Raw genomic sequence first — 57,671 nt, 5'->3', positions numbered from 1 at the left:
CGGCTACCTCGTCCAGCTCTGCCGCGAGTGCTCCATCGTGCACGTCGACGTCGGACCCGTGACCCTGCGCCTGCGCCCGGGCGCCCTCGACTCCCTCGCGCAGGTCCTGACCCGCGCCAGCCACGAGCTGCACCGCGCCGAGGCCAACGAAGAGACGGTGCGCATCGAGCTCGAGAAGCTCACCGCACCTTCGCTGGTGAACTAGCTTTGATGGAGGGGCTTCGCAGCCCCTCCCCCCGGCGGTCGGGCAGGCGCCCTCCGAGTCCTCCGGACTAGCTATGCATGCGCGGCGGGTCGTCGCTGGCCCGCACGACCTCGGCCTCGTGCGCGGCCAGCTCGTCCAGGCGCGCGCGCAGGCTGTCCTCGTCGATGTCGAGGCAGCTCCGGGCCAGGTCGACGTAGGTCGCGTGGTGCCGGGCCTCGCTGGCCAGCAGCCCGTCGTAGAGCTCGAACAGCGCGTGCTCGGGGTGCTCCTTCGCCTCGGCCCCGCGCGCGGCGAAGGCCCGGGCGAGGAGCTGCATGCGCTCGCAGCTGCGGGCCTCGATGAGCGAGCAGCACAGCAGCAGATCGAGCAGGCGCTCGTGCGGCTCCTTGCGCACCGCGGTCATCAAGCGCGCCGCGTAGGTGCTCGGCTCTTGCCTGGCGAACTCTCCGCCCCGCTCGCGGATCAGACCCACGACCAGCTCGAAGTGCTCGAGCTCCTCCCGCGCCAGCTCCGACATCGGCACGGCCAGCTGGGGGTACTCGGGGTAGCGAAAGATCATGCTCAGGGCCGTGGACGCGGCCTTTTTCTCGCAGTGCGCGTGGTCGAGGAGCACCTCGTCGATGTGTTCGAGGGCGCCCTCGACCCACGCCGGATCGCTGGTCGAAGCGAGGTGGAGCACGGTCGGAGTGTATGCTCCAGCCGTGCCCGTGGCGAAGCGCTCGCACTCTCGTGCCCCCGCGGGCTCGCTCACGATGGTGGTGATCCTCGCCCTCGGTCTGCTGGCAGTCGGCTGCCCCGCGCCCGTGAACTACGCGACCCGCGATCGCTACCCCCAGCCCGAGGCCCAGGACGCCGCGCCCGCGGGACCCGCCTTGCTCTCGGCGCAGATCAGCCGCTACGGCGACGAGGACGACCCCGCGAGCGCCGAGGACACGACCTGGCCGCCACAGGAGCCGGCCAACGATCGCCTCGTGCTCGTGTTCAGCGTCGAGCTCGACGCCCTGAGCGTCGACCCCAGGAGCTTCGGCGTGCTGCGCAGCGACGGCGTGCGCGTGTCCCCCCGCCGCGCCTTCCTCGCCCCGGCCGACGAGGGCGACGAGAACCGCAGCCTGACCCTCCTGGGCGAGTTTGGCGGACCCGAGCGAGCCCCCGTGACCGTGCACGTGCTCGGGCCCGTGTTCGCGGAGAGCGGCGTGCCCCTCCGAGGCCTCGACGCCAAGATCGCCGGGCCCGAGCAGGCCGACCGCCCCATCCTCGTCGAGCGCCTGGGTAGCGACGAGGGCCGCTGTCCCGGGGCCACGCGACTGCTGCGCGTGCACTGGAGCGACGGCCTGGCGGGGGTGGCCGACGACGACCGCGGCCGGGTCACCCTCGAGCTCGGCTCCGGCGAGCGGCGTCACCCCGTGGCCTTCGACGACCAGGCCCACCTCGAGGTCGCGGCCGCCAACACAGACGCAGAGGCAAGCACAGACGCAGAAGCTGCCGCGGTGCCCCCCCAGCTGCCCAGCCCGGGCGCAGAAGACGACAACGTCCTCGATCTGTGCCTGGACTTCGACGACACCGTGCGCACCCTGGACTTTGCCGCCGGTGTGTTCACGGACCTCCAAGGCCACCCCACGGCCGCCGCCCACATCTCGATGTGAGCCCCCGCCCCCCTCGTCATGGTCACCCCCAAGATCCGCTCGATCAGCCTGCCGATCATCCTGTCCTCGATCGCGGTGATGCTGACCATCGCCCTGCTCGTGGGCTGGATCGGGGTGATCGTCCAAAACATGGAGATGGTCCAGGCCAACCTCGCGGGCAACATGTGGCTGCTGGTCGGGGGCATCGTGTCCTACGTCCTGGTGCTCAGCGTCATCGTGCTGTTCACGGTCTTCCTGATCCGCGAGATCCGCGAGGTCCGGCGCCAGACCAGCTTCATCGACTCGGTCACCCACGAGCTCAAGACCCCCCTGGCCTCCCTGCGCCTGGCCGCCGAGACCCTCGCCCGGCCGCAGCTGGCCCCCGACCGCCGCGAGCAGCTGCGCGTGATGATGCTCGAGGACGTCTCGCGCCTCGTGGCCCTCGTCGACGGCATCCTCGACGCCAGCCGCATCGCCGGCGGTGACGTCGAGCCTGGCGAGGTCGACGAGGTCTCGCTCCACGAGCTGAGCTCCGAGATCGTCCGCGAGCTGACCACCCGCCACAAGATCCCGACGGGCAGCGTCGAGCTGGATCTCGAGCCCGAGCTGAGCCTCTTCGTCGACCCCCACGCCCTGCGGACCGTGCTCAGCAACCTCGTCGACAACGCGATCAAATACTCCCAGGGCGAGCCGTGGGTGCGCGTGCGGGCCCACCGACGCACCAGCGACAAGCAGGTCGAGATCGCCGTCAGCGACCGCGGCATCGGCATCGACAAGGCCGATCTCAACCGCGTGTTCGACCGCTTCTACCGCGCCCCCGCCGAGGCCGTCCGCTCCCGCCACGGCACGGGGTTGGGGCTGTTCGTAGTCTCGGCCATGGTCCGGGGCATGGGCGGCCGGGTCGAGGTCAGCTCCCCCGGCCCGGGGCAGGGGACGACTTTCCGGGTGCTGTTGCCGATCCGTTACGCCAGTTGAAGGCCCAGCGGACGCCCGGTGTACAATGCCGGCGCCTTTGACGGCGCCCGCGCCCCATGCAGTTCGGCCCCTACCAACTCGTCAGACGAATCGGCGCCGGGGGCATGGGCGAGGTCTGGCTGGCCCGCCAGTTCCTGGCTTCGGGGGTCAGCCGCGCGGTCGCGCTCAAGCGCTTGCCGAGGAGGCTGGCCCGCAAGGAGCGCTACCGGCGGATCCTCCTCGGGGAGGCGCGCCTGGCCATGATGCTGCGCCACTCGAACATCATCGACGTGTTCGACGCGGGCGAGCTCGCGGGCGAGGCCTACATCGCCATGGAGTTCGTCGACGGCGAGGATCTGTCGCGGGTGCTCAAGCGCCTGCGGGCCCTCGACCAGACCGAGCTCGACCCGCGCCTGGTCGCCCACATCATCGCCGAGATCCTGCGCGCGCTGTGCTACGCCCACGAGTTCGTCGACGAGTCCGGGCGCCCGCAGTGCATCGTCCACCGCGACGTCTCCCCGCACAACGTGATGCTGTCCCTCGCCGGTGAGGTCAAGCTCGCCGACTTCGGCGTCGCGCGGCTGGCCAGCGAGGAGACCTCGGGGACCCACGTCAAGGGCAAGATCCGCTACATGCCGCCGGAGCAGCTGCGCGGCGAGTCCAAGCGCCCCACCGTCGACCTGTTCGCCGTCGGGGCCGTGCTCCACGAGCTCCTCGACGGCGCGGTGTTCCGGGGCGAGGACATCGAGGACGCGACCTTGCTCGGGCTGGTCATGGACGGGGTCGTGCCCGAGCTGACGGACCCCTCGAACGTCCCGCCCCACATCGAGACCCTGCGCCGCCGGCTGCTGCACACCAACCCGAGCAAGCGCTTCGCCTCGGCCCGCGAGGCCCTCGAGTTCATCTACGCCTGGGACCGCTTCCGCAACGCCGAGGCCGGGGTCACCGACCTGGTCAAGCGCGTCCGGGCGACGCCGACCAACTGGGAGCCCGAGCCCGCCGCCGACCTCGACGAGCAGAGCGCGGTCCGCCCGCTGACCGACACCCTCGACCCCGTGGGCGACACCGGCGTGGGCTTCGGCGTCGCCGAGACCCTGCTCCACGACGACGACGGCAAGCCCTACCACTCGGGCAGCTTCGAGGATCTGGCCGTCATCGATCCGCTCGCGGCCATCGACCCCCTCGCCGAGCCCCGCGTCGACGACGATCAGCTCATGGCCCAGCTCGAGGGGCTGAGCACCACGCCCAAGACCAAGGCGAAGATCGACGACTTCCCGGCGCCCCCGCCCGAGGCCCCGCCCAAGGGCCGCGTCAAGCGGCGGGCGCCCTCGGAGCCCGTCGCTCGCGGCGGCGGCGAGGGCCCGAGCTGGACCTCGACCAGGACCCGCGACCCCGACGACCCCCTGCCCCTGACCGCGCACCCCGAGTTCGACCTCGGCCCGGCCCTGTCCGTCGCGCCCGTGCCCCCGGCCTCTCGCCCCTCGACGGGCAGCCACGCCCCCGTGCCCCGACCCCCGCGGCGCTGGCCCAAGCGCCTGCTCGGCCTGGTGCTGGTCGCGGGCCTCGGCGTCGGGGGCTACTTCGCCGCCGATCACTACGGCGTCCTCGACGGCCTGCTCGCCGGTGAGCTCGAGCTCATCCCCAAGCCGCCGCCGGAGCGCCGCCGGGCCCGGGTGCTGCACGACGGGCGCCCTGCCCTGGTCGGCTTCGGGCGCATCGACCCCGCCCCCCTCGAAGAGACCGGCATCGCCTACGACTTCTCCCTCAGCCACGGCCTCGCTCAGCCCCTCGACGCCCTCGACAACGGCCAGGCCGAGTTCGTGCTGACCACCCTCGACGCCTTCCTGGCGACGCGGCCCAAGGGCAAGGTCGTCGCTCTGGTCCAGGTGTCCACCGGCGCCGAGGGCCTGGTCCTCGACACCGAGGAGTTCGCCAAGCTCACCAGCCTCGACGCCCTGCGCTCGCTCGACGAGGGGAGCACCCTGGCCATGCCCCGCTCCGGCCCCGCGGCGAGCCTGGGCAACGCCGCCTGGTCCTACTTCCCCGCCCTCACGACGTTGACCCCCGACGCGAGCTACGACGACAGCGGCGCGGCCTGGGAGGCGCTCTCGGCCAAGGCCAACGGCGTGGTCGGGGCCGTGCTCAGCGAGCCCGAGCTCAGCAAGGCCCGCGCCGCCGGCATGCGCGTGGTCCTGTCCAGCCGGGACCTGCCGCGCGCCGTCGTCGACGTGCTCGTCGCCAGCGAGCGCGTGCTCGCCGAGGACCCCGAGCTCGTGACCAAGGTCGTCGACGCCTACGCCGAGGTCGCGACCACGCTCACCGACGACGCCGCCCTGAGCCAGGCCATCGCCGAGCAGCGCGGCGGCGACCAAAATGATCAAGAGCTCGCCGCCCTCGTCGCCGGCACCTGCCTCGTCGACGCCGCCGGCTCGACCGTGCTCGCCAGCGCCATCGCCGAGACCTGGGCCGGCCTGCGCCTCGACGGCAAACAAAGCGACGCCCTCCCGGCCCTCGACGCCCTCACCCACGGCCTCGAGCTCGGGGAGCTCGGCGGCGCGACCCTACCCGCGAGCGTCCAGCGCTGCCTCGACCGCGAGCTCCCCGAGGACCGCCGCCCGAGCGGCGACCTGGGCACCATGCGCCTGCCCCCGGCCCCCAGCACCTGGTTCGAGGCCGAGAGCGAGGCCCTGCGCCCCGACGCCCCCGTGGCCGTGCTCGCTGGACTCATCCGCCAGCTCGACGACGCCGGCGTGAAGATCCAGCTCACCGCCTACGGCGAGGCCAAGGGCAGCAAGGCCAAGAAGCTCGGCCAGCGCCGGGCCGAGACGCTGGCCAAGGCCATCGGGGTCTACGGCGTCGAGGCCACTGGCGCCGCGAAGTCCAGCGACGGCGCCCAGCTCGAGCTCCGACTCTCGCGCTGAGGCCCCGCCCAGCGAAGGCGGCTCAACCACGACGCGTTGTCGAGGCGGCGACGCCTACAGACAGGGCGGCGCGTTCAGCCCCGGGTAGGGGAACAGGTCGACCTCGCAGTCCGCCTTCTTCCCGTGGAGGAACAGCTCGCCGGGGCTGGCCGCGAAGGTGCCCCGCGTCGTGTCCACGACGTAGCCGTTGTTGAACACCTCGAGCGGCGGCTGCAAGGCACGAAAGCCCATGTCCGCGTCTCCGTCGAGGAGCGCCGCGAGCTCGGCGTTGCGGTAGTAGGTGTTCGCCCGCGCCCAGGTCAGGAAGTGCTGGAGGTAGCGCCGGCCGGGGCCGCCCGTGTCACCGTTGATCAGCTGCCCTTGCTTGTGGCGCCCCTCGTAGCCCTGGGGCCGGTTGAGCTTGGCCGAGATCAACAGCGCGGTGAGCAAGCTCTTGGGACCCCCGACGGTGCTCGACTCGGGCAGCTGCGGATGGTTGGAGCCCTCGGAGGTCGAGTACTCGTAGAGCGAAGGATCGCCGTGACGAGCGAACAGATCGGCGATCTCCACGAGGTGGCCGAGCTGACCGGTCACGTAGTGCTGCCCCGTCTCGCCGTTGTTGCCCCCCCGGTAGTAGTCGCCCAGGCTGCCGTCGGGGCGGATGTTGTAGCGAATGACCTCCTCGAAGAACAGCTTGCAGTCCCGGATCAGCAGCTCGTCCTCGAGCATCCAGCCGATCACGCACACCGACATCGCCGAGTCCGTGATGCGGTTTTGGTAGAGGAGCTGCCCGTAGGTCGCGGTCGGTCCGCCGTCCCACAAGCTGAAGTCGTCGTAGGGGGGGTTGTCGATGTTCGCGTTCGGCGTCCCGGCCACGCGCGCGTCGACGCTGTCGAAGATCGAGACCTCCTCGAGCAGCAGCTGCTCGATCGCGTCGCGGAAGTACAGCCCCGCCTCGAACAACCAGGCCTCGATCTGCGCGCGCTCGTCCGCCGTGTACACCGGGTTGTCGATCACTTGCCCCTCGACCGCGCGGCGGCGCGTGTAGTCGTAGGCCTTGGCGATCTTGACGACCCACAGCGAGGTGAAGAAGAAGGGGTTGGTGCTGGACACCTGCTGGCCGCCGCCGAGCCCCTGCCCCTGGTGCCCGATCCCCCACCGGTCTCGGTTCGAGAAGTCGACGCCCGGGGCCCGGGCGACGTCCGTCTGGCGCAGCAGCACGCGGCGCACGTCGTCCATCAGGGCTTCGTCCTCCTCGACGGCCGCGACGAGGGCCGCCGACAGCAGGTCGTCGCCGTACTTGAAGGCGTCCTGGCAGGTCCAGTAGTTGTCGTCGGGGGTGCAGGGCACGAAGCCGTTCCCCGTGCTCTTCTTCGTCGCCGGGGCCCAGGTCGGGATCGCGCCCGTGCCGTCCCAGTATGGGGGGTCCTGCGACACGGTGCGCCAGCCCGCGATCGGCCCGTTCCAATAGTTGTAGTGGTCGGGGGTCACCAGATCATCCCAGGCGTCGAGGACCGGCATCTCCACGAAGCTCTCCATGGACGCCTCGAAGGCGGCCGCCGACCCGAGGATCCGCTCCCACTCCCCCGGCGAGTTCGGGGTCACGTCGCCCAGGCTCACGAAGTTGAAGGTCGCGGATCCGGCGGCGCGCTCTTGCAACAAGTGCAGCTCGGAGACAGTGAAGTCCTCTGAAACCAGGGGATCCCCTGGCTCCCCCCCAGTGCCACCATCGGTGCTGTCATCGTCGCCATCACTGCCATCACTGCCGTCACTGCCGTCGCTGCCGTCGCTGCCGTCGCTGCCGTCGCTGCCGCTGCTTTCCATGCTGGCGCCCCCGTCGCTGTCCGACTCGCTCGTACTCTCGGTGTCTCCGACGCTGTCTGACTCGCCGGCTTCGGCGGCCTCATCGGGCACACACCCGCTGGAGAAAGACGAGGCCAGCAAGATGGCACAGGGAAGGAGGGATAATTTTGTCGTGTTCATATCTATGCATTGACGACACCTCGACCGAAACTTTTGACACACCATTCCCCATGAGGGAACGCCAACCCAATGAGTTCTCGACCGAACTAACCCATCACACCGAAGCTGACTATTAGCATTTCCGAGATTTAAAGCACGTTCACTTGGTGCACTCGCATCACCGCGTTCGACCCATGCGACTCGACTTGATCATCGCTACGGCGAGCTTACAGGTCGAGCATGGGCGGTCGCGTCGCAAGTAGCACTCACCAAATCGTGCGCTCGACAACACGAACAATCCTACCTGGACACCACGTGCACACGGGTCGAGCCCTACGTTCGCGTAGGGACGTGCGTTTGGTCCGGGCGACCTCGCTGCCTGGCACCCCGACACGTGCGCGCTCGTGTCCCGAGACTGTCTGTCCGGACACTGCCGCTTGCTCCGTGAAGCCGCGACGGACGAGAACGGGCGAGGCGCCCGTCAGATGGCCTTGGGCAGGCTGTGCGGCCCCTCGTCGAAGAGCACGCCGTAGAAGTAGGTCCGCACCGCCGCGTCGGCCTTGCCCTCCTTGACCACCTTGGACATCACGATCTGGTCCGGCCCGTAGCCGAGCTCTGCCGAGAACTTCCCGGTCTGGGTGCCGATCTCGAAGTTCAAGTTGGTGATGATCGGGTCGGTGCAGCGGGTCTTGTCGCCCACGCGCTGGCAGACGATCACGCCCTCGGCGTCGATCACGTCCTCCTCGATGGGCTCGTCGCCGAGCTCGTCGTCCCACAGCCGCTCGTAGAGGTGCTCGGCGTAGCCGATGACCAGGAAGGGGCCGCCCTCGGCCTCGACGACCTTGAGCTCGAGGCGATCGACGCTCTGGTGGACCTCCTCGCCGCGGGCGTCCATCAGCGCCGAGGCGTAGACGTGCCAGTCGGACTCGCCGGTGCGCACGGCCGGGTGGTAGCAGTTGGTCGAGCCGTCGCCGACCTCGAACACGCCCCAGCTCCCGTCCCCGGGGGCGATGAAGTTGCACTCCTCGGGGACGCACAGCCCGTCCTTGGGGTACTGGGCGCACACGTCCTCGGCGGTGCCGGACAGCAGGCTGATCAGGTGCAGGCTGTCGACGCTCCCGGGCGGGCCGTCGGGCGGGTCGAGCTCGGGCGCGACGTCGCCGAGGGCGTCGAGGCGGCCCTGGATCTCGGCGCGCAGGCCCTCGTCCGGCTTCAGCGCGAGGGCCTCGCGGTAGTAGTGGGCCGCGTCGTTGTTCTTGCCCTCCTTCTCGGCGTACTGGCCCACGCGGTCGAGGAGGGTGACCTTCATGGCGTCGTCGTCAGCCGTCAGCTTGGCCGCGAGCTTGGTGTGGTGCACGGCCGCGACCCAGTCCCCGGCCTTGGCCTCGAGCTCGCCGGCCTCGATGAGCGCCGGGCGGTAGTGGGGGTCGAGCTTCAGCAGCGCCTCGTACTTGGCCACGGCCGCCTCGGTGTCCCCCGCCTCCCCGAGCTTCCGAGCCTCGGCCAGCAGCGCGACCATCTCGTCGTGGGTCTTCTTGACCGCCGCCGGATCGTGCTCGAGCTGATCCTTGCTGCGCCGGTCGGCGAGCTCCTGGTCGTCGGGGTGGAGCGCGGCCGCCTTGGCGTCGCCGCCCTTTTTGGCCGCGCTGCCCTCCCCGTCTTTGGTCTCGGCCTTGGCCGCGTCGGTCTTCGCGGCGTCGGTCTTCGCCTCGGCGTCCTTGGTCTCGGCCTCGCCCTTGTCACAAGCGGCGAGCAGCGAGAGTGCGAGCAGTGCGGTCGGGATGGAGCGAGAGCGGAGCACGGCGGCATTGTCGAGCCCCGCTCGCCCTCAATGCAAGGGCAGAGGTGCTCGAGACGGCACCTTCCGACAAACGACCGCTCGCGGGCGGCTCGGCTACCCCGTCTCCGTCGTCCCGCCAGTGTCTGTCGTCTCCGTCGTCCCCTCGGTCTCCGTCGTGTCCGTCGACCCTTCAGTCTCCGTCGTCCCTTCGGTCTCCGTTCCGGCCGTGTCCGTCGTCCCCTCGGTCTCCGTCGTCCCCTCAGTCTCCGTCGTCCCCTCGGTCTCCGTCGTCCCCTCGGTCTCCGTCTCCGTTCCGGCCGTCTCCGTCGAGCCGCTCTCGTTCCCATCTCCGTCCACGACGGCGCACCCCGAGAGCAGCGCGAGCAACACACTCATTGAAAGTCGCTTCATGTCGTCCTACCCGCGAATCAAGGTCAAGAGGTCGAGGTTTCCGCCCAGACCCAGCACGAAGCTCACCACGAGCTCGTCGTCATTGTCGCCCGAGACGTTGGCCAGGCCAAAGCCGACCCCCAGCAAGATCGACACGTAGGCGTTGGGCGTGATGCCCAGCCCGAGCGCGGTCACCCCGGTGACCCCGAGGCGGGTGCGCTCGAGATCGCCCGGGCTGCTCTCGACGGGCAGCGTCGACTTGAAGGTGAGCGGATAGCCCACCCACATCCCGAAGGTCCGGCTCATACAGTTCGCCGGGAGGTCTTCGTACCAGCCCACCACCGTCGACTGCATGCTCCCCGCCAGCATCTCCTCGGCGTCGTCGATGGCGTAGCTGATCGGCTCACCGTCCACCTCGAGCTCGACCTTGGACTCGCCCTTGGCCTTGGCCGCGGCGATGCGCTTGGCCGTCTCGAGCTGATCGAGGGTGAGGCCATCGAGCTCGTCGTAGGTGTTTGGCGAGGGGCTGAGCAGCCCCCCCGCGCGCACGAGCATGGCTTCGACCGTGCTCTCCGTCCGCAGCCGCCCGAGCGCGCTCGCAAGCGGGTCACTGATCAGGAGCTTGCGATCCTTCGGGGACGGTCCGCGCATCCTCCTGCCGTCCCCGTGCCTGAGCACCCCGTTGCGCTTGGCCTCGAGCTTCTCGTCGATTTCCGCGAGCAGCTTCGCCGCTTTCTTCCAAGGGTCTTCGCACTCGCAATCCGCTGGCGGGTCCTCTCCCCACACAGTCACCTCAGCTGCGACCTTGGCCACCTCCGCAGCCTTGGCGGCCTTCTCCGCCTCCTCCTTCGCCGTCTTCGCCGTCGCGGCCGCCCGCTCCGCTGTCCGCTTCGCCTCCGCTGCCTTCTTCTCCGCGGCCGGCTTGCCCGCTGCGTCCGCCGCCTGCAGGGCCGCGCTCGCGTCCTCCGCCAGCTCGTCCGCCGCGTCCTTCGCTGCCGCTGCCTTCGTTGCCAGCGTCGCCTTGTCCGCTGCGTCCTGCTCGGCCTGCTTCGCCGCTCTGACCCGCTTTGGCCGCGTACCCTCGACCGCGTTCGAGATCGCCAGCAACTCGTCGTAGAGCTTCTCGATCTTCTGCAAGGTCTGGCGATCCGCCCGAATGTTCAGCGACGTCGGCGGGCTCCACCCCGGATCGGCCACGACCACCTCCAGCAGCCGGACCATGCGACGCTTGGCTCGCGCCTTGGCCGACTCGTCGGCGGCGATCTGAGCCGCGGCGATGGACGAGGGTCCGGCGTACTTGTTCGCGCAGTAGATGTTGACCTGCGGCTTCTCGGTCCAGTACGCCGGGTTGAACATGATGTAGGGCATCGCCCCGACCCCTGGCGTCGAGTAAAAGCGAGGCCCCTCGTCGCCCTGCTCCATGTGCAAGGGGAAGTAGGTCGTCAGCGCCGTCCCTCCGGTCACACCGTAGCGAATCAGCTTGCCCGCCCTGGCCGACTCGAGCGCCTGCTTGGCCTGCTTGGCCTCCGCCTCCGCGTCGTCGGCCCGCTCCTTCGCCGCCTCGGCCTCCGCCTTGGCAGCCTCGGCCTCGCCCTCGGCGACGAGGGTCTTCTTTTGCTCCTCCAGGACCTCCCGAGACGGTGAATCCAGAGTCTCAGTCGGCTCCGAGTTCACCGTCGCAGGGTCACTCGCCTCCGCGTTCGAGTCGGCGCCACCGCTGGGCTCTGGGGCCGCCCACGCGGACGTACCCATGGTCATGAGTCCAAGCACCGCCACCGCTGGCGACAACCCCCTCTTCGAATATCTCGATCCCACCCTTCGATCTTGCCAACACCACCTCGGACCCGCAATTGCGATTCCTGAATCCACGCACGAACATCCTGCGGGGCCGAGCGCTCAAGCGTCGCCATTTCGGCGCGCCCGCCTGGCCGCGCGCCTGCGTTCGCCCTTGCGCCGGATCACGTAGAGCGAGGGCACCAGCACCAAGGTGATCGAGGTCGCGAAGATCAGCCCGTAGCCCAGCGCCAGGGACATCGGCGAGAGCAGGGCGTCCCGCCCCCCCAGGCCGTAGGCCGTGGGCATGACCCCGGCGACGGTCGTCAGCGTGGTCAAGAGCACGGGCCGCAGGCGCTCCGAGGCGATCTGCGCGACCTCGCGGATCAACTCCCCGACCTCGCCCTCGCCCAGCCCCGTGCGGTTGAGGGAGGTGACCATCACGATGGAGTCGTTGACGACCACGCCCGAGAGCCCGGTGACGCCGAGCAGCGCGAACAAGGAGATGGGGATGCCGTGGGTGGCGTAGGCCCAGACCACGCCGATGAGGCCCAGGGGCACGGCCGAGACCACGAACAGGGCCTGGGTCAGGGAGCCGGTCAGCAGCATCACGACCATGACGATGCCGATCAGCGCCAGGCCCAGGACCATGGGCATCTCGCCGAGGGTCTCGTCGGTCTTGGTCGCCTCGCCGCCCACATAGACGCGCAGGCTCGGGCTCGAGCGCTCGCCGCCCTCGTAGAGCGGGATCAGCTCGGCCCCGACCGTCGCCGCGATGGACTTCGAGGTCTCCCCCGAGCTCGGCTCGATGCTGCCGACGATGGTCGTGGTCCGCACGCCGTCGCGGTGGTGGTAGGCCGCGAGGGCGTCGACCTCGACGGGCTCGACGAACTTGCGCAGGGCGTGGAGGCGCCCGTCGGCCCCGCGCACGGGCGTGGCCAGGAGCATGTCGAGGTCCGCCCGCGCGTCGGCCGAAAAGCGCACGCGGATGTCCACGTTCTCGTCGAGGTTCTGGAGCTCGGTGACCGGGAGGCCGAAGAAGGCCGCCTTGACCGTGCGCGAGACCGTGTCGACGCCGACCTGCTCGAGGGCCATGCGCTGGTGATCGAGGCGCAGGTCGATCTGCCGGATGCCCGGGCGCTGGTCGCTCTCGAGGTCGATGATCCCGCGTCCGCCCTCGAGGTAGTTTTGGACCTCCAGCGCGACCCGGCGCCGCTCGGCGTCGTCGTTGCTCGACACGTGGATCTGCACCGGCCTGCCCAGCGGCGGCCCGATGACCTTGGCCTCGTAGACCAGCTCGAGCTCCTCGGGGACGTGCAGCTCCTGCTTGACCCGGGCGATCCAGGCCTGGGCCGAGTAGCCGCGCTCGTTCTCCAGGTAGACGCTGATGTGGGCCTCGTGGTCGGCCGAGCCCACGGCCCGGGCGATCAGTCGGGTCTCTTGATGGCCGACCCGCGCGGTCATGCCCTCGAGGTCCTCGCCGATGATCTGCGGCAGCTGCTGCTCGAGGTTGCGGACCAGCGCCTCGGTGCGCTCGATGGGCGTGCCCAGGGGCGCGCGGATCTTGATGTAGAAGGCGTCCGAGTCGTCCTGGGGGAACAGCGCCACCGGCATGGACGTGGCCATGTAGTAGACGGTGCCGATGAACAGGCCCACGAAGGCCAGGGCGATCACCCCGCCCCGGGGCAGGACCCGCTCGAGCACCCCGGCGTAGGCCTGCTCGAGGGCGACGACGAAGCGCGCCTTGGGCCGGGGCTTCTTGGGCTTCTCGCCATGCCCCACGATGTGGCTGGGCAGGATGAAGAAGCACTCGAACAGCGAGACGATCAGGGTCAGGATGACGATCGCCGGGATCGCCCAGGAGAACTTGCCCGGGATGCCGCCGAGCAGGAACAGGGGCGAGAAGGCCAGGATGGTCGTCAGCGAGGAGCCGATCACCGGGATGGCCATCTCCCGGGTGCCGAGCACCGCGGCCTCGTGGGGGTCGACGCCGGCCTCGAGGTGGAAGGCGATGCGCTCGGCGATGATGATCGCGTCGTCGACGACGATGCCGATCACGAGCACGAAGCCCGCCAGCGAGATCATGTTGATCGAGATGCCGATCGCCGGCAAGAACGCGGCCACACCGAGCAGGGCGAAGGGCAGGCCGAAGGCGACCCAAAAGGCCACCCGCCCGCTCAGGAACAGCAAGAGCACCGCCAGGACCAGGACCACGCCGCCCACGCCGTTGGTGATGACCACGTCGAGGCGGTTGCGGGTCAGCCGCGAAGCGTCGTTGTAGGTGCGGACGGTGACCGACTCGGGCAGCGCGGTCTGCTCGAGCACGGCGTAGACCGCGTCGACGGTGTCGAGGATGTCGGCGCTCTCGCGCTTGCGGATGATGAGGTTGGCGCTGCGCTCCCCCTCGGCGTGGACGCGCATGCCGATGTCCTCGCGGGTCACCCGGACCTCGGCGACGTCGCGGATCCGCAGCGCTCCGCCGGTGCCCGGGGGCGCGCCAGGAGCGAGGGTGCTGCGGTCCTGAAAGCGCAGGATCGTGTCGCCGACCTCGCCCGCGTCGCGGTACTCGCCCGACAGCACGACCTGGCGCTGGACCGGGTAGGCGGTCAGCTTGCCCCCGGTGCTCGCCAGGTTGCGGCGCTGGAGCGCGGCCATGACCTCGTCGAGGGTGACCTGCTGGGCCCGGGCGCGGACGGGGTCGAGGAGCACCTCGATCTCCGGGTCGCCCATGCCGATCTCCTCGACGGAGCCGATCCCCGGGATGGCCTCGATGCGCGGCGTGAGCGTGTCGAGGGCCTCGCGCAGCGCCGCGTCCGGGCCGCTGACCGCGACCTCGAGCACGGCGCGCTTGGCCGGGTTGAAGCGCGAGAGCACCGGCGGGATCTCGAGGTCCGGCGGCAGGTCGGGGATGGCGTCGACGGCCTTTTGCAGCTCGCGCTCGACCTCCTGCACCTCGCTGGCGTCGAGGTCCTCGTAGAGGCTGACGACGATGCGCGAGACCCCCTCGCTCGACACCGAGGTGTACTCGTCGACGCCGTCGACCTTGCTGATCTGCTCCTCGAGGGGCTGGGTGAGCTTGGCCTCGACGTCGGCCGGCGACGCGCCCGGCAGGAAGGTCGTGACGATCACCTCGTTGATGGTCACGGCCGGGAAGCCCTCGCGCTGGCTGCGACCGATGATCAGCAGGCCGATCGCGAGCACCGCGATGGTGATCACGTGGACCAGCGTCGGGCGATCGAGGAAGAAGCGGATCATGGGGTAGGGGCTGGGGCCGGGTCGGGAGTCTGCCCGGGAGCGTTGGCGAGGGGCATGGGCGCCGCTGCTTTGGGGTCGCCAGACTCGACGATCACGCCGTCGGCGAGGGCATGGAGCGCAGAGGTGACGACGCGCTCGCCTCCTTCGAGGCCGCCGAGGATCTCGACGACCGCGTCGCCGTAGGCCCCCACGCGCACGGGGACGAGGCGCGCGACGCCGCGGTCGAGCTGTGCCTCGCCGCCCGGCGTCGACTCGTCCCCGCCCTCGAACACGAACACGGCGAGCTGACCTCCCCGCCGCGTCAGCGACGAGCGCGGCACCAGGACCTGCTCCCGAGCCTTGCGCAGGGGCAGCTCGACCGTCGCCACCATGCCGCCGCGGATGCGCGCGTCGGCGTTGTCGACGTGGTACTCGACCGTGAACAGGCCGGTCATCGGATCGGCGGACGGAGCCAGCGCGGCGAAGCGGGCCGCGACGGCCTCTCCGCCCAGGTCTTCGATGCGCGCCTGGGCCTCGGCCTCCTGATCCAGGCGCCCGATCTCGCTGCCCGCCAGGCCGACCTGCACGCGGACCTTCGACAGATCGACGACGTCGAGGAGCGGCGTGCCCGGGCCGATGACGTCGCCCTGGTCGACGACCCGGCGCGCGACGATGCCAGCGATGGGAGCGGTGATGCGCGTGTCTCGGGTCGAGCGTCGGGCCGAGCCGAGGTTGGCCTTGGCCCCCGCGAGCGCGGCCTCGGCCCGCTCGAGGCGGTTGTCCGCGGCCTCGAGCTGCGCCGCGGGCAGGCTGCCCTTTTGGGCCAGGGCGCGCTTGCGCTCCGCGTCGCTGCGGGCGAGTTCGACGTCCCGCTCGAGGGCGTCGACCTGGGCCGAGGCCCCGGACACCGCCAGGCGCTGGCGCGAGCCATCGATCTTCAACAGCGCGTCCCCGACCTCGACCACGTCGCCGTTGTCTACGGACACGGACAGCACCCTCCCGCCCGCCTCGGCGCGCAGGTTGGTCTCCTGCCAGGGGCTCGTGATCCCGGTCGCCGTGACCTCACGCTCGAGCCGACCGACCCTCGCCTGGGAGGTGTCGACGCGGATCGCTGCCTCCCCCGGATCACGCACGGGCTGGTCCGGCGCGGGCGCCTCCCCCTTGCCCGTGCAGCCGACCACCGCGGCGGCCACGACCAGGAGCCGAGCCCGCTCGAATAGCGCTCGGAACGTTGATCCGTGGCGAGCGAGCTCCATCGGAGAGTTGATGGCACGGGTCGCGAGGCCGGTCAACACGGCGCCGGCAGTCAGGGCCAAAAACCGCGCTCTCACCCACCTCCCACCAATTTGAAATGAAGGCTCGACGGTGGAGCCAGTCCATTGGATCGTCATGCGGTCCGCCGTGCGCCCTCTGCCCCCTTCAGCCCCTCGTCCCGCCTCGCGCCTCGCCCCCCTCGCAGCGGGTGCGGCCATGGCATGCTTGCTGCTCCCAGCGACCGCCCACGCAGGCAAAAAGCGCAGCAAGCCCAAGCGCCGCGGCGGCCAGGCCGAGGTCCTCGCCGGCGCCTCCGCGTGCCTCCCCGGCCCCGGAGATTGCAAGGACGACTCCCTGGGCAAGACCGCCCCCTCGGTCGGCATGGCCTTCGACATCGGCTACCGGGCCCACCCCGGCTTCTTCATCGGCGCGGGCTACCAGGTCGGCTGGTTCAACCCCACCTGGTCCCTCGAGGACGACCAGCCCGAGTTCAGCAACGCCTACCAGCAAGGGATCTTCGGCGTGCTCCGGGGCTACTGGTCGCTGTGGCGCTTCGACATCGGCTTCGAGCTCGCCCCGGGCTGGTCGCGCCAGACCTTCGTGCGCAGCGAGGGCGACACCCGCCACTACTCCCAGGGCTTCGCCCTGCGCCCCGGCCTGTCTCTGGACATCTTCGTCAGCCGGCACGTATTCCTGGGCGCCAAGGCGGACGTGATCTTCAACCTCCACCGGCAGATCTGCGAACGCACCGGCAACGACACGATCTGCGAGGGCGGCCTGGACATTCGCCAGGCTCGGGTCCACCAGTTGATCGGTGGCGTCCACGTGGGCGGGGTATTTTAGGGGTCGATGGGGCCCGCTCGTCACCATTGGCAGCAGCAATTGACGGTCTTGCCGAAGGTGTTCAGCTCGTCGTCGCAGCCGATCTCCAGCGGAGTGGCCGCGTCCTTGATCGCGGCATCGCACAGCGCGTCGGCTTCTTCCTGCAGGGCGTAGTCCCAGGCAAAAGCGGTCGCTCCTTCGCAGTCGAGCGGCGCACACACGCCGCCATCGTTGGCACAAATCTCCGCGCAGGTCCCCGCGGCCAGATGGCAGAAGGTCAATCTCCCTTGGCACTCGCCGTCGACGCACTCACCAATGCCCAGGGGCCCGATACACTTGAGGTCCTCCTCGCCGCAGTGCCAGGGGTCGTCCATCGAATGCTCGGCCCCAGCATCAGCGCCGGGGCTCTCGACTTGGGTGTCGAGGCCTTCGTCTGGGATACCCGGGGGACTGCGGGCGAGAACGACCAACATCGCGGCGAGCAGGCTTGGGTTGAGCTTCATCAGAACGTCCAGGGTCGAGAAGGAAAGGCACGGGCAGGCATCAAGCTCGCGCCGAAGCGGTCGCTGGGGCAAACACCGAGCAGATGATCTGGCGAGACCTGGATCCACAAACTCCCGTCACAGCCCAAGCTCAACAGCCCTCACAGCTAGGCTTTCACTTTACCAGGCGCCGGAGCAAGAGCTCCCGAACCGCCTCACTCGGCGCGCTCGCCAACGCGGCCGCCCGCCACCGCGCGGCCTCGTTGGCCTCCCCCGCGCGGCGACACAGATCCGCCAGCGTCGCCGACCACAGCACCGAGCCCTCCAGCCAGGTCGGCGGAGCCCGGTCCCGCACGAGCTCCAGCCCCGCCTCGGCCCCGCGCCACTGGGCGAGCGCGAGGGCCCGGTTCAAGCGATGCAAGGGCGAGCGCGACACCACCTCGAGCTGCTCGTAGAGCGTGGCGATGCGCTCCCAGTCGGTCGCCTCGAAGGACGGCGCCATCGCGTGCTCGGCCGCGATCCCGGCCTCGAGGTGGTAGCGCGTGAGCGCATCGCCAGACGCCGACGCGGCCAGCCAACACATCCCCTCTGCGATGTCGTCTGGGTTCCAGGCGCTCCGATCCTGCTCGGACAAGAGCAACAGGCCGCCGCCCTCCCCGGTGCGCGCCGACAGTCGAGCGCGGTGCAGAAACATCAGAGCCACGAGCGCCGACGAGGCAGGATCGCCGACCTCGTGGCGCGCCAGCATCACCCCCAAGCGGATGGCCTCGGAGCACAGCTCGCGGCGGATGGCGAGCTCGGGATGGGTCGAGAGGTGCCCCTCGGTGAACAGCAGGTAGAGGGTCGCCTGCACGGCCGGCCTGCGACGGCGCAAGCTCTCGAGCCCGGCCTCGAAGATGCGCTCGCGCCCCTGCGCGTTCAGCTGCTTCCGGGCCCGCGCCAGCCGCTTGTAGACGGCCGCCTCGCCGCTAAAGGTCCGCTGCGCGATCTCGGCGACGCTCAGGCCACACAGCGTCTTGAGGGCGAGGGCCAGCTGGGCCTCGATGGCCAGCGCAGGGTCGCAGCAGACAAAGAGCATGCGCAGCTGATCGTCGTCGATCTCCGAGCCGAGCCGCACCCGGGGTGACGGCTCCAAAGAGGGCTCCGTCCCAGCCTGGCTCGCCAGCAGCCGGGCCCGATTCCCCCGGGTCCGCAGCTCCCCCGTCAGCGCGTTGTGGGCGACCGTCCACAGCCACGCCGAGGGGTTGCGCGGCTCGCCGCTGCGCGGCCAGGTCTCGACCGCCCGGAGCAGCGCGGTCGAGGCCGCGTCCTCCGCCAGCTCGAGGACCTCGACCCCAAAGCGGCGGCTCAGTCCGGCCACGAGCCTGGCGTACTCGCGGCGAAAGAAGGTTGGGCTGACGCTGCTCACGCGCCCGGGACGTGGATCTCGATGACCTCGACGCCAGAGCCCGGGCGCACCAGGCCTGGGCACGCGCCGGCGATCGTCGCCGCCGCCTCGAGGTCCTCGGCCTCGACGATCATGTAGCCGCCGACGAGCTCCTTGACCTCCACGAAGGGGCCGTCAGCGCTCTCGGCCGAGACGACCTTGCCAGAGCCGAGCTTGCCCCCGAGGTCGACGAGGCTCGCGGCGTGGCGCTCCCGCCAGGCGTTGAATTGGGCGTACATGTCGGCCATCTGCGCCGGGGACGGCTTGGCCGAGTTGGCGCTGTCGGGGGACGGGAGCTTGCGCTGGAGACACAGGAACTTGGGCATGGTGATGGGTCCTTTCGTGCCGGAATTCGAAGGCACGACCCTTGACGCGTGACCCGGGCGGTCTTGGACATCTCGGCGGATTTTTTGGGCAGATTTTTTGGCCGGTCGCCTGCGCCTCGTCGCGCTACTGCGCGCAGGCGCGGCGGTAGGTGTGGGTCCAGTAGCGCCCATGGACAACCACGCCGTCCTCGGCGGGGATGATCTGGTGGATCCAAGAAGCGTCGAGCACCGCGGGCTCCGTCCCCCAGCCCTCGCTCGCCGCCCCCTCTGGACCGTGGCGGTGGAGCTGGTGCGGCTCGCCGGGTTCTTGGGACTGGACGACGCCCCAAGCGTAGCCCTGCCCGTCTCCGGCCAGCGGGTCGAAGTCCGGGATGTCGTCGGTGATCGAGGTCCAGTTCGCTCCGTCGAAGCGGTGGGTCTCGTAGACGATCTCCGGGAAGTCCCAGCCCTCGGGGTAGCTGACCCGGGCCACGGCCTCGTCGCCTGCTTGGACGAAGGCGACCACGCTCATGTCCTCCACGTCGCCGAGCAAGGGCTCACCGAGGGTCGTCCACTCCGCCCCCTGCCAGCGCCGCACGAGGCCGTCCGTCCCGATGATGTGCGTGGCCGAGCCGTCGTGGATCGAGCCCGCGACCGCGGGCACCCCCTCGTCGGCGCCGAGGACCTCGGTCCAGCTCTGCCCGTCGTAGCGCCACGCCCGAGCCACGCCCGCGTCGCTCTCGAAGGCCCACACGTCCTCGGGCCCGCTCCCGCGCAGCTGCGAGGGGTTGCCGTCGGGCTGCCAGCTGGCCTTGTCGAGGGCGCCGCCCTGCCAGCGCCACAGCTCGACGACGCCCGTGTCGCTGTCGGAGCCGATCAGCACCCAGCCCTGGTCCGCGCCCTCGGGGAAGAGGTCGACGACCTCGGGCTCGCCTCCGTCGATGGCGGGCGCCACGAAGCTCTCGACCCAGCGACCCGTGGACGCGCCCTCGGGCACGAAGCCCGCGATGTCGGGAACGGGCGCGTCGAGCTCCCAGCGAAGCACCCGATCGCCGACGACCTCGAAGGCCGCGTCGACCCCCGCCGCCTGGCCGCGGCTCGGGAACGCGGACTCGAAGGCCGCGCGGACCTCAACAGTCACGGGGTCGGCGGCCTCGAGGTCGACGACGAACAGCTCCGGGCCGCCCGCGAGCATCATCAGGGCGCCAGCCGGGCCGTCGCCGCCCTCGGTGCGCGCGTAGCCCAGCTCCTCGCCGGTCGCCCGCAGGGTCGGGAGCTCGGCGCCGCCGGTCCACGTGTAGAGCGACGCTTCCCCGTAGTCGCCCTGGGCGTAGACCGCGATGCCCTCGCTCGCTGGGGAGATGTGCGCGCGGTAGGCCGAGGCGCCCGCGGGCGCGACGGTCCAGGTCCCGCCAGCGTCGCGGCGCGCGAACACCATGTTCGCCTGGGCCCCGACCAGCCACAGCGCGCCCTCGTCGTCGAGCCACAGCTCGTCGGGCTCGAGGCCGTCGACGTCGAGGAGCTCGACCGCCCACTCCCCGTCGGCGCTGGGCAGGTGAGCGACCGCGCCGTCGAGACCCGCCGCCCACAGCTCGCCGTCGGGGCCCACGGCCAGGGCGTTGGCCTCGGCGACCTCGCTGGGGACCGCGCCGTGCTGAATCCAGGAGTCGCCGTCGTACTCGAACACGTAGCTGTCGGCGATCGCCCACGGGCCCGGGCCGGTGCCGGGCTGATCGGGCAGCACGATCTGGCCCGGGGTGACGCTCAGGCTCAGGCTCAGGCTCTCGCCGTCCCAGTGCCGCAAACCACCGGAGCCGGCGAGCCACGCGTCGTCGACACTGCGCGCCTCGAGCAGCCAGCCGTTGAGGTCTTCGAGGCCATGGACGAAGCGCAGGCTCTGCCCGTCGTCGACGAGCATGCTGCCCTCGCCGTAGGCCAGGGTCTGCACGCCGTCGGACCACAGCACGCGCATGTCGGGGTAGGCCGTGCGCGTCGAGGTCCAGCCCTTGGCCTCGAGCTCTTCGTCGGAGCACGGCGGCCCGCCGTCTTCGCCGACCTCGTCCCCCGCCTCGTCGTCGCCATCGACCCCGCCGCCCCCCGGGCCGCAACCGAGCGACGCAGACACGGCGAGGACTCCCAGTCCGACCAAGACCGAGCGCGCTCCGTGCTCTCTCAAAAAGACCATGGGCCGATTCTACTCTCTGGCCCTGACGGATTCCCTCGGTAGGACCCGGTTTTGGGGACGGGGCGAGCCCACTCCTTCTTTGTCGCCGAAGCCAAGCCCAGAGAACCCCGAGCCTCGCGGGCGAGCGAGGGCCGAGTGGTGTAAGTCGTCTCGAGCGCTCCGGTTGGCTCCCGGAGGTAGCCAATGTCGATTCGTCGCGGACTCCAAACCAGGCCCCGGGTTTCCACTTTCAGACTCAGCAGCGCGGCGCTGGGTACCGTGATCGTCAGCGCCGTTCCCTTGACGGGCTGCCTGTCCGACAGCGACTGCGGCGTTTGTGATCCCAACAAGCTGGTGCTCGAGAGCATCACCGCGGTCAACTACGAGAACCGCAAGGTCCACCGCCTGACCCCCGACGTATCCGAGGGCCAGTACTTCATCGACTCGATCACCGACTGCCTCGAGACCGAGGAGGCCCTCGCCAACCCGCGCGGCGAGGACGAATACTGCAAGCTCTCGCCCCTGATCACCGGCAGCGGCCTCGAGTTCGTGTTCAACAACCTGCTCGAGGCGACCTCCGTCGAGCTCGTGCGCCGGGACCCGAGCAACCCGCAGCTGTTCGAGGTCTACGACTGGAAGAGCCGGATCGCCGCCATCGAGGGCCCGATCACCCGCTTCAACGGCGACTACGTCGAGCAGCCCGGGGAAGACCCGGACACGGTCGCGCGCGCGATCAACCTCAGCTGCGTCGAGAACCTCCGCGCCATGGGTCAGGACTTCGACCACGAGGTGCTCGACGACGACCCGCTGATCTGCGAGGGCTTCTACACGGCCAGCGACGGCCGGCGCCTGCCCCTGCGCATGCAAGAGTCCGGCGAGACCAAGTCCTACGCCGGCGAGACGGACTGGCGCGTGGCCAGCTGCTCGGCCCCCAGCGAAGGCCCGGACACCTGCTGCTCGGCCTGCGACTACGAGCTCTCGGTCAACGTCGCCAAGTACGGCGCGACCGCCAGCGGCGGGCGCCGGGACCCCTTCGCCGCCGACGCCAACGCCCAGCCCATCGCCTGCGACCCGACCGGCGACGTCTACACCGAGTGCGCCGACTTCGTGGCCTCCGTCGACCGCGAGTTCGAGACCAACCGCTACCTCTACGAGTGGTTGGGCGAGACCCGGGAGTGGCGGCTGCCGCTGTCGGACAAGCTGCGGGAGACCCACCCAGCGCTGCGGCCCGCGGGCGCCGAGCCGGTCGGCGCGCCCTGCCAGACCGACGCCGACTGCGACGAGGCCCTCGGCGGAGACGCGGGCGCGGCCTGCATCGGCACCGACCCCGAGGGCCAGCTGTGCGCCGCCGAGACCGAAGGCTGCGCCGACGCCCACTGCAAGGCCGAGTGGTTCGCGACCTGCTCCAGCCAGGCCGACACCACCGGCGGGGCCTTCTGCGTGGATCGCCGCTTCCGCGAGCGCGGGGCCGGGGGCTGCTACGTCGCCACCGAAGAATTCCAGTCCTGCGAGACCGACGGGACCTGCACCACCTGGGAGGCCGGCCGGCGCCTCGCCTACTGCGACTCTGGCGAGTTCCCCAACGGCGTGCTCGCGGCCAGCGAGTGCTGCCAGGCCAACCTGGGCGCGGCCGAGGACGGGGGCGCCTGCGACCCCCTGTTCCAGCCCAACCTGCGCCCGGTGCAGCGCTTCGATCGCGACCAGACCCTGCCGGCCGAGACCCGCTCGTGCTTTTGCGGCGACCCCAGCCAGCAGCCCGACTACTGCGCCCGGCAGATCGAACAATTTTGCACGGCGCCGTGGGGCTCGCTCGAGCGCCACGACGGGGCGAGCAACGAGGACGCCTACGTCACCCGCTTCGTGACCAAGGTCGGCGGCGTGGTCTACGACCCGGCCCTCAAGGGCGTGCTCTTCCTGCCCGGCGATCTCGGCAACCAGCCGCGCTCGGCGGTCGAGTCCTGCGCCGAGGTCACGACCACGCCCTCGGACATGATCGGCGGGCGCAACCCCCAAGACGGGTGGCGCATGCACGACAACGCCTTCTTCGAGACCTACGAGAACTTCGACCGCGGGATGTGCTCGGGCTCGAAGTACACCGTCCGCTTCTCGAGCGAGGGGCAGTTCATCCGCGACAAGGTCGGCAACGTGCTGAGCACCGACGAGCTCAGCTACGCCTTCGAGACCCCGGAATTCCACGTCGTCCCCGACACCGGCTACCCCACGGACAACCTGCGCATCGGGGCGTGCTCGGACTTCGGCATCCGGCTGTCCAACAAGTACGACCTGTCGCCGAACAACACCAAGAAGATCGAGCTGGTCCAGCTCAGCCGCGTCGCCGATCCCAACGCCACGGACGAGTTCGGCGAGAGCTGCAGCACGAGCAACGAGCCCGAGTGCTGGGCGGAGGACTTCGTCGTCGCCGGCGGCCCGCGCTGCACCCTCGACAAGGACGAGGTCGTCGCCGACCAGCTCGGGGCCGGCGATGATCTCAGCGCCGTCCCCCCCTGCCTGATCGTCGACGTGAGCGGGCAAAACGAGGGCCGCCTCGGCGTGTTCCTCGACAACGTCAACTTCCTCAAGCAGCTGTTCCACTTCGACGAGGACGACCCCAGCAAGAACGTCGACTCCTGGGGCCGCGACGTGACCGGGCGCTACCGCCTGCGCGTGCCGGGCCTCGAGGGCGTCGAGCGCTTCGCCGACCTCGACCTCGACGACCCCGAGGACCGCGCGGCCTACGACGCGGCCTTCCACGACGTGTGCGGGATGCCGCTGATCACCACCGGCGGCCAGGGCTACGAGGACTTCTACTACGACTTCACCATCGACGAGCCCAAGTGCAAGGAGGACCCGGACGGCGACGGGGTCGAGCTGTCCTGCGACAACGCGCGCCAGCACACCAACCCCTTCCAGTTCGACGAGGACCTCGACGGCTACGGCGACATCGTCGACAAGTGCCAGCTGACCCCGGGCACCACGAACACCGCCGACTCGGACCGCGACGGCATCGGCAACGACTGCGACCGCTGCCAGTCCACCGCCGACAGCTACAACATCGACGGCCTGGCCATGGACCCGGCGTTCATGGTCCGCAACATCCCGGACCAGACCGACACGGACCGCGACGGCATCGGCGACGTGTGTGACAACTGCATCTGGACGCCGAACTGCAGCGTGTTCGGCGAGGACAACCCGCACACCGTCGGCACCCCCGTGCCCGCCGACAGCTCGGTCTGCCAGGCCGACGAGAACGCCAACATGATCGGCGAGGCCTGCGAGGACCCGGACACCAACCTGGGCCTGCAGATCAACGCCTGGGCCGCGGGGCCCATCGGCTTCGGCAACGACGACGACTTCGATCAGGACGGCCTGAGCAACGTCGACGACGCCTGCCCGCGCCAGCCCGTCGCCCCGGGCGAGCCGATCAGCTGCGCTTCGGACACGGACTGCCCGACCTACAGCACCTGCGAGGACACCGGCTACTGCGACCACGTCGACTCCGACGACGACGAAGTCGGCGACATCTGCGACACCTGCCCGGCCAAGAGCAACCCGCTGCAGATCGTCGAAGGCGGCGCGCAGGAGGACGACAAGGACGGCGACTTCATCGGCGCCGACTGTGAGGCCGGCGACACCTGCCGCGGCGCCCGGGACCCCCGCCCCTACGCCTTCATGGAGGTCTCCGTCAACGGCCTGTGCTGCACCACGCAGTGGCCTGGCGACGGGGCCTACGGCGAGCAGCGCCCCGACGGCTCGTGGGAGTGCGAGGGCCCCTGCGACCCCGACGGCTTCCCGATCAAGGCCGACTGCGAGGACGAGGCCGACCTCGCCTTCGACGTCCCCGACGGGATCAAGTGCCGCTCGATCCCCGCCCCGGTGCTCTCGGTCCCCGGCATGGTCAACCTGCCCGAGGGTTGCCAGGAGGCCCTCGACGCCGCGGGCCTGTGCGACCCGGGCAAGGATCCGAACTGCCCCGACGACCCCGACTCGACCGCGTCCAACCGACGCCTGCGCCTCGACGACGTCCCCGACCCCGACCAGCTGTGGGACAAGATGTGCTGGCTGCCGCAGTGGGACCAGGACTTCGACGGCCTCGGCGACACCTGCGACCTGTGCCCCTTCGCCTTCGACCCCTTCAACGAGACCTTCACCTCTGAGGCCACCGGGGTCGTCATCGACAACGTCGGCAAGTACTGCGCCGGCGAGTACAGCCCCGACGCCCTGTGTGCCGACCAGGCCGATGACGAGGCGGAGACCGAGACGGGCACGGAGGGCGACACCACCGAAGGCTGAGCGACGAGGGTCGTGGGTCAACGTTCGTCGGGCGCGAGGTGCTCGACGCTCGCCACGACCTGCTCGATCTCCGGCGCCGAAAAGGGCGTGTGCACCCGGCGAGTGCTCGCCGGGTGCACCCCCAGCCCGAGGCGCCTGTCCGGATTCCACGACCGCCGCGGTCGCACCGGTCGCCGCTCGAAGCCGCCGCCGCACTTGGGGCACACGTTTCGCAAGGTGCCGGTCGCACAGTCCGCGCAGTAGGTGCACTCGTAGGTGCAGATTCGGGCCTCCGCGCTCTCGGGCGGGAGGTCCTTGTCGCACAGCTCGCAGTTGGGCCGTAGTTCGAGCATGGACGGAACGCTAGCGGCCCTCCCCGCTGGCGGGTACGTCTTTCCCATGTCCAAACTCGCCAAGCCCACGCGGGGCCCTCAGCGCGCGACGCCGAAGCTCTCCCGGTAGCGCCCGGGCGAGGTCCCAAAGCGCTCCCGGAAGGCCTTGGAGAAGGCCTCGGGGGAGGCGAAGCCAGCGGTCCCCGCGATCACCTTCAGCTCCAGCTGCGTGTCGTGCAGCAGCTCGCGGGCGCGCTCGAGCCTCACGGTCCGCAGCAGCCGCGCCGGGCTCATGGCGAAGGTCTCGTGGCAGCGCCGGTGCAGGGTGCGGACCGACATCTTCATCCGGGCGGCCATGGCCTCGACCGAGATCGCGCCCTCGCTGTCGTTCTCGAGCCACGCGAGCAGGTCCAGCATCTCGCCCCCGGCCGCCCGCGTCTGCAGGTCCATCACCCCAGAGAACTGGGACTGCCCGCCGTGGCGAACCATGAACACCACGAGCTGACGGGCCACGCGGAGGGCGAGGGCCGACCCGAGGTCGCGGCTGACGATGGCCAGGCTCATGTCGACGCCGGACAAGACCCCCGCGGAAGACCAGTGCTTGCCGTCCTCGACGTAGAGGGCGTCCTCGGCGACGTGGGTGTCCGGGTGGCGCTCGCGGAGCTCTTCGACAGCGGCCCAGTGGGTCGTCGCCTCGCGCCCGTCGAGGAGCCCGAGGGCGCCCGAGAAGAACGCCCCGGAGCACACCGAGGCGGTCCGTCGCGCCCGCTTGGACGCCTTGCGCAGCCACGCCATGAAGCGCGCGTCGTTCAGCGCAGCGGCGCGCGCCTGCTTGCAGCCGCCGGGCAGGATCAAGGTGTCGATCGTCCTCGGGGCGTCGCGCACCGGGTCCGCCTGCAGCGGGAGGCCCACGCTGGTCTGGACCCGCGCTCGCGCCGTACTCGAGACGTAGTGGAGCGCGTAGAAGGTCCGCCCCAGCTGCCGGTTGGCCTCCGCCAGGACCTCTGCTGGGCCGGCCACGTCGAGGAGCAACACGCCGTCGTAGAGCGCGAAGACGACGCGATGCCGCTTGGCAGCTTTGGACATGGCATCATCATAGCTGACGAGGCCGTCCACGTCCGTCGAGTCCGCAGGCGCCGACGCGCGCGCGGTGGGCAATGTCGATTGCGGGGGCCGGATTCGAACCGGCGTGCTCGGGATTATGAGCCCCGCGAGGGAACCTGCTCCTCTACCCCGCGATGAACCACCACGCGGGCGTCGTTCACCTCGAACTGCGACGGGTTGTCGACGATGGTCTAGCTTGGCGCTCTGGCAGCCACGTCCACCATACGGGCGGAGCCTGGCTCAGACGCGCCTGCCAAGGGCGCGACACCCCTGGATTAGTGCAGCTGCGCGCGAAGTCAAGGACGGGAATTTGAAAAAGTTGGCGAGCCCATCGCTCGGCGTGGGCCCGCCAACTCAGCCTGCGAGGCCGAGCTCCGCCCGCACCTCGTCGAGGGGCCGCTCGAAGTGTCGCTCGAGCGGCATGGCGAGCAGGTCGTCGAGGGCCCTGCCCAAGCGAAAGCCCCGAGCCAGCGCGCGGAAGGTCTCGCCCACGCGGCGCGGCGCCATCAGGGGCAGCGCGACCAAGGCCAGCGGCGCGTACAGCCAGAAGATCCACGCCAGGCGCTGACCCAAGACGAAGCCGAACACCCCGGCCTCGCCGGGCACGTCGGGGCCGTAGCCCAAGAGCACGTGGTACATGTCGTGGACGAGGGCGTAGCGAGCCCAGTGGCTGCTGCGCTCGAGCACCGCCGCGGGGAAGTCCTCGCTGACCACGAAGGGCTCGAGCGCGTTGTCGTCGAGGAAGCGGGCATAGGCGCCGCCGAAGGTGTCCGCGGGCATGGCCCGGAGCGCGTCCATGTCGAGGCTGGGGATCAGCGGGTCGAGGACCCGCATCGCCTCCGCGGAGCGGGGCTTGGTGGGCGTGAACACGTCGGCCTTGTAGACGGCGGCGTCGCCGTTCAAGGTCCCCGCCCGGACCAGGCGCCGGAAGGCACGAAAGCTGTCGAGGCGGGTGAAGGTGGGCGCGGCGGCGGCGGGCGCGAGAGGCTGAGACATCAAAACTGACTCCTTTTCTTCTTGGAGTCAGTTTGGATCATCCGGGCCGGGGCGCTAGCAAAATCGGCCGAAAATCGCATGCAGGGGCCCAAAGGGCACTGACGAGAACACCACCTGAGCGTCCTCGCTTCAAAAAATGACCTCCAGATGGCAGATGCGTCAGTTTGCAGTCACTGCGCTGCCGCGGAAGCTGAAGCGGAAGCTCGCCTCGCCGTCGCGCTGGTCGGGCTCGGCCAGGCGCAGCCCCTCGAGGGCCCCGAGGGCACAGGTCGCGAGGGTGTCGCTGACCGTCGAGTGGTTGCGGTCCCACTCGAGCTGGGTCACCCGACCGCTCTCCTTCTCGACCACGAAGCGCACGGTCAGCGTACCGATGGCGTCCCGGTTGAGGCGCAGCTCTCGGTTGTAGCAGGCCTGCAGCTCGGCGGTGCGCGTGTCGAGGAGGGCCGAGGTGTCGGCCTGGTAGGTCGCGGTGTCGCGGGCGAGGCCGCTGCACGCGGACAGGCCGAGCACGAGGCCGAGGCCGACGAGCGAGAGAGGGCGCAGCGCGGACATCAGTCGACCTTGTCCTCGGTCTCGACCCGCGACAGCCCGGTGCTCGGGTCCGTGATGGTTCGGGTCTCGGTGTAGGCCTGGCGCACGATCACGAACTCCACCCGCCGGTTTTGGCCGCGCCCTTCCTCGGTCTCGTTGTCGGCGATGGGTCGGTCCTCGCCGAAGCCCTCGGCCTCGAGGCGCGCCTCGGGCACGCCGCCTTTTTTGACCAGGTGAGCGCGCACGGCCTCGGCCCGGCGCTGCGAGAGCTCGAGGTTGTGGTCGGCCTCTCCTTCGGCGCTGGCGTGGCCCTCGACGCGGATCAGCTCGATGCGCGGGTTGTCGAGGATGACCTGCGCGACCTCGGCGAGCAGGTCGTGGGAGACCCGCTGGATCTTGGCGGCGTCGTACTCGAACGCGATCTTCTCGTGGATGACGATCTTGTCGTCGGTGACCTCGACGCGCGCGTCGACCTTGGGCGGCTCGGGAGGCGGCGGCAGCTCGGTGGCCTCGATGACCTTGGCGCTCTCGCCCTCGAACACCCGCGGGCCGCAGGCGCTCAGGCTGACGAGCGCTGCGACCAGCACCGCAGGGCAGCCCATGGCACGCGCTCGGCCGCTTCCGCCTGGGTCCGACACGCGCTCACCCTATCATGGCCCTGCCAGACCCACGCCCACGCCCATGCCCGACTCCCGACCCGACCACCTCCGCCTCGTGCTGATCAGCGACACCCACGGCCACGACGACTTCCCGGTGCCACCGGGGGACGTGTTGATCCACGCGGGCGACGGGTGCAAGCGAGGCAGCCTCGACGAGGCGCGGGCCTGGGGCGACTTCCTCCGCGCCCAGCCCCACCCGCACAAGATCGTCGTCGCCGGCAACCACGACCGCTGCTTCGAGAGTCAGCTCGACGAGGCCGCGGGCCACTTCCACGACCTGACCTTCCTCCACGACAGCGGCTCGGAGCTCGACGGCCTGGGCGTGTGGGGCTCGCCGTGGCAGCCGTGGTTCTTGAACTGGGCCTTCAACCTCCAGCGCGGCCCCGAGTTGGCCGAGAAGTGGGCGCTGATCCCCGAGACCACGGACATACTCGTCACCCACGGGCCGCCCATGGGGGTCCTCGACCAGACGGTGACGGGCGAGGCGGTCGGCTGCGCGGACCTGATGGCGCGCCTGGAGGTGGTCCGCCCGCGGGTGCACGTGTTCGGCCACATCCACGAGGGCTACGGCACGGCGCACGTCGACCACGGCGCGGGGCCAGGCACGCTGTGCGTCAACGCGAGCACCTGCACCCTCGCCTACCGAGCGACCAACCCGGCGGTGGTCGTCGACTTGCCCCTCGATCGCAGCTTGCCCGCGCGCGTGGTCTAGCAGTCGCCCACCCCGGCCGCGCCGGGACCCATGATCCACGAAAGCATCGTCCACGGACTCAGCTGGCGTTGAACCCGTGGGCGGCTGCCTTGCTCGGTAGGCTTTTCGAAAAAATCGGCGCGAAGCGTCAACACTTCAGCACCTTTTGAGACTTCACCTGTCCGGGAGCTCCGCCGCGGCGAGGCGCCCGGCCTGAAGCTCATGACGACTCGCAGTTTTTGTTTACGTGTTCATGCGCGCGGCGCCCAGCCCGCGATGGCCTGCCTCGGCGCTCTCTTTGTCTGCCAGCTCGGCTGCGCGCCCGTCGAAGGGGGAGGGAGCTCCGAGGGCGAAGAGCTCGGCGCGGACTCGACCGCCGGTGAAGACGAGCAGGGAGAGCAAGACTCGAGCTGGCTCGAGACGGACGAGGGCGAGACCGAGGGCAGCGAGGAGATCGAGCTCGCCAACGTCGAGGGGCCCTGCACGAACAGCGACAGCTTGACGGCGACGGAGCCCACGGAAGACCAGAGCTACCTCGCCGTCGCGCTGACCCCACCGGCCTTCCCCTTCGAGGTCACGCGCGTGCGCTACCGGCTCCTGGGCGAGGACATGAACCCCGACTGCAACAGCCAGCAGGCCCACACCATGATGGTCTTCGTCCGGGACGAGCAGGGTATGCCCGCTTCGCCCTCGATGGCGGAGCCCATGGAGTTTCACGCCGTCGAGGCCGATCCAAACTCCCTCAGCGGCCGGGACGTCGCGATCGAGCTCGACGCCCCCATCGTGCTGGAGGAGGGCGAGGCGATCGTCGTGGCCGTGGAGCTCAAGACCCTGCCCGACCTCTCGGACAAGATCTGCGTGCGCGCTTGCGCGGATGGACCTTGGCCGCTGGAGACGAACTACTGGAGCGGCGAGAGCACGGAGCCCTACGCGTGGGCGGACACGGTCGCGGACTACGACCTCCAGTGGAACATGGTGATGATGGCCTACGGCGCGGCGCTGTGAGGCGAACGCGGGCGAGAATTGACGAAGGCCGCCCGGCGTCGATCGACGCGGAGCGGCCTCGCTAGCGAGCGCGGGGCTCACTTGGGGGGCGTCGCGGGAGCCTCTCCCTTGGGCGCGGCCGGGGCCGGAGCAGCCCCGCCGTCGGCCTTGGCGCCCTCAGCCGGGGGCGCCTTGTCGCCAGCGGGCGGGGGCGCCTCGTCGCCGGGAGGCGGCCCGCCGTGGCCGTGCGGGTCGGCGCCGTGGGGGCCTCCGCGAGGCGCCGGGCCGTTGGGGCGGGCGCCGGGCGGGTGGCCCTGACGCTGCTGCTTTTGGGCCTTCTTGCGCCGCTCCGCCCGGGGGTCGGGGCCGAGGGCCTTCTCCATGTGGTTCTCGACCGCGTAGCTCTCGAGCAGGCTCTCCTTGAGGTCGCGGCGACCTTGGTGGAGCTTGCGGGCCGAGAGGCGCTCGCGGAGCTGATCCTCGAGGGCCTCGATGGGCAGCTCGCCGGGGGCGTACTTGCCCTCGACCTTGATGATGTGGAAGCCGAACTTGGTCTTGACCGGCTTGCTGACCTCGCCGGGCTCGAGGGTGAAGGCGGCGTCGGAGAACTCCTCGACCATGCGATCGGCGGCGAAGATGCCCAGGTCCCCGCCCTTGCGCGCGCTCGGGCCCTCGGACAGCTCGATGGCCAGCTGGGCGAAGTCGGCACCCTCGGCCGAGGCCTTGGCGTAGATCTCCTCGGCCTTCTTCAGGGCCGCCTCCTCCCACTCCTTCTTCTGCGCCTCGGTGGGCTCGGGCACGGGCTCGCCGGGGGCGGGCTTTTGCTCGGGGCCGACGCGGATCAGGATGTGGCGGGCGCGCACGCGCTCCTTGTCCTTGGTGTAGTTCGGCTTGACCTTCTCGTACTCGCCGGCGATCTCCTCGTCGGTCACGGCCAGCTTGCCGTCGGCCTCGAGCACGGCGCGCTCGAGCAGCTCGGCGACGTAGAGCTGACGCAAGCTCTCCTCGCTCTCGCCGCGGCGGCGCAGGTGCTTCTCCCAGTCCTTGATGCCCCGCTTTTGGGCGTCCTCGCGCTGCTGCAGCTCAGCCTTGTCGTAGGCGATGCTGCGCTTTTTGGCCTCCTGACGCAGGATCTCCTGGTAGATGAGGCGGTCGACGATGGACTTGCGGTAGCGGCGATCCGCGGTCTTGGGGATGTCGCGGTTGCGGTCGGCGTACTTTTGCAGCTTGAGGTCGTAGATGCTGTGGAACAGCTCGCCGGTGATCACGACGTCGTTGACCTTGGCGACGGGGTCGGGGATGGCCGGGAGCTCGCTGTTGCCTGCGGCTGCGCTGTCCCCTCCCTCCTCGGCTTGGGTGACCTCGGTTCCGTCGGCCTTCTTGGGCTGCGGCGCCTTGGTGCAGGCGGACAGGCTCATGAACACGACGGTGGAAAGACTGAGCGAGATGAGACCAATACGGCGCATGATGACTCGTACTCCGGGGGGCTGGAGGTGCTCCAATCCCCGTTTGGCCGCGCATTGTAGTGCGCAGGCGCGGACGTGACCACCCCAGCGCGCGCCTGAGACCGCCTCTGGCGCCGCGCCGCACGGGTCTCAGCTCACACTCGCGCGACGCGCCTGAGCCCTGGCGACCCTCGGTGGCCCGCCCCTCCCACTTGACGTACCCTCCCGCGGCCATGGCCGGTCTCGTGCAGATTCGTCGCGCAAACGCCCCTGAGGACGCCCAGGCGGGCACCGAGGGCGCCGTCGTCGACGACTCCATCCAGGCCGACCCCCACGCGCCGCGGGTCTACATGGAGACCTTCGGCTGCCAGATGAACGAGGCCGACACCGCCCTGGTCCTCGGCCGCCTGCGCCAGGACGGCTGGGTCCGCGTGACCAGCCCGGCCGAGGCCGATCTCGTCCTCGTCAACACCTGCGCCGTGCGTGAGAAGGCCGAAGATCGCGTCTACGGCCGGACCACCCAGCTCCTCGACCACCGCAACCGCAACCCCGACCTGGTCATCGGGATCACGGGCTGCATGGCCGAGCACCTGCGCGACAAGCTCGAGACCCGCGCGCCGCACATCCAGCTCGTCGCCGGGCCCGACAGCTACCGCAACATCGCCGCCCTCGCCCGCAAGGCGATCACCGGCGAGCGGGCCGTCGACGTGCACCTCGACAAGGCCGAGGTCTACGAGGGCCTCGACCCGGTGATCCGCAGCCCCGGCGACGACGGCAGCGAGGCCGCGACCAGCCGGGACGACGGCGTCTCGGGCTACGTCACCATCCAGCGCGGCTGCGACAAGTTCTGCACCTTTTGCGTCGTGCCCTTCACCCGCGGGCGCGAGCGCGGCGTGCCGCCCCGCGAGGTGCTCCGCCAGGCCCGGCGCCTGGCCGAGGCCGGCTACCGCGAGCTCACGCTGCTCGGCCAGACCGTCAACTCCTACGCCTGGGAGGACGTCAGCTTCGCCGAGCTGCTGCGGGCCGTCGCCGCCGTCGAGGGCATCGAGCGCATCCGCTTCACCTCCCCCTACCCCGTCGACTTCTCCGACGAGCTCATCGAGGTCCTGGCCACCGAGCCCAAGGTCTGCCCCTACGTGCACATGCCCGTGCAGGCCGGCGCCGACGTGGTCCTCGAGCGCATGCGCCGGGGCTACACCCTGGCCGACTACCGCGAGCTGGTCCGCAAGCTCCGGGCCGCCGTGCCCCACATCGCCATCTCGACCGACATCATGGTCGGCTTTTGCGGCGAGACCGAGGCCGACCACGCCGAGACCCTCGCGCTCATGGAGGAGGTCCAGTTCGACTTCGCGTTCATGTTCGCCTACAGCGACCGCGAGATCACCTACGCGAGCAAGAAGCTCGTCGACGACGTGCCCCAGGAGACCAAGCTCCGGCGCCTGCGCGAGGTCATCGAACTACAGGAGAAACACACCCGGGCGCGCCTCGCTGCGCGCGTGGGTCAGCGCGACCGCGTGCTCGTGGTCAACACCTCCAAGCGCGGCGACAAGCTGCTCGGGCGCACGCCGACCTTCCAAAAGGTCTTGCTGCCTCTGGGCTGCGCCGCGCCGGGCGAGTTCGTGGACGTGACGATCACCGGAACGACCGGGCATTCGCTATTCGGTGAGCTCCTCGACGTCCAAAACTCGGACTGACTTTCAGGTGTTCAAACGAGCTCGAAGTGCGCGCTGGGCTCCGGCGGTGTTCCCGTGAGCTAACAAAACGTGCAACAAAGCTTGTCACTGTCGTTTTGTGTCTAGGGGCTCGCGGGATACCCGCAGCAGCGATTGCTCATTTTGTGAGCCAGTCACGACACGAGGAGTCTACAAACCCTGGATCCGCGTGATATTTCGTCCCGATGCAGTCCAAGAGCCTCTCCCTGATCTTGCCCTTGTCCCTCCTCGCTGCCACCGCGTGTGCCGACGACGGCACCACGCCCAGCGATGACGAAGTCGGTGACACCGACACCAGCACCGACGACGACGTTGGGGAAGATACCGACACCGAGACGGGGACCGACACCGGCACGGAGACGGAGACCGAGACGGAGACCGACACCGAGACCGAGACCGAGACCGAGACCGAGACCGAGACCGAGACCGAGACCGAGACCGGCATGGAGACCGAGACCGGCATGGAGACCGAGACCGGCATGGAGACCGAGACCGGCATGATGCCCATGGACTCGATGCTCCGCGTCCTCCACCTCGGCCTCGACGCCCCCGCCGTGGACATCTGGCTCGACGACGGCGACATGCCGGTGGTCACCGACCTCGCGTTCGAAAACGGCACCGACTACCTCACCGTTCCCTCCGGCGTGCACACCGTGGCGATCACCGCCGCGGGTGACCCCATCGAGAACGCGGTGCTGAGCGTCGACGTCGACCTCGCGCCCGAGACCAAGTACTCGGCCGTGGCCTACAACTACATCGCCGAGCTCGGCGTGCTCGCCCTCGTCGACGACGACGCCGACATCCCCATGGGCGAGGTCCGCTACCAGGTCACCCACGCCGCCCCCGACGTCGGCCAGGTCGACGTGTGGCTGCTCAGCGACCCGCCCGTGCCCGTGGTCACCGACCTCGACTTCATGGCCAGCCAGATCGTGCCCGCGCCCGCCGGCCCCCTCGAGCTCGGCGTGGACGTCAACGACGACATGGTCCCCGACCTGACCTACTCCGTGCCCGATCTGGGCCCCGACATCTTCGTCGACGTCTACGCGGCCAACGAAAACGGCGGCGCCCCGGTGTTCCTGCTCGCGCACCTGCCCGACGGCTCCACCGCCCGCATCGACGCCAACACCTTCTGCGGCGACGGCAACATCGACACCGACGACGGCGAGGTCTGCGACGGCATGAACCTCGGCGGCGAGACCTGCATGACCCAGGGCTTCGGCGCTGGCGACCTGAGCTGCGCCGCGGACTGCATGTCCTTCGTGACCGACGCCTGCTCGCCGATCAGCAACTGGGGCGACGACTTCGAGGGCGGCAACGTGTTCGGCGGCGAGTGGACCGTCGGCGGCACCGCTCCCTTCTTCGTCAGCCAGGTCATGCCCAACAACGGGGTCAACAACGCCGAGACCGGCAACATCGACAACAACCAGATCAGCTTCATGGAGGTCGACGTGAACTGGGCCAGCGACGGCGACGTCACCTTCTGGTACCGGACCGGCACCGAGACCAACTGGGACTACCTGAAGTTCTTCATCGACGGCGTCGAGCAGGACGAGTGGTCGGGCGTCATCCCCTGGACCGAGATCACCTTCCCGGTGACCGCCGGCAACCACACCCTGCGCTGGGAGTACGACAAGGACGGCAGCATCAGCTCCAACGGCGACACCGTGTGGGTCGACGACATCACGACCACCGGCGGCACCATGGCGCTCTGAGCCCCGCTCAGACCCCATCACTCGCCCACGAAGGGGAGCGCTGTGCGCTCCCCTTTCATTTTTTTCGCCCTCGCTCCGGTCCCCCGTTGCCGCCCAGGACCCGCGCCTGATAGATCAAAGCGGTGCGAGATCAGCTGCGCTTTGGCTTGATTCAGATTCGCCGCCCGGGAGACCCCGTGGCCGCGGATGAGCACCACTGCTTCGTGCGCCGCCTCGAGGTCGCGCCGACCCAGGTCGCTCAGGTCGACGTGTTCACCGAGTCCCTCGACGCGAGCCTCTACGACCGCTTCGACGGCCTGCTCATCGGCGGCTCGGGCGAGTTCTCGGTGCTCGACGACGTCGAGCCGATCCGCAGCTTGCTCCGCTTCCTCGAGACCACCGTCGAGCGCGGCATGCCCACCTTCGGGTCCTGCTTCGGCTTCCAGGCCATGTCGCTGACCCTCGGCGGCCACGTGGTCCACGACGGCGAGCGGGCCGAGGTCGGCACCTACGAGCTCGAGCTGACGGACCACGGCAACGGTGACCACCTCTTCGGTCACCTGCCCGAGTCCTTCCTCGCCCAGCAGGGCCACAAAGATCACGTCATGCGCCTGCCCGACGGGGTCCAGAACCTCGCCACCAGCCAGCGCAGCGAGCACCAGGCCGCGCGCTTCGCAGACCTGATCTGGGGCACACAATTCCACCCCGAGCTCACCCTCGAAGACAACAGCCGACGGGTGCTCCGCTACCAAGAACGCTACGCCGAGGACATGGAAGCCGTGCTCGACACCTTCAAGCCCTCGCCCGCGACCCACGGGCTGCTCGCGCGCTTCGCTGACGTGCTGGCCGAGCGCGAGTGAGCGCCGCCCTCGGCCATCGCAACGCCCGCTAGCTGACGATAAGAATGGCCATAGCGTGGCGCCATGCGGCGAACCGGGGAATGAACACAAAGTCGCTTCGGCTCGAGCTGCCGCCACACGGACTTGCTCAACCCGCTAGCCCGTCACGTGTAGCGAACTCGCGCCCTCGCGCCAGTGTCTCCACGCTGAGACGATCTATGGCAGCACACAGCTCGCTTCGAGCGCTCGCTCGGTCTTGCGTTTGTCGCGCCTCACCAATCTCCTTCAGAAGTGGGTTCATGCCGCCCTAGCCGGCAAAACACCGCGACTGTGGGATCTGTGTCGCCGAGCGTAGTAGATATTGGTTGTGAGCAACTCGTCGAGCGAAGAGCACCCCTTTGACAAGAGCTGTGACGTCCTGATCATCGGCGCGGGCTTGGCCGGCAGCTGCCTCGCGCGCCAGCTCCACTTCCAGATGCCCGATCTGTCGATCACGGTCATCGACAAGAAAACAAGCTTCGACTACTGGGTTGGAGAGTCAACCCTGCCGCCTTGGGCGGACTACGCTGCCCGCTACCTGCGGCTCGGTTCTTACCTGTGGAAGAAGCACTTCATGAAGCACGGGCTGCGCTTCTTCTTCGACAACGAGGGCAAGGATCTCTCCTTCGACGAGATGTCTGAGCACGGACGCCGCCACTACTCGACGGTGGTCTCCTTCCAGCTCGACCGCGCGACCTTCGATCGTGACATGGTCGAGATGAACCGAGAGCTGGGCATCGAGGTCCTCCTCGGCTGTCGAGTGCTCCACCGCAATGGCACCATCGCCCCGGGCACGGCGATGCCGGGGGTTCGGATCGACGGCGAGCAGGGCCACGTCGTCGAGACCTCCCAGGGCACGATCCGCTGCCGCTGGCTCGTCGACGCCGCCGGCCTGCACTCGCCCGTCGCTCGCAACCTGGCCACCGTCGTCGATGACTTCGAGCGCCTGCCCGTCGGCACCTACTGGGCGCGCTACACCGACATCAACGACATGGACCACCTCGGCTCCGATGAGTGGCGCAGGCGCGTCGCCTACACCGATCGGAACCTCTCGACCAACCACTACATGTACCGCGGCTACTGGATCTGGCAGATCCCGATCACCGACCGCGTGACCAGCCTCGGCGTGGTCTTCGACCACACCAAGGCGCCGCTGAAGATGAAGTCGGCGGACGACCTGACCGCCTTCTTCAAAGAACACCGCTGGGGCCGAGAGCTGCTCGGCAAAGACCCCAAGGCCCTCGACTTCCTCGGCCTCAAGCGGCTCCCCCGCTACGTCGAGGAGTTCGCGTCCACGGACCGGTGGTTCCTGACCGGGATGTCGAATTCCGTGGTCGAGCCGCTGTTCTCCTCGACCTGCGTGTTCATCGCCTTCTCGAACCTGCTGATCGGCGAGATGATCAAGCGCGATCGGGCCGGCGAGCAGAAGGTGTTCGAGTCCCACGTCGAGCACTTCAACATCTTCTATCGCGCCGCCTATGAGGGCTTCATCAACACCATGGACTACAACGGCCACGGCTCCTTCGAGGGCTGGGCGCTGTATCGCTCGACCTTCCTGAACAACGGGCTCAACCGGGTCGTGCGCGCCTTCAACGAGGACCTCGCCAAGGTCATCGCAATCAGCGAGGCCCACGTCGACGGCTGCGACTGCTCGCTCGAGGGCTACCTCGACCGCATGCTCGTCAAGGGGCTCCCGGGTGCGCTGCGGCGTATGAAGGACGAGTACGTCGACTACCTCGACGAGAAGCAGGCTTACTACGAGCTCAACGCCAACGAGTTCCTCGAATCGACCGAGCGTCCGAGCCTGCGCTACAACTGGTGGCGTCCACAGTCTCAGGATCAGCTCATTTCCGAGGATCAGATCACCTACCAGGGCATGTTCCGCTGCTACACCGAGCAGATGGCGGAACGCGAAGGGATCGCCTGGAACGAGCGCGCCTTCGTACAACACTTCAACCCCGACTTTAGCCAGGGCCAGCGCATCGCCGCCGTCGTCGCGGCGATGAAAGCGGCCAACGAGGCCGGGCTCGAGCCAGGCTCAACCGAGAACGTGTGGCACCCCAGCGGACCCCCCGATCCGACGGTGACGGGCTGGCGGCGGGCCTACCGCGCGGCCAAGTAGACTGGGTGAAGAGCTCGCTGTCCGGCCCGCAGGCCCTCGCCTCGGGCCGACCGCTTCCCCACTCGGCATCGCCGGCCAGGGGCATCCCCATGGCCCGCTGCTCGTCCCTCTCCGAGCTGGAGAAATTGACATATCTCAGCGAGAAAGCCCATGACAATCACCCCGGGCAGGACTGCCCCAAAGCGGGCGGAAGCCACACTGGAGTATCACCATACACGAGCACTCACGTGAGACCGCCCGCCCATGACAACACGGACAAAGCGATGAGGCCTAGCCTCCCGTTCAGTGCGAACTCGATTTGATCAATGGACGGCTCGTAGACCTTCTGAGAGAAGTCTCCGATGATCAGGACGCCATAAAGAGCAGGAGAACGCCGCCTTATGCTCTGAACACCGAACTTGGGATGTCCCCCGCCCCAGCCCAGAGCACTCTCCAACCGCCCCGCGCGAACAGCGCAACGTCATCACTGACCCCTCCTACTCGTTGCCTCCAGAGATCGAGTCATGATAGGCTCGATGCGTGCAAGAGTACAAGTCGATTGCCTTCGACACCATCGAAGACGTCTTGTTCGTGGTTCACTATACCCCCCAGCCAGACGACGCTGACTGGGCAGAGTTGACCAAGTTCACGGACACGCTGAAGGGCTTGAGCGCGTTTGTCGTGTTTACCTTTGGCGCGACCGTCAGTGCCAATCAGCGCAAGGACATGACCAACCTCTCGGATCGGTTCGGCCATACGCTGTGCCTGCTGACCGACTCGCGAATGACTCGCGGCATGCTGACTGCGCTGTCCTGGTTCGGAGTCAAGGTCGGGGCCTACGGCCCCGAGGACTTGAAGGCGGCCCTCGCAGATTGTGACCGCTCCCACCTCCACGACCGGATCCTCAAGCACGCCAAGAACTCCCTCGACAAGGCGCGGGCCGCCGAGGCTGCCCGTGGGGCCTAGCTCACTCCGCTTGGCTGCGAGCTAAACTCGCCACTGCCCATATGTTGAACTCTCCAGGTCGCCATCGCCTCCTAGCCCTCGCGCTGCCCTTGGGGGTGACTTTGGGTGCGCTCGCCTGCGACCGCAAGTGGGACTTCGAGTGCCACGCGAAGTGGCAAAAGGGCGCCACGGAGGTGTGGAGCGAGACCTTCACCTACCCGCAGATGGACAGCGAGACCGACGCGACCGCGCGCTGCAAGGACGACATGCTCGAGGCCAAGCCCAAGGGCGCGACCTCGGCCCTGTGCAAGTGCGAGGGCAAGGACGAGGGCTTCCTCGGCGGGCTGCTCGGCGGCTAGCCCCGCGGGCTAGACCTCCAGCTCGCGGACGAGCTCGAAGCGGGCGTCGATCTTCTTGGCGCTGTCGATGGCGTAGATCTTGGCGTGGCCGAGGGACTCGGCCATGAAGCCGCGCACCGCCCGGAGCTGCCTCTCGACGCGCTTGGCCGCGGCCTTGCTGGGGCGGGTGAGCCAGGTGAGGTGCTGCGCCTCCAGGGCCGCGTCGACCTCCCAAAAGCCCGCGAGCTGGCCGTCCACGAGCACGCTGCGCAGGTGCGGGTACTGAGTCGAGCGGATCGGCCCGCCCCCCGACCGACCCCAGCGCGGAATCTCGAGGTCGAGCTGCGCGGGCGGGCACACGCAGGCCGGCCCGCCGCGCACGACCAGGAAGGGGTCCTGCAAGCCCACGAGCGCCTCGCCCTTCGCTTTGGCCCGGGAGTGGGCGAGCTCGAGGCTCGCCGGGCTGGCCAGCATGGCCACGGGCTCGTCGCGGCCCACGACCTCCACCTCCACCTCCACCAGCGTGTCCTCGAGGGCGGCGATGGCCTCGCGCGCGGCGGTCTTGGTCGCGCCGGACCAGGTCACGAAGTGCTCGAGGCTCGCGGGCCCGTACCAGCCGAAGAACAGCTGCGCGAGCCACTGGAGCAGCTCGTGCAGATCGTCGCGGCCCGGCTCCAGCCCGCGCCTGCGCACGGACCATTCGAAGCTCTCCGTGTCCAAACGCGCGCCCACGGGTCGCCGCTCGATGGCCCCCTCGAACTCGAGGGTACGCAGCGCTGGCGGCAAGCTCGAGCTCAACCCGACCTTCTTGCCCTTGGCCCCAAACGACGTGATGGCCTTGGCGACCTTGGCGTGCTTGCGCAGCTCGGTCGTCGTCGCCGGGCCGTCTCGGTCGAGGGCCGCGAGCACGGCCTTGGTGGTCTTGGTCAGCTGCCTGGCCGTGCCGCCGGCCTTGTCGAGGTCCCGGGCGTTGCGCTTGGCGGTGAGCCGCTGGGCCACGGCCAGGCAGGCGTCGGCGTGGGCCTTGGGGACGAGGTACATGCAGCCGCGCACCGCCGGGGAGATGCGAATCGCCCCGGAGCGCAGGGCCTCCTCGACCACGCCGAAGTCCACGGGGACGCCCCGCGCGAACAGGGCGAAGTAAGGGTCCGCGCCGCCGAGGGCTCGGGCCCAGGTATGGGCGGCGAGGACCTCGTCCGGCGCGCGCTCGGTCGAGGGCGCGAAGCCCTGCGCGAGCCACCACGCGCGCTGAGCCTGAGCGATCGATAGCCTGTCCGCGGTCATGGCTCTGGTCTATCAGAGCCGCGCGACGCCGTGGGGCGAGTCCACACTCAGGAGGTCGCTTCGACCATAGCCGTGGCCTTCGAGTCGACCCCGACCTCGACTCCAGCGTCGAGCAGCCACTGCCGGATCTGTCGCCGGCTGTCCCCGTCGAAGAGCGGGCCGAAGTGGCCGAGGGAGCCCGCGAGCACCCGCACCTCGCCCTCGCCGGTGACCGTGGCCCAGGGCGGCGAGACGATCTGCTCGCCCATGCCCACGACGGTGTGGACCGGGACGCCCGAGGGCGGCCGCTCGGCGAGCTCGCGCATCAGCGGGCTCGTGGCGACCATGTCCCGCGCGCTGCGGCCCGGCGCGCCGACGCGGAAGGTCACCCCCCGATGCGGCGAGCCGAGGCACACCAGCACCGCGACGCCGTGGTCCTCCGGGTGGCTGTGGATCATCGAGCGCGCGACCACGCCGCCCATGCTGTGGGCGACGATCGCCACGCGCTCGGCCCCGGTCTCGGCGCGCAGGGCCTGGACCCGCTCGCGCACGTAGGCGGCGTTGTCGGCGATGGGCCGGAAGGTGCTCGGGAACTCGTCGAGCGCCACGCGGAAGCCCTCGCGCCGGAGCCAACGGCCGAGGCTGGCCATCGCCCCCGTCGACTCGAGGTAACCCGGCAGCAAGAGCACCGGGGTCCCGGAGCTCAGCGGCGCGACCCGGGGGCTGCCGAGCACCCGCCGGCGCATGTCGGCGTGCACCACCCGGGTCTGGCACCAGGTCTCGTACACCGTCCCGCGCACGCGCTCGAGGACCGAGGCCGGCGCGTCGAAGAGCTCGGCGTGCTCCGGGTCGAGGGGCCGGAGCTTGGCCGCGCGCCAGCCGATGGCTCGACCGCCGAGCACGAACAGCAGGTTCGCGCCGTAGTAGCCCGCGACCGAGGCGCTGACGATCTCGAGGACGAGGACGAGGCTCGCAGCCACCTCGACAACCTACCTCAATCTCGGAGCAGGGCCATCAGCCGCCGCTGATGATCGCGGTGAACTGGCCGTCCCCGCGGCGCGCGGTGACCTTGACCGCGCCGCGGTCGCGCTCGAGGGCGGTGAGGACCCCCTCCACGCTGCGCACGCGCTCGCCGTTGATCTCGACGATGCGATCGCCCACCCGCAGGCCCAGGCGCTCACCCAAGCCACCCGAGACGACGTCGTCGACCACGAGGCCCTCGTCGTCGGCGTGGACCTCGACGCTCAGCCGCGCGGGCTGGCCCTGGTAGAGGTCCTTGCCGCCCCCCGACGGCGGAACGAAGGGCGTCTTGGGGTCGATGCTGCCGCCCTTGCCCTCGGGCGCTGGCGTCGGCGTCATCCGGGGCGCACCCCGCCCGTTGATCCGCGCGAGCGCGTCGGGCCCGGGGCGCTCGCCCAGGGTCACCGTCACGACCTTGGCCTCCCGGCCGCGCAGCAGCTCGACCTCGACCTGCTCGCCCGGGCCGTAGTCGCCGATGCGGCCGCGCAGGTCGTCGAAGTCCTCGACCTTGCGGCCGTCGACGGCGATGACCCGATCGCCCGCCTGGATGCCGGCCTTGGCCGCGGGCGTGTCGCCCCGGACCTCGCCGACCACCGCCCCGAGCACGGGCATCTCGCCGTAGTCCGGCGGCGCGTCGATGCCGGTCACGCCCAGCCACCCGCGCACGACCTTCCCGTCACGCAGCAGCTTGGGCACGACCACCTTGGCCTGGTCCACGGGCACCGCGAAGCCCAGGCCGTCGTGGCCGCCGACCGCGGTGTTGATGCCCACGACCTCGCCGCGCAGGTTGAACAGCGGGCCGCCGCTGTTGCCCGGGTTGATCGCCGCGTCGGTCTGCAGGAAGTCCGCGTAGCCGTCGCGGTAGAGCCCGAGGCTGCCGCGGCCCTTGGCCGAGAGGATGCCGCGGGTCACCGTCTGGCGCAGGCCCATGGGGCTGCCCACGGCGATCACCCAGTCGCCGACCTCGAGCTCCTCGCTGGAGCCGAAGCGGACGTAGGGTAGGTCCTTGGCGCCCTCGAGCTGGATGACGGCGATGTCGGTCTGCGGGTCGCTGCCGACGAGCTGGCCGCGGAAGCGGCGGCCGTCCTCGAGGTGGACCTCCAATTGATCGCGGCCGTCGACCACGTGGTGGTTCGTCACCACGTGACCGTCGGCCGAGACGATGAAGCCGCTGCCGATGCCCCCCGAGGGCGCGCCGCCGCCGAAGGGGTTGAAGCTGCGCCCGCCCGAGCTCATGGCCTGGATGCTGACGACGGCCGGCTTGACCTTCGACAGCATGGGCGCGAGGCTCAGCGTCGGATCGTAGTCGAGGCCCGCCCCGAGCTCCGCGTCGGCCCCGTCTTCGGGGGCCGCGGGTTTGCTCGCGCGGGCCTCGTTGGTGCAGCCGCTGCCGACCACGAGGGCCGGGGCGCCGAGGCTGCAAAACGCGAGGAAGAACAGGCCATGGGGACTGAGCTTTCGCCGGCGGGAGTGCATCGCGGCGGCCCAACTGTGAAGCCTCGCGACTATTCCCGCGTCTGCTCCAGATTTTGCTCGGTCGGTGTCGGCCTGCTCCATGCGCGCTCGCTACGACTTTACTGGGCCTGCTACTGGATCAGGTCGGAGCCGTGGGCGTCGATGTGGATCCCGGCCTCGACCAGGCGACGGGCGTCCCGCGGATCGCCCCGTCGGCGCCAGCGCTCATAGAGCCCGAGCAGATCGCGCTCTCCCGACCCACCGCGCAGCATCCGCCCGAGCAGCTCGACGATCTCCTCGAAGCGGTCGGCCAGCCGGCGGAACACCTCGAGGCGCGCACGCCTCGCATGGATCTCGCGGTACGCGGCCGAGCCAATGCCCGCGACGTAGCCGACATTGACCGGGCTGCGCTCCAGGGAGTCCGGCACGACCCCAGCGATGTAGAGCGCTCGATCGCCCACCTCGCGCAGCGCCGCCGCGCCTGATTCGCGCGCGGCCAGAAACTGGGTCGCCAGGGCCGGGCTGGTCCGCCCCGCGATCTGCGGGCGGCGAGCGTGGCTGGCGAGCATGTGGACCAGATAGGCCCCCAGATCTCGATCCAGGGCCATCCCTTCGCGCTCGCTCGCGCCCTCGAGCTCCTCGTAAAAGAAGGACTCGAGGGTGCCATCAAAGACCAGGTTCGGTGCCGAAGCGGAGGACTGGGTCATGGGCTCCTGCTTTCTCGTGAGTGAAGTCGTGCCGCAATTCTCACGCTAGCAGTCTTCGCGGGTCACACAAGCCGAACGCGCGAGCTGGCTCACCCCCACCCACAGCAAACTTTTGGGGTTGACGGTCTTGATCCCCTGTTTTGGCGCTTTACCCTCGCGCCGCTGGCAGTCGACTCGTTTGACTGCCAAAGCCCCAACCGCCTTCGAAAAGCTGCGTGATTTCAAAAATTTACGCAGGCATCGGGGCACACCGAGACTCCGCGGGGAAGCAGACCGCAAAGACGGCACCCCGCCACAGCCGAACCCAAACGATCGACAGGGAAAGCCATCCATGAACGTCCGTCCACTCAACGATCGCGTCCTCGTGAAGCGCCTCCAGGAGGAGGAGAAGACCGCCGGTGGGATTTTCATCCCCAACTCCGCCAAGGAGAAGCCCACCCGCGGCAAGGTCATCGCCGTCGGCAGCGGCCGCGCCGATGACAGCGGCAACCGCAAGCCCCTCGACGTCAAAAAGGACGACGAGATCCTGTTCGGCAAGTACGCCGGCACCGAGATCAAGGTCGACGGAGACGACCTTCTGATCATGCGCGAGGAAGACATCCTCGCCGTCGTCGAGGCCTGAGCCCTCGCAGCCCACAACCCAAGAGATCCAAGGAAAGTCATCATGGCAGCCAAGGAAGTTCGCTTCGATTCCAACGCCCGCGCCGCGATTCTCGCTGGCGTCAACACCCTGGCCAACGCGGTCAAGGTCACCCTCGGCCCGCGCGGCCGCAACGTCGTCATCGAGAAGTCCTGGGGCTCCCCCACGGTCACCAAGGACGGCGTGACCGTCGCCAAGGAGATCGAGCTCGAGGACAAGTTCGAGAACATGGGCGCCCAGATGGTCAAGGAGGTCGCCTCGAAGACCTCCGACGTCGCCGGCGACGGCACCACCACCGCCACCGTGCTCGCCCAGGCCATCTACCGCGAGGGCCTCAAGATGGTCACCGCTGGCCACGATCCCATGGAGCTCAAGCGTGGCATCGACCTGGCCGTCGAGAAGGTCGTCGCCCACGTCCAGAGCCTCAGCACCGAGACCAAGGGTGAGGAAGAGGTCGCGCAGGTCGGCACCATCTCCGCCAACGGCGACACCGAGGTCGGCAGCCTGATCGCCAAGGCGATGGGCAAGGTCGGCCAAGAGGGCGTGATCACCGTCGAGGAGAACAAGGCCAACACCACCGAGCTCGACGTGGTCGAGGGCATGCAGTTCGACCGCGGCTACCTCAGCCCCTACTTCGTCACCGATCAAGAGCGCATGGAGGTCCACTTCGAGGACGCCTACCTGCTCCTCCACGAGAAGAAGATCTCGTCGATGAAGGACCTCCTGCCCGTGCTCGAGCAGGTCGCCAAGCAGCGCAAGCCCCTGGTGATCATCGCCGAGGACGTCGACGGTGAGGCGCTGGCCACCCTCGTGGTCAACAAGCTCCGCGGCACCCTCGACGTGGCCGCCGTCAAGGCCCCCGGCTTCGGCGACCGCCGCAAGGAGATGCTCAAGGACCTCGCCGTGCTCACGGGCGGCAAGGCCCTGACGGAGGACCTGGGCGAGAAGCTGGACAACATCCAGCTCAGCGACCTGGGCACCGCCGGCCGCATCACCATCGACAAGGACGCCTCGACCATCGTTGACGGCGGCGGCCAAAAGGACGCCATCGGCGCCCGCGTCAAGCAGATCCGTCGTCAGATCGAGGAGACCTCCTCGGACTACGACCGCGAGAAGCTCCAAGAGCGCCTCGCCAAGCTCGTCGGCGGCGTCGCGGTGATCAAGGTCGGCGCGGCCACCGAGGTCGAGATGAAGGAGAAGAAGGCCCGCGTCGAGGACGCCCTGCACGCCACCCGTGCCGCCGTCGAGGAGGGCATCGTCCCCGGTGGCGGTGTGGCTCTGCTTCGCTCGGCCACCGGCCTCGACAGCCTCGAGGCGCCCAGCGACGAGCAGCAGGTCGGCGTGTCCATCGTCCGCCGCGCGGTCGAGGAGCCCCTGCGTCAGATCGTCGCCAACGCCGGCGGCGAGCCCAGCGTGGTCGTCAACAAGGTCCTCGAGGGCGAGGGCGGCTTCGGCTTCAACGCCCGCAGCCAGGAGTACGGCAACCTCGTCGAGCAGGGCGTCATCGACCCGACCAAGGTCGTGCGCACCGCCATCCAAAACGCCGCCTCCGTGTCCGGCATGATGCTGACCACCGAGGCCATGATCGCCGAGCTTCCCAAGGAGGAGCCCGCGGCTCCGGCCGGCGGCGGCATGGGCGGCATGGGCGGCATGGGCATGTGAGCCCGGCCGTCTGAGCTTCGCTCAGGCACCCAAAGGGGCCCGCCACACGGCGGGCCTCTTTTCGTTTAAGCTCCGAAGCTCGACTGGCTCATGGCCTACAGCCCTCGCTACCAAATCTCCGAGACCGTCCTCCGAGCGGCCGAGGAATTGAGCGCAGCCCGGGCCGTCGTCGAGCTCCTCCCCCTCCCTTTCGCCCAGGTCCGCGCCCTGCGTCGGGAAGCGTCGATCCGCGTAGCCCACAACAGCACCTGGATCGAGAACCGCACCCTCGCCCTCGAGACCGCCGCTGCGGCCATCCACGACCGCACGGACAACGACCGCGAGCGGAGCCAGCCCGAGATCGAGGTCCGCAACTACTTCGACGCCCTCGACCTCATCGACGCGAACCTCCACGTCGCACCCAACGAAGATTGGATGCGACGGCTGCACGCCTGCATCATGAAGGGCAACCGCGCAGGCCGGCCTCGGGAGCGCTCCGAGTACCGCCAAGCCACGGTCCAGGTCGGCAACTTCACCTACGTCCCGCCTGCGTGGGAAGACGTCCCCAAGCTGATGTCCGAGCTCTCGCAGTGGGCTGCAGACGCGATCGATGAGCTCCCCGACTACTTGTTCGCTGCGATCCTCGCGTACCAGTTCGTCACGATTCACCCTTTCATGGATGGCAACGGACGCACCTGCCGAGCGCTCGCTACTTGGGCCTTGCGGCGCCACTACGACTCCAAGGGCCTCCTAAACGTCGAAGAGTTCTACGTCCGCGATCTCGCCGGCTACTACGACTCCCTCCAGATGGGGCTTCACTTCAGCTACTACGATTCAAATGAGCGAGGCAGCCGCTCCGATCCTGACCTCAGCCAGTGGCTCGACTACTTCTGCAGCCGCCTCGGCGAAGCCGCCCGGCACATGCGCGAGTCCATCGAAGGTCACTTTCGGGCGCGACACCCAGAGCTTCTCGACGACCCGCTCTCCGATCTCCCGGACAACCTTCGACGCTTCCTCGTCGATCTCGAGTCCCTCGCCGAGCCCTTTGGCTCAGCGGGAGTGAGCGCCCGCTTTGGGGTGTCCCGAAAGACTGCCCGCGCATGGCTGAGTCGATGGCAAGCAGATGGTGTCATCGTGCCGCTCAACCCCGAGGCCGCGCGCGTGCACAAGTTTCAGCTCTCCCAAGGCTGGCTCGAGCGCCTCGATGCCGCCGAACCCGGGGAATAGCGGAAGCCTACTCAAGCCGATAGGGGAAGCCCAGCGGGCTCGCCATCTCCAAAAACCGAGTATTTCCAAGGCGCGAAGCTCTTTTCGCGGTCAAATAGAGGAACTCCACTTCACCGCCGAAGGCCCATTCCCCTAGCCCGGCCCGCAGCGCAGCGCCCCGATCCCTTCGCCCAGCTCCACATCCAGAGCCGGCGTGGGCAGGGTCGAGAAGCGGATCACCGAGGGATGCTTCGCGTCCCGGTAGACCCGGTGCTCGGCCGTGACGAAGTCCTCCGCCTCGGCCTCGTAGATGTTCTCGACCCAGCTCTGCGGGTTGCGGTCCATGAGCGGGAACCAGGTGCTCTGGATCTGGATCATCACCCGGTGCCCGGGTGCGAAGGTGTGCAGCACGTCCTGGAGGTGCACGGTCAGCTCCGTGGCTTTGTTGGGCACGAAGGGCTTGGGCTGGCTGGGGTCGTCGCGGAAGCGGCCGCGCAGGACCTCGCTGCGGACCATCATCTGCGCGCCGCCCATGTGCTGGCCGCGGGCGAGGTGCTCGTGGTCCTCGGCGTCGCCGGGGTAGACGTCGATGAGCTTGACGACCCAGTCCGCGTCGCGCTGGCTGGTCGAGACCCACAGCTGGGCGTCGACGGGGCCCGCGAGGGTCAAGGGCGCGTCGAGGGGATCGCTGACGTAGGTGAGCACGTCGGGCCGGCGGCTGGCGAAGCGCTGATCGTCGGTCATGTACTCCCGGGTCATGCCCTTGTCGACGTCGGTGGTGAAGGGCACGGGGTAGGCCGGGTCCGAGGTGAACGACTCGAAGGCCTTGCGCTCGGTGGGCGCTTTGGCGACGAGGCTGCCGTGGGGCGTGAGCCGGTCGCCGGTCCCGGCCCCGAGGTAGAGGGCGCCCGCGCTCGCGTCCTTCGGCGGCCAGGTGTCGAACTGCCGCCAACGCATCGCCCCGGTCTCGAACACGTAGGCCGTCGGCAAGGCCCCGCACTCGGCGTAGTCCCGGGCGCTGGGGTGCTCGAGCTCGACGGCGAAGAAGCGCCGCTCGACGAAGGGGCGGTAGTGCAGCGAGGTCGGGGAGCCGAAGTGGGCGTCGCCGAGGTGGTCGCCGTCGCCCCGCGCCCAGCCGCCGTGGCGCCACGGGCCCATGACCAGGGTGTTGCGGCTGTCCGGGTCCTGGCGCTCGATCGCCGCGTGGATCGCCAGCGGCCCGTAGAGGTCCTCGGCGTCGTACCACCCGCCCACGGTCAGCACGGCCGGCGCCACCTCGCGCAGGTGCGGGATGAGGTTCCGGGCCTGCCAAAAGTCGTCGTAGTTGGGGTGGGCGACGACCTCGTTCCAAAAGGGGATCGAGCCGTGGAAGTGGCGCGCGTTGGCGTTGGCGACCGGGCCCAGATCGAGGAAGAACTGGTAGCCGTCGGGGGTGCCGTGCTGGAAGCGGGGCGGCCACTCGGTGGTCAGCTCCTCGCGCACCACGCCAAAGCTGGCGATGAAGTTGAACAGGTGCGGGAGGAAGAAGGCCCCGTTGTGGTGGAAGTCGTCGTACCACCAGTCGGCGATGGGGGCCTGGGGCGAGACGGCGACGAGGGCGGGGTGGGCCTCGACCATGCCCGCGGCCGAGTAGAAGCCGGGGTAGCTGATGCCCCACTGGCCGACCCGGCCGTTGTGGCCCTCGACGTTGGCGAGCAGCCACTCGACGGTGTCGAAGGTGTCGCTGCTCTCGTCGATGTCCGCGTCGCTCTTTTTGTCGTCGACGTGGGGGGTCATGTTGACGAACTCGCCCTCGGACATGAAGCGCCCGCGCACGTCCTGGTAGGCGAAGATGTAGCCGTCGCGGAGCATCTGCTCGTGGGGGCCGAGCTTGGCGGGGAACTCGTCCTCGCCGTAGGGCGCGACGCGGTAGGGGGTGCGGAACAGCAAGATCGGCAGGCGCTCGTGGCCCTCGCCCAGCTCGGCGTCGAGGGCCTCGCGCCAGCTCGCCTTGGGGGTGTAGACGGCCGTGAACAGGGTCTTGCCGTCGCGCATGGGGATCCGGACCTCGCGCTTGTCGTAGTGGCCGCGGATCCACTCGACGCGCGCGGCCTCGTCCGCTTCGGCCTGGGCCTCGGCGTCGAGGGCCACCGCGGGCGCCTCCTCGGCCGGGTCTGCGTCGACGCACACGGGGCTCGCGGTCACGGGCGGCGGCGTGGTCGAGGTGCACCCGGCGCAGGTCAGCGCGCAGCCGAGGCCGCTGAGCGCGAACAGGGCCGGGAGGGAGAGCGCGGGAGACAGCAGTGAGCTCGCGGGCAGTGGACGCGTCACGGGCCGAGGGTACACTCCCGCGATGGCCCGGCCCCGCGCCAAGTCGCCGCTCCCCAACCCCCGTCGTCTCGCGGTCCGCACGCTCCGAGAGATCGAGCAGCGCCAGGGCTTCTCCAACCGGATCCTGTCCGAGCAGCTCGAGCGCTTCCCGGACCTCGACCCCCGCGACCGCGGGCTGATCACGACCCTGGTCTACGGCGTGCTGCGCCACCGCGGGCGCCTCGACGCCCACCTCGACGCGGCCGCGGACAAGCCCCACAAGCTCAAGGGCGAGCTGCGCACCATCTTGCGCGTGGCCGCCTACGAAGTCCTCGAGCTCGACCGGCCCCTGCCCATCGCCAGCGCCGAGGCCAGCAAGGCCGCCAAGCGCATCGACCCGCGCGGCCGGCTCAAGGGCATGATCGCCAAGATCCTCGCCAAGGTCGCCAAGGACAAAGCAGACCTCGACGCGCGCCTGAGGCCTGGGCAGCGCTGGTCCCTGCCGGCGTGGCTGGTCGAGCGCTGGTCGGCGCAGCTGGGCGCCGAGGGCCTCGAGGCCCGGGCTCGGGCGCTGACCGAGGTGCCCAGCGTGGACCTGCGCGTGGACCTGAGCCGCAGCACCCGCGACGCCGTCCGCGAGCAGCTCGTCGCCGATCACCCCAGCGTCCGCTTCGTCGAGCTGCCCGAGGCCGCCGGCGACCAGCCCCAGTGCCTGCGCGTGCGCGGAGGCGGCGACCTGTTCCACGGCCCGCTGTTCGAGGACGGCCTCATCGCCATCCAGAGCCTCGGCAGCCAGCAGGCCGTCCGCGTCCTCGACCCCCAGCCGGGCGAGCGCACCCTCGACGCCTGCGCGGGCATGGGCACCAAGACCATCCAGATCGCCGAGCACATGGGCCGGCGCGGCGCGCTGGTGGCCTCCGACGCCTCCGCCGAGCGCCTCGACGAGCTCGAGCGCTCGGCCCGAGCGCGCATCGAGCTCGACGCCGACGGCATCGCGCTGCAGGTCGTCCACGCCGACCTCGCGGGCCCCGAGCTGCCCGCCGAGCTCGACGCGCCCCCAGACGAAGCTGGTTTCGACGCCGTCCTCCTCGACGCCCCCTGCACCGGCCTGGGCAACCTCGCCCGCCACCCCGAGCTGCGCTGGACCAGCCAGGCGAGCGACGTGCTCGAGCGCGCCGGGCTGCAGGCGAGCCTGCTCGAGCGCTGCGCCGCCTGGGTCCGCCCGGGCGGTCGCCTGGTCTACGCCGTGTGCAGCCTCGAGCCCGAGGAGGGGCCCGCGATCGTCGACGCCTTCCTGGCCACCGAGGCCGGGGCCGCCTTCGAGCAGACCAAGCGCGAGGCCTGGACGCCCGAGGCCCAGCGCAGCGACGGCTTTTGGCTCGCGCGCCTCGATCGCGTGCGCTAGCGCCCGAGGTGACCGAAGGCGTAGTCCGCCTCGTAGACGCAGGGGTACTCGATGCCCTGGTCCTGGCCCAGCTGGGTGCAGTCGGGGCCGTCGGTCACGCCGTCGTCGTTGCAGTCGAGGTCCAACCGCAGCTCGAGCACCCCGTCTTGGTCCGACGCGAGCTCGCCCGAGACCGCTCGGGTGCCAACGATGAACACGCTCGCGTCGCCGTAGATGTCGAGGGAGTCGATGATCATCTCGCCGCAGTCGAAGTCCTCGGCCATGAGCGCGCAGCCGTAGACCACCCCGCCGATGGTCAGCTCGAAGCCGCTCTCGTCGATGAAGGGCGCGACCTCGACGACGCCGTCGGGGATGTCCGCCTCGCAGCTGTTGGCGAGGATGGTCGGATCGCTGAGCTGCCACTCGCCCGCCTGGGGCCGGGGGCTGCCCGGGCCGGTGCCCCCGCCCTGTTCGTCGCTGCCCGAGCTGTCTTCGCCGGGCTCGTCGTCGCCAGTGTCGTCGTCGACCTCGGCGCAACCGAAGGTCAGCGCAAGGGCGAGCGCGGTCGCTCGCCAGGGTCGTCGCCACGCTCGCGGATGGGGCACCCTCGGAGCTTAACCGAGGGACCCCCCTGCGCGCATGCGCTCACCAGCCAGCGCAGGGGCGCTCGGTCCCGAGTGCGGCTATCGTGGGGAGATGCGCCTGCAGCTTGGTCCTCACGCGGCCGTCCTCGCCACCATGGCCAGCCTGGCCTGCAACCCGGGGCCCGTGACCCTCGATGGCGACGGTGAAGCCGAGTCCGAGTCGGACACCCAGGCCAGCGACGAGGTCGGCGAGAGCAGCTCGGAGTCCAGCGGCTCGAGCGCGGAGGCGTCCGAGGTCGAGACCGACGACTTCACCGAGACCGACACGCCCGCGGACCTGCCCGAGCCTCCGCCCGACCCCCCTCCCCCGGCCTCCGTCGTCGAGGTGGCCGTGGGCCGGCTGCACACCTGCGTCATCCTCGACGACGCCTCCATCGCCTGCTGGGGGCGCAACGAAGACGGGCGCCTGGGCAAGGGCCACATGGAGGACCTGGGCGACGACGAATTCCCCTGCGGGCGCGTCGACATCGGCGGGCCCGCGGTGGCCATCGACTCCGGTCGCAGCCACAGCTGCGCCGTGCGAGACGACGGCGCGGTCTACTGCTGGGGCTACGGCCACAACGGCCAGCTCGGCTACGGCAACGGCGACAACGTCGGCAACAACGAGGCGGTCGTCGAGGTCGCGCCCGTGGACGTCGGCGACGCGGCGGAGGTCGTGTTCGTCGGGCCCTACACCAGCTGCGCGCGCACGGTCGGCCAGGACCTGGTGTGCTGGGGCACGCGCCACGGCTACCCGGGCCTGGGGCGCCTCGGCGACAACGAGCACCCGAGCAGCGCCGGGGCCGTGGACGTGGGCGGCGTGGTCATCGACATGGGCTTCAGCTCGGGCAACGCCTGCGCGGTGCTCGACGGCGGCGCGGTGCGCTGCTGGGGCGTGGCGAGCTCCGCCCTCGGCTACGACCTCGGCGAGCCCATCGGCGACGACGAGACCCCGGCCTCGGTCTCCCCGCTCGAGCTCAGCGGCCCGGCCATCGCCATCGACGGCGGCTGGAGCCACATGTGCGCCCTGCTCGAGGACGGCGGCGTGCAGTGCTGGGGCTGGAACGGCGAGGGCCAGCTCGGCTACGGAAACTGGGACGAGATCGGCGACGACGAGGCCCCGGCCTCGGCGGGCACGGTCAAGCTCGGCGAGCCCGCGGTGGCCATCACCGCCGGCTCCGATCACAGCTGCGCCGTCACGGCCTCGGGCGCCCTGTACTGCTGGGGCGACGACGACTCTGGCCAGCTCGGCTACCCCGGCAACCAGGGCTTCGTCGGCGGCGAGATCGACCCCGTCGACGCCGGGGCCGTCGCCCTCCCCGGGGCCGCCAACGCCGTCGGAGGAGGCTACGCCCACACCTGCGCCCTGCTCGGTGACGCCCTGCACTGCTGGGGCGCGGGCTGGGCCGGGCAGCTCGGCACCGCGTCGCAAGGCGAGGTCCTCGACCCCGCGACCACCGAGCCCGTGGGCGTGGACTGCCCCGACTGCTGCGCCATCGAGCCCGAGCCCGAAGAGCGCCTCGACGGCGAGCGCGACGTCCGGATCTACGTCGAGAGCGTCGAGGCCCTCCCGGCGACGATCGTCGACGGCGCCTCGCTGCGCGTCCAGGGGGCCTACTGGCCCGTGCTCCAGTGCGAGGGCTGCAACCCGACCTTCGTGGTCCGCGACGGCGCGGACCAGACCCTGCTGTTCGCCCACACGGCGGACTACGCCCTCGACCCCGGCGACGCGGTGCTCGCCTCCCTGGGCATCGACGAGGGCCAGTGGTACGCGCCCCTCGAGCTCAGCGTCGTCGACCCGCAGCTGTGCGGGCCGATCGTCGACGACTGCATGGGCGTGGGCGCGCGCCTGGCCATCGACGTGAGCGCCCCGGGGCTCCCGGACGCCCGCGTCCTCGACAGCACCCTCGGCCTCGTCGGCGACGGCCTCACCCTCTCGGCCAACACCGTCGAGACCTGGAGCGACGGCCTGTGCGACGAGGGCTCGGTCCCCTACGCGCTGACCCTCGCGCGCCGGGCCTGCGCCCCGGACTGCGGCCCGGTGAGCGTGGCCGAGAGCTGCGAAGCCCCCGCCCAGGACCTGCTGTGGGCGGGCATCAGCTTCGACCGCAAGCCCGTCGAGGTGGCCTACGACCTCGACTGCGTCGCGCTCGACATCGTCGACGAGCCCGCGCCCTTTAGCTGGGCGCTCGAGCTCGACTGCGTCGGCTACCCCTGACCCCACCATGCAACGACGCATGGCCCTGATACAGATTCAGGCAATCGACCATGCGCTCGCACAGATCCATGGTGAGGTCCATGGAGAGAGCCATGAAGGTCTGCATCGTGGGAGCCTCTGGAAAACTCGGCCAGTACATGGTCCAGCACTGCCTCGACCGCGGCTATGAGGTCGTGGGTGTGTGCCGGGCGCAGAGCGTCGCCAAGCTCGAGCGCTTCGCCGAGCGCATGACCGTCGTCCCCGGGAACACCGACGATCGCGAGGTCATCGCCCGCGCGGTGAAGGGCTGCGACGGCGTCCTGACCGTGCTCGTGCCCTGGGGCATGCAGCGCTACGCCTCGGGCACCGCCCAGGCCGTCCTCGACTTCGCCGAGCCCCACGCCCGGCTGATCTTCTCGTGCGGCTGGCACATCACCCGGGACGGCAAGGACGTCTACAGCACCCGGCTCAAGGCTCTGGTCGCCATCGGTGGCTTCGTCGCGCGGATGCTCCGCGTGGTCGACCTCGACGACCAGGTCGAGGCCTGCGACCGCGTCTTCGCCAGCGATCGCCGCTGGACCGTCGTCCGCGGCAGCGACCTCGAGGAGGGCGAGAGCCAGGGGCTGCCGGTGTGGGCCGAGCACGTCGGCGATCCCCTGCTCGCCAGCAACCGGACCCGGCGCGTCGACTTCGCCCTGTTCATGGTCCACGCGCTCACCGACGACGCCCTCGCGCAGCAGGCCCCGGCCATCGTCGGGCGCCAGACGGCCTCGGCCCTCGCCCACGCGAGCTGAGCCTGCCCGCTCAGTGAAAGAGCAGGTGGCGCCCGGCCTCGGACACGTAGATCGCCCGAGAGTTGTGGGGGTTGAAGGTGCCCTCGACGGGGACGAAGTGCAGCGAGTCCGTGGGCAGCCCCACGAGCCCGCGCCAGGCCTCCTCGAAGTGGCGGAAGCGCTCGAGCCGAGACCGCCCCTGGGCCGTCGCCGGGCACACCGAGCCGAAGGTCGAGACCGTGTCCGTGGTCGCCTGGAGGTGCCAGATCTCGCGGCTCGCGTACTGCCGCAGCAGGGCCTGGCGCGCGGCCTCGCGGCCCTCCTTGCCGTCCGGGTCGTTGCGGCCGCGGCGGGCGAGCTTGCGGTCGGCCGGGCGCAGGTAGGTGTCGAGGGCGTAGGCGATGGCCTCGTCGGCGCGGGTCAGCGCCTCGCCGGGCTCCGCCCGCGGCAGGTCGGTCAGCCCAAAGCCCCAGCGATCGTGATCCTTGCAGCCCTGGGGCAGGGCCCAGCGCCAGCTGCCGGTCTCGCCCTCGCCCTCGCCCGCTCGCGGGCGGCGATCGGCGGGCAGCTTGCGGCGCCGCGAGGGGAAGGCGTACATGCCCGGGTTGGCGACCACCGAGCGCACGTGGACGCCCTCGTGGGCGAGGTGCTCGATCACGCCGACGCCCAGGAGGTTGTAGCGGTGCACGGTCTGCCCGCCCGAGGAGTGCCCGACGAGCACGACCTCGCGCAGGTTGGGGAACTGCAGCAAGGAGGCGCGCAGCAGCTCGTCGAGGACGGCGAAGCTCGACACCGGCTCGGCGACGACGCGGCCCCGCTTGGTGCCCTCGACCGCGTCCGCGCCCCGGTTCCAGCCCACGCCCCGCCAGGTCCACGCGCGCGGATCGGCGTCGGTGTAGGGCTGCCAGTCGCCGGTGATCTGGAAGGTCGGGGCGAGGATTGCGATGCGCTCGGGGTCGAGGCTGGCGTCCTCGGCGACGGCCTTGGCCAGGGCGCTGCGCACGTTCAAGATCTGCTCGAGGGCGGGCGGCACGGTGCGTGAGGCGAGCGCCTTGGGGGTCTCCCCGACGACCCCGTGGATCACGACGATGACCCGCTCGATGTCTGGGTTGGGCGGGCCGTCGAGGGCCGCGCCCACGGACGCGTGGTAGGGCAGGCGCCCGCGGTAGTGGGCCGCGTCGGCCCAGTGGCGAAACTCCAGGCTGCCCTCGACGCACTCGCGCTTGCCGCAGCGGCGCAGCTCCTCGACGGGGGCGTAGCGCCGCGGACCCTGTTGGCTCACGCCCGCGCAGCCCAGGCCCACGAACAGCAGGGCGCCCACCAAAGCCGCGAAGCGCCCGCGCCGAGCTGGCTGTGTCCGCGCCATGCCTCCCCAGGATAACAGGGCCGAGCGCTCCCCGGTCGGACCGCGGGTACACTGCGAGGACATGGCGAACCCCGGCCAGCCCGCCCCGCTCGCGGACGAAGACGACGATCGCTACGTCGTGCTCCCCCGCCAGGTGTGGGTCGACGGCGCCCTCGCCCAGCCCGAGGCCAAGGACGACGCCCTCGCCCGCGAGGAGCCCCTCGAGCTGCGCATCGCCGGGACCTCCGTGGCCGTGGTCATGCGCACCCCAGGCCACGACCTCGAGCTCGCCCGGGGCTTCTTGCTGAGCGAGGGCATCGTCCCCGACGCGGCGGCCGTCGCCGACCTCCGCCACTGCACCACCGTCGACAGCCCCGAGGCCGAGGACAACGTGCTGCTCGTGCGCCTCGCCGAGGGCGTCGACCTGGACCTCGCCGCGCTGCGCCGCAACCTCTACGCGAGCAGCTCTTGTGGGGTGTGCGGCAAGGCCAGCATCGAGGCCGCGCTGCGCCCGAGCCAGCGCTGCGCCAGGACCCTCGTTCGCGCCCGCCCGCGCGTCGACGCGGAGGTGCTCTACGGCCTGCCCGGCGCCCTCGAGACCGACCAGCCCGTGTTCGCGCGCACCGGGGGGCTGCACGCCGCCGGCCTGTTCACCGCCGCGGGCGAGCGCCTGGTCGTGCGCGAGGACGTCGGCCGCCACAACGCCGTCGACAAGGTCCTCGGCTGGGCCATGGCCGCGGGCGTCGAGCTCGGCGACAAGCTGCTGATGGTCTCGGGGCGCGTGTCCTTCGAGATCACCCAAAAGGCCGTGGTCGCTGGCGTGCCCGTGATCGCGGCCGTGTCCGCGCCCTCGTCCCTGGCCGTCGAGCTGGCGAGCCGCGCGGGGCTGACCCTCGTCGCCTTCGTCCGCGGGCGTCGGCTGTGCGTCTACGCCGGCGCGGAGCGGCTCGCCCCGTCGACGGCCGCCCGGGCCCGCGCGGCCGGAGAGCCCGACGGCTAGCAGTCGCCCACCCCGGGACCCATGATCCACGAAAGCGTCGTCCACGGACTCAGCTGGCGTTGAACCCGTGGGCGGCTGCCTTTCTCGGTAGGCCGGGGCTGTGAATCCATTCACAGCCCCTGAGCCTGGATCTGCGGGCGCCCCGTCCCGCGGCGGGACAGACTGCCGAGGTGGCGCCT

General features: G+C 70.0%; 45 protein-coding genes and 1 tRNA gene (1 of these 46 running past the window's edge). 21 read left to right on the top strand and 25 right to left on the bottom strand.

Translation table 11 applies throughout. The annotated features are described in order from the left end of the window. A protein-coding gene (locus PPSIR1_RS03195; protein ID WP_006969540.1) for a hypothetical protein crosses the window boundary here: on the top strand, positions 1 to 205 show its 3' portion. The gene continues 41 nt to the left of window position 1, outside the view; the window shows 205 of its 246 coding nt (coding positions 42-246); its start codon lies beyond the left edge, outside the window; the stop codon is at positions 203 to 205. A gap of 67 nt (positions 206 to 272) precedes the next feature. Here PPSIR1_RS03195 and PPSIR1_RS03190 read toward each other — a convergent pair whose 3' ends face one another. Next, positions 273 to 884, bottom strand: coding sequence for a tRNA-(ms[2]io[6]A)-hydroxylase (locus PPSIR1_RS03190; protein WP_006969539.1), 612 nt, complete (start codon positions 882 to 884; stop codon positions 273 to 275). A gap of 22 nt (positions 885 to 906) precedes the next feature. Between PPSIR1_RS03190 and PPSIR1_RS03185 the strand changes: the two genes are divergently transcribed. The 3 genes from PPSIR1_RS03185 to PPSIR1_RS41700 are packed head-to-tail and all read left to right on the top strand — an operon-like array spanning position 907 to position 5,702. Next, positions 907 to 1,848, top strand: coding sequence for a hypothetical protein (locus PPSIR1_RS03185; RefSeq protein WP_157595156.1), 942 nt, complete (start codon positions 907 to 909; stop codon positions 1,846 to 1,848). 18 nt (positions 1,849 to 1,866) lie between these two features. Then, positions 1,867 to 2,802, top strand: coding sequence for a sensor histidine kinase (locus PPSIR1_RS03180; protein ID WP_006969537.1), 936 nt, complete (start codon positions 1,867 to 1,869; stop codon positions 2,800 to 2,802). 56 nt (positions 2,803 to 2,858) lie between these two features. Beyond that, positions 2,859 to 5,702 (top strand): serine/threonine-protein kinase, encoded by a 2,844-nt coding sequence (locus tag PPSIR1_RS41700; RefSeq protein WP_086000969.1) that lies wholly within the window; start codon positions 2,859 to 2,861, stop codon positions 5,700 to 5,702. A gap of 54 nt (positions 5,703 to 5,756) precedes the next feature. Here PPSIR1_RS41700 and PPSIR1_RS41695 read toward each other — a convergent pair whose 3' ends face one another. The 6 genes from PPSIR1_RS41695 to PPSIR1_RS03140 all read right to left on the bottom strand — a co-directional run bounded on the left by PPSIR1_RS41695 (position 5,757) and on the right by PPSIR1_RS03140 (position 16,013). Then, entirely contained in the window at positions 5,757 to 7,595 is a 1,839-nt protein-coding gene (locus PPSIR1_RS41695) for an alginate lyase family protein (RefSeq protein WP_006969535.1), read from the bottom strand. A 529-nt stretch (positions 7,596 to 8,124) separates the two neighbouring features. Further along, positions 8,125 to 9,444: a tetratricopeptide repeat protein gene (locus tag PPSIR1_RS03165; RefSeq protein ID WP_006969534.1), complete on the bottom strand. Its 1,320-nt coding sequence runs from the start codon at positions 9,442 to 9,444 to the stop codon at positions 8,125 to 8,127. Between the two features lie 93 nt (positions 9,445 to 9,537). Beyond that, entirely contained in the window at positions 9,538 to 9,819 is a 282-nt protein-coding gene (locus PPSIR1_RS03160) for a hypothetical protein (protein WP_006969533.1), read from the bottom strand. 21 nt (positions 9,820 to 9,840) lie between these two features. Continuing rightward, the gene (locus PPSIR1_RS41690; protein WP_006969532.1) at positions 9,841 to 11,487 is read right to left on the bottom strand and encodes a hypothetical protein; all 1,647 of its coding nucleotides are present in this window, start codon (positions 11,485 to 11,487) and stop codon (positions 9,841 to 9,843) included. A 222-nt stretch (positions 11,488 to 11,709) separates the two neighbouring features. After that, positions 11,710 to 14,841, bottom strand: coding sequence for an efflux RND transporter permease subunit (locus tag PPSIR1_RS03145; RefSeq protein WP_006969531.1), 3,132 nt, complete (start codon positions 14,839 to 14,841; stop codon positions 11,710 to 11,712). After that, positions 14,838 to 16,013, bottom strand: coding sequence for an efflux RND transporter periplasmic adaptor subunit (locus PPSIR1_RS03140; RefSeq protein ID WP_006969530.1), 1,176 nt, complete (start codon positions 16,011 to 16,013; stop codon positions 14,838 to 14,840). Before PPSIR1_RS03140 ends, PPSIR1_RS03145 begins: the two co-directional genes overlap by 4 nt. 277 nt (positions 16,014 to 16,290) lie before the next feature. Between PPSIR1_RS03140 and PPSIR1_RS03135 the strand changes: the two genes are divergently transcribed. Beyond that, positions 16,291 to 16,917, top strand: coding sequence for a hypothetical protein (locus PPSIR1_RS03135; protein WP_157595155.1), 627 nt, complete (start codon positions 16,291 to 16,293; stop codon positions 16,915 to 16,917). Between the two features lie 20 nt (positions 16,918 to 16,937). On the opposite strand, the gene PPSIR1_RS03130 is transcribed toward PPSIR1_RS03135, so the two are convergent. The 4 genes from PPSIR1_RS03130 to PPSIR1_RS03115 all read right to left on the bottom strand — a co-directional run bounded on the left by PPSIR1_RS03130 (position 16,938) and on the right by PPSIR1_RS03115 (position 21,234). Further along, positions 16,938 to 17,399 carry a hypothetical protein gene (locus PPSIR1_RS03130; protein ID WP_006969528.1) on the bottom strand — a complete coding sequence of 154 codons (462 nt, stop codon included), beginning with the start codon at positions 17,397 to 17,399 and terminating at the stop codon, positions 16,938 to 16,940. Between the two features lie 154 nt (positions 17,400 to 17,553). Then, on the bottom strand, positions 17,554 to 18,786 hold the full coding sequence (locus PPSIR1_RS03125) for an RNA polymerase sigma factor (protein WP_006969527.1): 1,233 nt from the start codon (positions 18,784 to 18,786) through the stop codon (positions 17,554 to 17,556). Continuing rightward, positions 18,783 to 19,130, bottom strand: a complete 348-nt coding sequence (locus PPSIR1_RS03120) for a YciI family protein (protein ID WP_006969526.1) — start codon at positions 19,128 to 19,130, stop codon at positions 18,783 to 18,785. Before PPSIR1_RS03120 ends, PPSIR1_RS03125 begins: the two co-directional genes overlap by 4 nt. Before the next feature lie 124 nt (positions 19,131 to 19,254). Next, positions 19,255 to 21,234: an NHL repeat-containing protein gene (locus tag PPSIR1_RS03115; RefSeq protein WP_006969525.1), complete on the bottom strand. Its 1,980-nt coding sequence runs from the start codon at positions 21,232 to 21,234 to the stop codon at positions 19,255 to 19,257. Between the two features lie 318 nt (positions 21,235 to 21,552). Here PPSIR1_RS03115 and PPSIR1_RS03110 point away from each other — a divergent pair, with 318 nt between their 5' ends. Beyond that, positions 21,553 to 25,563, top strand: coding sequence for a thrombospondin type 3 repeat-containing protein (locus PPSIR1_RS03110; RefSeq protein ID WP_006969524.1), 4,011 nt, complete (start codon positions 21,553 to 21,555; stop codon positions 25,561 to 25,563). Positions 25,564 to 25,580: 17 nt separating this feature from the next. Here PPSIR1_RS03110 and PPSIR1_RS03105 read toward each other — a convergent pair whose 3' ends face one another. The 6 genes from PPSIR1_RS03105 to PPSIR1_RS03080 form a co-directional block, all read right to left on the bottom strand. Then, entirely contained in the window at positions 25,581 to 25,895 is a 315-nt protein-coding gene (locus PPSIR1_RS03105) for a DUF1272 domain-containing protein (RefSeq protein WP_006969523.1), read from the bottom strand. A 78-nt stretch (positions 25,896 to 25,973) separates the two neighbouring features. Next, positions 25,974 to 26,960 carry a GlxA family transcriptional regulator gene (locus tag PPSIR1_RS03100; protein WP_045115305.1) on the bottom strand — a complete coding sequence of 329 codons (987 nt, stop codon included), beginning with the start codon at positions 26,958 to 26,960 and terminating at the stop codon, positions 25,974 to 25,976. A 78-nt stretch (positions 26,961 to 27,038) separates the two neighbouring features. Beyond that, positions 27,039 to 27,112, bottom strand: a tRNA-Met gene (locus PPSIR1_RS03095). A 220-nt stretch (positions 27,113 to 27,332) separates the two neighbouring features. After that, the gene (locus PPSIR1_RS03090) at positions 27,333 to 27,974 is read right to left on the bottom strand and encodes a Coq4 family protein (protein ID WP_157595152.1); all 642 of its coding nucleotides are present in this window, start codon (positions 27,972 to 27,974) and stop codon (positions 27,333 to 27,335) included. 159 nt (positions 27,975 to 28,133) lie between these two features. After that, the gene (locus tag PPSIR1_RS03085) at positions 28,134 to 28,526 is read right to left on the bottom strand and encodes an AgmX/PglI C-terminal domain-containing protein (protein ID WP_006969520.1); all 393 of its coding nucleotides are present in this window, start codon (positions 28,524 to 28,526) and stop codon (positions 28,134 to 28,136) included. Then, a complete protein-coding gene (locus PPSIR1_RS03080) occupies positions 28,526 to 29,092 on the bottom strand; it encodes an OmpA family protein (protein ID WP_006969519.1) in 567 nt (188 codons plus the stop codon). The genes PPSIR1_RS03085 and PPSIR1_RS03080 overlap by 1 nt, the downstream gene beginning before the upstream one ends. Before the next feature lie 94 nt (positions 29,093 to 29,186). Here PPSIR1_RS03080 and PPSIR1_RS03075 point away from each other — a divergent pair, with 94 nt between their 5' ends. Both PPSIR1_RS03075 and PPSIR1_RS03070 read left to right on the top strand, forming a co-directional pair. After that, positions 29,187 to 29,876: a metallophosphatase domain-containing protein gene (locus tag PPSIR1_RS03075; RefSeq protein ID WP_006969518.1), complete on the top strand. Its 690-nt coding sequence runs from the start codon at positions 29,187 to 29,189 to the stop codon at positions 29,874 to 29,876. 201 nt (positions 29,877 to 30,077) lie between these two features. Continuing rightward, entirely contained in the window at positions 30,078 to 30,860 is a 783-nt protein-coding gene (locus PPSIR1_RS03070; protein ID WP_157595151.1) for a hypothetical protein, read from the top strand. Positions 30,861 to 30,937: 77 nt separating this feature from the next. Here the strand turns inward: PPSIR1_RS03070 and PPSIR1_RS41685 are convergent, their stop codons facing one another. Next, a complete protein-coding gene (locus PPSIR1_RS41685; RefSeq protein ID WP_198154443.1) occupies positions 30,938 to 32,257 on the bottom strand; it encodes a peptidylprolyl isomerase in 1,320 nt (439 codons plus the stop codon). Between the two features lie 260 nt (positions 32,258 to 32,517). Here PPSIR1_RS41685 and miaB point away from each other — a divergent pair, with 260 nt between their 5' ends. From miaB to PPSIR1_RS03035, 6 genes are all read left to right on the top strand, one after another. Next, positions 32,518 to 33,978: a tRNA (N6-isopentenyl adenosine(37)-C2)-methylthiotransferase MiaB gene (gene miaB, locus PPSIR1_RS03060; RefSeq protein ID WP_006969515.1), complete on the top strand. Its 1,461-nt coding sequence runs from the start codon at positions 32,518 to 32,520 to the stop codon at positions 33,976 to 33,978. 203 nt (positions 33,979 to 34,181) lie between these two features. Further along, on the top strand, positions 34,182 to 35,708 hold the full coding sequence (locus PPSIR1_RS41680) for a DUF4397 domain-containing protein (RefSeq protein WP_006969514.1): 1,527 nt from the start codon (positions 34,182 to 34,184) through the stop codon (positions 35,706 to 35,708). Positions 35,709 to 35,830: 122 nt separating this feature from the next. Then, entirely contained in the window at positions 35,831 to 36,547 is a 717-nt protein-coding gene (locus PPSIR1_RS03050; RefSeq protein WP_157595150.1) for a type 1 glutamine amidotransferase, read from the top strand. Between the two features lie 346 nt (positions 36,548 to 36,893). Continuing rightward, positions 36,894 to 38,687: an NAD(P)/FAD-dependent oxidoreductase gene (locus PPSIR1_RS03045; protein ID WP_006969512.1), complete on the top strand. Its 1,794-nt coding sequence runs from the start codon at positions 36,894 to 36,896 to the stop codon at positions 38,685 to 38,687. Between the two features lie 519 nt (positions 38,688 to 39,206). Next, a complete protein-coding gene (locus tag PPSIR1_RS03040) occupies positions 39,207 to 39,632 on the top strand; it encodes a hypothetical protein (protein ID WP_006969511.1) in 426 nt (141 codons plus the stop codon). A 95-nt stretch (positions 39,633 to 39,727) separates the two neighbouring features. Further along, positions 39,728 to 39,970 carry a hypothetical protein gene (locus tag PPSIR1_RS03035; RefSeq protein ID WP_157595149.1) on the top strand — a complete coding sequence of 81 codons (243 nt, stop codon included), beginning with the start codon at positions 39,728 to 39,730 and terminating at the stop codon, positions 39,968 to 39,970. Positions 39,971 to 39,979: 9 nt separating this feature from the next. Here PPSIR1_RS03035 and PPSIR1_RS03030 read toward each other — a convergent pair whose 3' ends face one another. The 4 genes from PPSIR1_RS03030 to PPSIR1_RS41675 all read right to left on the bottom strand — a co-directional run bounded on the left by PPSIR1_RS03030 (position 39,980) and on the right by PPSIR1_RS41675 (position 44,394). Beyond that, the gene (locus tag PPSIR1_RS03030) at positions 39,980 to 41,233 is read right to left on the bottom strand and encodes a DNA glycosylase AlkZ-like family protein (protein WP_006969509.1); all 1,254 of its coding nucleotides are present in this window, start codon (positions 41,231 to 41,233) and stop codon (positions 39,980 to 39,982) included. Positions 41,234 to 41,280: 47 nt separating this feature from the next. Then, positions 41,281 to 42,192 carry an esterase/lipase family protein gene (locus tag PPSIR1_RS03025; protein ID WP_006969508.1) on the bottom strand — a complete coding sequence of 304 codons (912 nt, stop codon included), beginning with the start codon at positions 42,190 to 42,192 and terminating at the stop codon, positions 41,281 to 41,283. A gap of 34 nt (positions 42,193 to 42,226) precedes the next feature. Continuing rightward, positions 42,227 to 43,708, bottom strand: coding sequence for a trypsin-like peptidase domain-containing protein (locus PPSIR1_RS03020; RefSeq protein WP_006969507.1), 1,482 nt, complete (start codon positions 43,706 to 43,708; stop codon positions 42,227 to 42,229). Between the two features lie 110 nt (positions 43,709 to 43,818). Then, positions 43,819 to 44,394: a hypothetical protein gene (locus PPSIR1_RS41675; protein WP_006969506.1), complete on the bottom strand. Its 576-nt coding sequence runs from the start codon at positions 44,392 to 44,394 to the stop codon at positions 43,819 to 43,821. A gap of 331 nt (positions 44,395 to 44,725) precedes the next feature. On the opposite strand from PPSIR1_RS41675, the gene groES reads away from it, so the two are divergent. The 3 genes from groES (at position 44,726) to PPSIR1_RS03000 (ending at position 47,902) form a co-directional block, all read left to right on the top strand. Then, positions 44,726 to 45,016, top strand: coding sequence for a co-chaperone GroES (gene groES, locus PPSIR1_RS03010; RefSeq protein WP_006969505.1), 291 nt, complete (start codon positions 44,726 to 44,728; stop codon positions 45,014 to 45,016). A 42-nt stretch (positions 45,017 to 45,058) separates the two neighbouring features. Then, positions 45,059 to 46,696: a chaperonin GroEL gene (groL, locus tag PPSIR1_RS03005; protein ID WP_006969504.1), complete on the top strand. Its 1,638-nt coding sequence runs from the start codon at positions 45,059 to 45,061 to the stop codon at positions 46,694 to 46,696. A 90-nt stretch (positions 46,697 to 46,786) separates the two neighbouring features. Beyond that, positions 46,787 to 47,902, top strand: a complete 1,116-nt coding sequence (locus tag PPSIR1_RS03000; RefSeq protein WP_006969503.1) for a Fic family protein — start codon at positions 46,787 to 46,789, stop codon at positions 47,900 to 47,902. A gap of 132 nt (positions 47,903 to 48,034) precedes the next feature. Here the strand turns inward: PPSIR1_RS03000 and PPSIR1_RS02995 are convergent, their stop codons facing one another. Beyond that, positions 48,035 to 50,191, bottom strand: a complete 2,157-nt coding sequence (locus PPSIR1_RS02995) for a CocE/NonD family hydrolase (RefSeq protein ID WP_157595148.1) — start codon at positions 50,189 to 50,191, stop codon at positions 48,035 to 48,037. A gap of 22 nt (positions 50,192 to 50,213) precedes the next feature. Between PPSIR1_RS02995 and PPSIR1_RS02990 the strand changes: the two genes are divergently transcribed. Continuing rightward, positions 50,214 to 51,575 (top strand): RsmB/NOP family class I SAM-dependent RNA methyltransferase, encoded by a 1,362-nt coding sequence (locus PPSIR1_RS02990; RefSeq protein ID WP_006969501.1) that lies wholly within the window; start codon positions 50,214 to 50,216, stop codon positions 51,573 to 51,575. Here PPSIR1_RS02990 and PPSIR1_RS02985 read toward each other — a convergent pair. After that, positions 51,572 to 52,159: a hypothetical protein gene (locus tag PPSIR1_RS02985; RefSeq protein ID WP_006969500.1), complete on the bottom strand. Its 588-nt coding sequence runs from the start codon at positions 52,157 to 52,159 to the stop codon at positions 51,572 to 51,574. The genes PPSIR1_RS02990 and PPSIR1_RS02985 overlap by 4 nt on opposite strands. Before the next feature lie 91 nt (positions 52,160 to 52,250). Here PPSIR1_RS02985 and PPSIR1_RS41670 point away from each other — a divergent pair, with 91 nt between their 5' ends. Further along, complete coding sequence (locus PPSIR1_RS41670; RefSeq protein ID WP_006969499.1) at positions 52,251 to 54,395, top strand: RCC1 domain-containing protein; 2,145 nt, start codon at positions 52,251 to 52,253, stop codon at positions 54,393 to 54,395. A 92-nt stretch (positions 54,396 to 54,487) separates the two neighbouring features. Then, a complete protein-coding gene (locus tag PPSIR1_RS02975; RefSeq protein ID WP_006969498.1) occupies positions 54,488 to 55,168 on the top strand; it encodes an NAD(P)-dependent oxidoreductase in 681 nt (226 codons plus the stop codon). A gap of 10 nt (positions 55,169 to 55,178) precedes the next feature. Here the strand turns inward: PPSIR1_RS02975 and PPSIR1_RS02970 are convergent, their stop codons facing one another. Beyond that, entirely contained in the window at positions 55,179 to 56,513 is a 1,335-nt protein-coding gene (locus PPSIR1_RS02970) for a hypothetical protein (protein WP_157595147.1), read from the bottom strand. A 61-nt stretch (positions 56,514 to 56,574) separates the two neighbouring features. Between PPSIR1_RS02970 and fdhD the strand changes: the two genes are divergently transcribed. Next, a complete protein-coding gene (gene fdhD / locus PPSIR1_RS02965) occupies positions 56,575 to 57,492 on the top strand; it encodes a formate dehydrogenase accessory sulfurtransferase FdhD (RefSeq protein ID WP_006969496.1) in 918 nt (305 codons plus the stop codon). Positions 57,493 to 57,671: the final 179 nt, after the last annotated feature.

Source organism: Plesiocystis pacifica SIR-1 (assembly GCF_000170895.1).
In the GTDB taxonomy this organism is placed as follows: Bacteria; Myxococcota_A; Polyangia; order Nannocystales; family Nannocystaceae; genus Plesiocystis; species Plesiocystis pacifica.
The sequence above is the reverse complement of the archived record's forward strand: the minus strand, read 5'-3'. Positions and strand labels throughout refer to the sequence as shown.

Bases quoted from the DNA above. Each gene is read 5' to 3' on its own strand.
- PPSIR1_RS03180 (WP_006969537.1), top strand. From the start codon at position 1,867: ATGGTCACCCCCAAGATCCGCTCGATCAGCCTGCCGATCATCCTGTCC.
- PPSIR1_RS41700 (WP_086000969.1), top strand. From the start codon at position 2,859: ATGCAGTTCGGCCCCTACCAACTCGTCAGACGAATCGGCGCCGGGGGC.
- PPSIR1_RS03160 (WP_006969533.1), bottom strand. From the start codon at position 9,819: ATGAGTGTGTTGCTCGCGCTGCTCTCGGGGTGCGCCGTCGTGGACGGA.
- PPSIR1_RS03145 (WP_006969531.1), bottom strand. From the start codon at position 14,841: ATGATCCGCTTCTTCCTCGATCGCCCGACGCTGGTCCACGTGATCACC.
- PPSIR1_RS03135 (WP_157595155.1), top strand. From the start codon at position 16,291: ATGGCATGCTTGCTGCTCCCAGCGACCGCCCACGCAGGCAAAAAGCGC.
- PPSIR1_RS03130 (WP_006969528.1), bottom strand. From the start codon at position 17,399: ATGAAGCTCAACCCAAGCCTGCTCGCCGCGATGTTGGTCGTTCTCGCC.
- PPSIR1_RS03120 (WP_006969526.1), bottom strand. From the start codon at position 19,130: ATGCCCAAGTTCCTGTGTCTCCAGCGCAAGCTCCCGTCCCCCGACAGC.
- PPSIR1_RS03105 (WP_006969523.1), bottom strand. From the start codon at position 25,895: ATGCTCGAACTACGGCCCAACTGCGAGCTGTGCGACAAGGACCTCCCG.
- PPSIR1_RS03100 (WP_045115305.1), bottom strand. From the start codon at position 26,960: ATGTCCAAAGCTGCCAAGCGGCATCGCGTCGTCTTCGCGCTCTACGAC.
- PPSIR1_RS03090 (WP_157595152.1), bottom strand. From the start codon at position 27,974: ATGTCTCAGCCTCTCGCGCCCGCCGCCGCCGCGCCCACCTTCACCCGC.
- PPSIR1_RS03085 (WP_006969520.1), bottom strand. From the start codon at position 28,526: ATGTCCGCGCTGCGCCCTCTCTCGCTCGTCGGCCTCGGCCTCGTGCTC.
- PPSIR1_RS03075 (WP_006969518.1), top strand. From the start codon at position 29,187: ATGCCCGACTCCCGACCCGACCACCTCCGCCTCGTGCTGATCAGCGAC.
- PPSIR1_RS03070 (WP_157595151.1), top strand. From the start codon at position 30,078: ATGACGACTCGCAGTTTTTGTTTACGTGTTCATGCGCGCGGCGCCCAG.
- PPSIR1_RS41685 (WP_198154443.1), bottom strand. From the start codon at position 32,257: ATGAGCCTGTCCGCCTGCACCAAGGCGCCGCAGCCCAAGAAGGCCGAC.
- miaB (WP_006969515.1), top strand. From the start codon at position 32,518: ATGGCCGGTCTCGTGCAGATTCGTCGCGCAAACGCCCCTGAGGACGCC.
- PPSIR1_RS41680 (WP_006969514.1), top strand. From the start codon at position 34,182: ATGCAGTCCAAGAGCCTCTCCCTGATCTTGCCCTTGTCCCTCCTCGCT.
- PPSIR1_RS03030 (WP_006969509.1), bottom strand. From the start codon at position 41,233: ATGACCGCGGACAGGCTATCGATCGCTCAGGCTCAGCGCGCGTGGTGG.
- PPSIR1_RS03020 (WP_006969507.1), bottom strand. From the start codon at position 43,708: ATGCACTCCCGCCGGCGAAAGCTCAGTCCCCATGGCCTGTTCTTCCTC.
- PPSIR1_RS41675 (WP_006969506.1), bottom strand. From the start codon at position 44,394: ATGACCCAGTCCTCCGCTTCGGCACCGAACCTGGTCTTTGATGGCACC.
- groES (WP_006969505.1), top strand. From the start codon at position 44,726: ATGAACGTCCGTCCACTCAACGATCGCGTCCTCGTGAAGCGCCTCCAG.
- groL (WP_006969504.1), top strand. From the start codon at position 45,059: ATGGCAGCCAAGGAAGTTCGCTTCGATTCCAACGCCCGCGCCGCGATT.
- PPSIR1_RS03000 (WP_006969503.1), top strand. From the start codon at position 46,787: ATGGCCTACAGCCCTCGCTACCAAATCTCCGAGACCGTCCTCCGAGCG.
- PPSIR1_RS02990 (WP_006969501.1), top strand. From the start codon at position 50,214: ATGGCCCGGCCCCGCGCCAAGTCGCCGCTCCCCAACCCCCGTCGTCTC.
- PPSIR1_RS41670 (WP_006969499.1), top strand. From the start codon at position 52,251: ATGCGCCTGCAGCTTGGTCCTCACGCGGCCGTCCTCGCCACCATGGCC.
- PPSIR1_RS02975 (WP_006969498.1), top strand. From the start codon at position 54,488: ATGAAGGTCTGCATCGTGGGAGCCTCTGGAAAACTCGGCCAGTACATG.
- PPSIR1_RS02970 (WP_157595147.1), bottom strand. From the start codon at position 56,513: ATGGCGCGGACACAGCCAGCTCGGCGCGGGCGCTTCGCGGCTTTGGTG.
- fdhD (WP_006969496.1), top strand. From the start codon at position 56,575: ATGGCGAACCCCGGCCAGCCCGCCCCGCTCGCGGACGAAGACGACGAT.